The 57,671-nt window shown below is 55.4% G+C and carries 51 protein-coding genes and 1 pseudogene (2 of these 52 cut by a window edge); 27 read left to right on the plus strand and 25 right to left on the minus strand.

Annotated elements, in window-relative coordinates; translation table 11 throughout:
- Positions 1–849: the 3' portion of an ABC transporter substrate-binding protein gene (locus ACOTX3_RS12120; protein WP_421631616.1), read on the plus strand. The gene continues 750 nt to the left of window position 1, outside the view; only the last 849 of its 1,599 coding nucleotides appear in the window; its start codon lies beyond the left edge, outside the window; its stop codon occupies positions 847–849.
- 99 nt (positions 850–948) lie between these two features.
- The gene (locus ACOTX3_RS12125; RefSeq protein WP_013096483.1) at positions 949–1,182 is read left to right on the plus strand and encodes a YdcY family protein; all 234 of its coding nucleotides are present in this window, start codon (positions 949–951) and stop codon (positions 1,180–1,182) included.
- 3 nt (positions 1,183–1,185) lie between these two features.
- On the opposite strand, the gene ACOTX3_RS12130 is transcribed toward ACOTX3_RS12125, so the two are convergent.
- Together ACOTX3_RS12130 and ACOTX3_RS12135 are read right to left on the minus strand one after the other, a co-directional pair.
- Positions 1,186–1,635 carry a DMT family transporter gene (locus tag ACOTX3_RS12130; RefSeq protein WP_023621252.1) on the minus strand — a complete coding sequence of 150 codons (450 nt, stop codon included), beginning with the start codon at positions 1,633–1,635 and terminating at the stop codon, positions 1,186–1,188.
- Positions 1,632–2,150 (minus strand): GNAT family N-acetyltransferase, encoded by a 519-nt coding sequence (locus ACOTX3_RS12135; protein ID WP_013096485.1) that lies wholly within the window; start codon positions 2,148–2,150, stop codon positions 1,632–1,634. The genes ACOTX3_RS12130 and ACOTX3_RS12135 overlap by 4 nt, the downstream gene beginning before the upstream one ends.
- A 150-nt stretch (positions 2,151–2,300) precedes the next feature.
- Between ACOTX3_RS12135 and ACOTX3_RS12140 the strand changes: the two genes are divergently transcribed.
- From ACOTX3_RS12140 to ACOTX3_RS12150, 3 genes are all read left to right on the plus strand, one after another.
- The gene (locus ACOTX3_RS12140; protein ID WP_127869038.1) at positions 2,301–2,876 is read left to right on the plus strand and encodes a helix-turn-helix domain-containing protein; all 576 of its coding nucleotides are present in this window, start codon (positions 2,301–2,303) and stop codon (positions 2,874–2,876) included.
- A 65-nt stretch (positions 2,877–2,941) separates the two neighbouring features.
- Positions 2,942–3,982: an NADP-dependent oxidoreductase gene (locus ACOTX3_RS12145; RefSeq protein ID WP_058678640.1), complete on the plus strand. Its 1,041-nt coding sequence runs from the start codon at positions 2,942–2,944 to the stop codon at positions 3,980–3,982.
- 253 nt (positions 3,983–4,235) lie between these two features.
- Positions 4,236–4,904: a GntR family transcriptional regulator gene (locus ACOTX3_RS12150; protein ID WP_058678641.1), complete on the plus strand. Its 669-nt coding sequence runs from the start codon at positions 4,236–4,238 to the stop codon at positions 4,902–4,904.
- A 138-nt stretch (positions 4,905–5,042) separates the two neighbouring features.
- On the opposite strand, the gene pqqU is transcribed toward ACOTX3_RS12150, so the two are convergent.
- Positions 5,043–7,157, minus strand: coding sequence for a TonB-dependent receptor PqqU (pqqU, locus tag ACOTX3_RS12155; RefSeq protein ID WP_058682746.1), 2,115 nt, complete (start codon positions 7,155–7,157; stop codon positions 5,043–5,045).
- Between the two features lie 244 nt (positions 7,158–7,401).
- On the opposite strand from pqqU, the gene ACOTX3_RS12160 reads away from it, so the two are divergent.
- Complete coding sequence (locus tag ACOTX3_RS12160; protein WP_058678643.1) at positions 7,402–8,463, plus strand: YncE family protein; 1,062 nt, start codon at positions 7,402–7,404, stop codon at positions 8,461–8,463.
- 93 nt (positions 8,464–8,556) lie between these two features.
- Here the strand turns inward: ACOTX3_RS12160 and ansP are convergent, their stop codons facing one another.
- Complete coding sequence (gene ansP, locus ACOTX3_RS12165) at positions 8,557–10,053, minus strand: L-asparagine permease (protein WP_020684770.1); 1,497 nt, start codon at positions 10,051–10,053, stop codon at positions 8,557–8,559.
- 382 nt (positions 10,054–10,435) lie between these two features.
- Between ansP and ACOTX3_RS12170 the strand changes: the two genes are divergently transcribed.
- The 11 genes and pseudogenes from ACOTX3_RS12170 (at position 10,436) to ACOTX3_RS12220 (ending at position 20,705) form a co-directional block, all read left to right on the plus strand.
- The gene (locus ACOTX3_RS12170) at positions 10,436–10,975 is read left to right on the plus strand and encodes an AAA family ATPase (protein ID WP_058678644.1); all 540 of its coding nucleotides are present in this window, start codon (positions 10,436–10,438) and stop codon (positions 10,973–10,975) included.
- Positions 10,976–11,085: 110 nt separating this feature from the next.
- On the plus strand, positions 11,086–12,105 hold the full coding sequence (locus ACOTX3_RS12175; protein WP_038981846.1) for an LLM class flavin-dependent oxidoreductase: 1,020 nt from the start codon (positions 11,086–11,088) through the stop codon (positions 12,103–12,105).
- Positions 12,084–13,205: an amidohydrolase gene (locus tag ACOTX3_RS12180; RefSeq protein ID WP_058678645.1), complete on the plus strand. Its 1,122-nt coding sequence runs from the start codon at positions 12,084–12,086 to the stop codon at positions 13,203–13,205. The genes ACOTX3_RS12175 and ACOTX3_RS12180 overlap by 22 nt, the downstream gene beginning before the upstream one ends.
- 16 nt (positions 13,206–13,221) lie before the next feature.
- Positions 13,222–15,484: pseudogene (locus ACOTX3_RS12185) on the plus strand (NtaA/DmoA family FMN-dependent monooxygenase).
- 9 nt (positions 15,485–15,493) lie between these two features.
- A complete protein-coding gene (locus ACOTX3_RS12190) occupies positions 15,494–16,003 on the plus strand; it encodes a GNAT family N-acetyltransferase (protein WP_058678647.1) in 510 nt (169 codons plus the stop codon).
- A gap of 9 nt (positions 16,004–16,012) precedes the next feature.
- Entirely contained in the window at positions 16,013–16,945 is a 933-nt protein-coding gene (locus ACOTX3_RS12195; RefSeq protein ID WP_023621243.1) for an amino acid ABC transporter permease, read from the plus strand.
- Complete coding sequence (locus ACOTX3_RS12200; protein ID WP_127869039.1) at positions 16,929–17,702, plus strand: amino acid ABC transporter ATP-binding protein; 774 nt, start codon at positions 16,929–16,931, stop codon at positions 17,700–17,702. Before ACOTX3_RS12195 ends, ACOTX3_RS12200 begins: the two co-directional genes overlap by 17 nt.
- Before the next feature lie 9 nt (positions 17,703–17,711).
- Positions 17,712–18,599: a transporter substrate-binding domain-containing protein gene (locus ACOTX3_RS12205; protein ID WP_058678649.1), complete on the plus strand. Its 888-nt coding sequence runs from the start codon at positions 17,712–17,714 to the stop codon at positions 18,597–18,599.
- Between the two features lie 41 nt (positions 18,600–18,640).
- Entirely contained in the window at positions 18,641–19,258 is a 618-nt protein-coding gene (locus tag ACOTX3_RS12210) for a glutathione S-transferase family protein (protein WP_013096501.1), read from the plus strand.
- A gap of 37 nt (positions 19,259–19,295) precedes the next feature.
- Positions 19,296–19,526, plus strand: coding sequence for a tautomerase PptA (gene pptA, locus ACOTX3_RS12215; protein ID WP_023621239.1), 231 nt, complete (start codon positions 19,296–19,298; stop codon positions 19,524–19,526).
- A gap of 177 nt (positions 19,527–19,703) precedes the next feature.
- Positions 19,704–20,705: a Kdo(2)-lipid IV(A) acyltransferase gene (locus ACOTX3_RS12220; protein ID WP_045903032.1), complete on the plus strand. Its 1,002-nt coding sequence runs from the start codon at positions 19,704–19,706 to the stop codon at positions 20,703–20,705.
- 37 nt (positions 20,706–20,742) lie between these two features.
- Here the strand turns inward: ACOTX3_RS12220 and ACOTX3_RS12225 are convergent, their stop codons facing one another.
- Complete coding sequence (locus ACOTX3_RS12225) at positions 20,743–22,428, minus strand: NAD-dependent malic enzyme (protein WP_058678650.1); 1,686 nt, start codon at positions 22,426–22,428, stop codon at positions 20,743–20,745.
- A 377-nt stretch (positions 22,429–22,805) separates the two neighbouring features.
- Here ACOTX3_RS12225 and ACOTX3_RS12230 point away from each other — a divergent pair, with 377 nt between their 5' ends.
- On the plus strand, positions 22,806–24,134 hold the full coding sequence (locus tag ACOTX3_RS12230; protein ID WP_048972818.1) for a 2-hydroxycarboxylate transporter family protein: 1,329 nt from the start codon (positions 22,806–22,808) through the stop codon (positions 24,132–24,134).
- 121 nt (positions 24,135–24,255) lie between these two features.
- Positions 24,256–24,888 carry a DNA-binding protein gene (locus ACOTX3_RS12235; RefSeq protein WP_013096506.1) on the plus strand — a complete coding sequence of 211 codons (633 nt, stop codon included), beginning with the start codon at positions 24,256–24,258 and terminating at the stop codon, positions 24,886–24,888.
- 31 nt (positions 24,889–24,919) lie between these two features.
- Here the strand turns inward: ACOTX3_RS12235 and ACOTX3_RS12240 are convergent, their stop codons facing one another.
- The gene (locus tag ACOTX3_RS12240) at positions 24,920–25,219 is read right to left on the minus strand and encodes an ArsR/SmtB family transcription factor (protein ID WP_013096507.1); all 300 of its coding nucleotides are present in this window, start codon (positions 25,217–25,219) and stop codon (positions 24,920–24,922) included.
- 161 nt (positions 25,220–25,380) lie between these two features.
- Here ACOTX3_RS12240 and fusA point away from each other — a divergent pair, with 161 nt between their 5' ends.
- Positions 25,381–27,480, plus strand: a complete 2,100-nt coding sequence (fusA, locus tag ACOTX3_RS12245; protein ID WP_058678651.1) for an elongation factor G — start codon at positions 25,381–25,383, stop codon at positions 27,478–27,480.
- Between the two features lie 35 nt (positions 27,481–27,515).
- Here the strand turns inward: fusA and ACOTX3_RS12250 are convergent, their stop codons facing one another.
- Positions 27,516–28,088, minus strand: a complete 573-nt coding sequence (locus ACOTX3_RS12250; RefSeq protein WP_058678652.1) for a flavin reductase family protein — start codon at positions 28,086–28,088, stop codon at positions 27,516–27,518.
- Positions 28,089–28,196: 108 nt separating this feature from the next.
- Here ACOTX3_RS12250 and nhoA point away from each other — a divergent pair, with 108 nt between their 5' ends.
- Positions 28,197–29,042, plus strand: coding sequence for an N-hydroxyarylamine O-acetyltransferase (gene nhoA / locus ACOTX3_RS12255; protein WP_127869040.1), 846 nt, complete (start codon positions 28,197–28,199; stop codon positions 29,040–29,042).
- Positions 29,043–29,121: 79 nt separating this feature from the next.
- On the opposite strand, the gene narI is transcribed toward nhoA, so the two are convergent.
- The 6 genes from narI to ACOTX3_RS12285 form a co-directional block, all read right to left on the minus strand.
- On the minus strand, positions 29,122–29,802 hold the full coding sequence (gene narI / locus ACOTX3_RS12260) for a respiratory nitrate reductase subunit gamma (RefSeq protein ID WP_014883923.1): 681 nt from the start codon (positions 29,800–29,802) through the stop codon (positions 29,122–29,124).
- On the minus strand, positions 29,799–30,494 hold the full coding sequence (gene narW / locus ACOTX3_RS12265) for a nitrate reductase molybdenum cofactor assembly chaperone (protein ID WP_013096513.1): 696 nt from the start codon (positions 30,492–30,494) through the stop codon (positions 29,799–29,801). Before narW ends, narI begins: the two co-directional genes overlap by 4 nt.
- Positions 30,494–32,038: a nitrate reductase subunit beta gene (narH, locus tag ACOTX3_RS12270; RefSeq protein ID WP_029883343.1), complete on the minus strand. Its 1,545-nt coding sequence runs from the start codon at positions 32,036–32,038 to the stop codon at positions 30,494–30,496. The genes narW and narH overlap by 1 nt, the downstream gene beginning before the upstream one ends.
- Complete coding sequence (locus ACOTX3_RS12275; protein WP_127869041.1) at positions 32,035–35,763, minus strand: nitrate reductase subunit alpha; 3,729 nt, start codon at positions 35,761–35,763, stop codon at positions 32,035–32,037. The genes narH and ACOTX3_RS12275 overlap by 4 nt, the downstream gene beginning before the upstream one ends.
- Positions 35,764–35,836: 73 nt before the next feature.
- Positions 35,837–37,216: a NarK family nitrate/nitrite MFS transporter gene (locus tag ACOTX3_RS12280; RefSeq protein ID WP_058678654.1), complete on the minus strand. Its 1,380-nt coding sequence runs from the start codon at positions 37,214–37,216 to the stop codon at positions 35,837–35,839.
- Positions 37,217–37,423: 207 nt separating this feature from the next.
- Positions 37,424–37,999 carry a TetR family transcriptional regulator gene (locus ACOTX3_RS12285; protein WP_045294179.1) on the minus strand — a complete coding sequence of 192 codons (576 nt, stop codon included), beginning with the start codon at positions 37,997–37,999 and terminating at the stop codon, positions 37,424–37,426.
- Positions 38,000–38,115: 116 nt separating this feature from the next.
- On the opposite strand from ACOTX3_RS12285, the gene ACOTX3_RS12290 reads away from it, so the two are divergent.
- Complete coding sequence (locus ACOTX3_RS12290; RefSeq protein ID WP_045903025.1) at positions 38,116–39,603, plus strand: MFS transporter; 1,488 nt, start codon at positions 38,116–38,118, stop codon at positions 39,601–39,603.
- 62 nt (positions 39,604–39,665) lie between these two features.
- On the opposite strand, the gene ACOTX3_RS12295 is transcribed toward ACOTX3_RS12290, so the two are convergent.
- The 3 genes from ACOTX3_RS12295 to yddG form a co-directional block, all read right to left on the minus strand.
- Positions 39,666–40,202 (minus strand): dihydrofolate reductase family protein, encoded by a 537-nt coding sequence (locus ACOTX3_RS12295; RefSeq protein WP_040022632.1) that lies wholly within the window; start codon positions 40,200–40,202, stop codon positions 39,666–39,668.
- Between the two features lie 139 nt (positions 40,203–40,341).
- Positions 40,342–41,415 carry a porin OmpC gene (gene ompC, locus ACOTX3_RS12300; RefSeq protein WP_013096520.1) on the minus strand — a complete coding sequence of 358 codons (1,074 nt, stop codon included), beginning with the start codon at positions 41,413–41,415 and terminating at the stop codon, positions 40,342–40,344.
- A 625-nt stretch (positions 41,416–42,040) separates the two neighbouring features.
- Entirely contained in the window at positions 42,041–42,919 is an 879-nt protein-coding gene (gene yddG, locus ACOTX3_RS12305; RefSeq protein WP_040022630.1) for an aromatic amino acid DMT transporter YddG, read from the minus strand.
- A 221-nt stretch (positions 42,920–43,140) separates the two neighbouring features.
- Between yddG and fdnG the strand changes: the two genes are divergently transcribed.
- The 3 genes from fdnG to fdnI are packed head-to-tail and all read left to right on the plus strand — an operon-like array spanning position 43,141 to position 47,733.
- Entirely contained in the window at positions 43,141–46,188 is a 3,048-nt protein-coding gene (fdnG, locus tag ACOTX3_RS12310) for a formate dehydrogenase-N subunit alpha (RefSeq protein ID WP_161496890.1), read from the plus strand.
- An 11-nt stretch (positions 46,189–46,199) separates the two neighbouring features.
- On the plus strand, positions 46,200–47,084 hold the full coding sequence (gene fdxH, locus ACOTX3_RS12315) for a formate dehydrogenase subunit beta (RefSeq protein WP_127869043.1): 885 nt from the start codon (positions 46,200–46,202) through the stop codon (positions 47,082–47,084).
- A complete protein-coding gene (fdnI, locus tag ACOTX3_RS12320; protein ID WP_013096526.1) occupies positions 47,077–47,733 on the plus strand; it encodes a formate dehydrogenase-N subunit gamma in 657 nt (218 codons plus the stop codon). Before fdxH ends, fdnI begins: the two co-directional genes overlap by 8 nt.
- Positions 47,734–47,787: 54 nt before the next feature.
- Here the strand turns inward: fdnI and ACOTX3_RS12325 are convergent, their stop codons facing one another.
- From ACOTX3_RS12325 to ppk2, 3 genes are all read right to left on the minus strand, one after another.
- The gene (locus ACOTX3_RS12325; RefSeq protein ID WP_071830020.1) at positions 47,788–48,111 is read right to left on the minus strand and encodes a CcdB family protein; all 324 of its coding nucleotides are present in this window, start codon (positions 48,109–48,111) and stop codon (positions 47,788–47,790) included.
- Positions 48,111–48,299 (minus strand): type II toxin-antitoxin system CcdA family antitoxin, encoded by a 189-nt coding sequence (locus ACOTX3_RS12330; RefSeq protein WP_058678656.1) that lies wholly within the window; start codon positions 48,297–48,299, stop codon positions 48,111–48,113. The genes ACOTX3_RS12325 and ACOTX3_RS12330 overlap by 1 nt, the downstream gene beginning before the upstream one ends.
- Before the next feature lie 102 nt (positions 48,300–48,401).
- A complete protein-coding gene (gene ppk2 / locus ACOTX3_RS12335; protein ID WP_013096528.1) occupies positions 48,402–49,220 on the minus strand; it encodes a polyphosphate kinase 2 in 819 nt (272 codons plus the stop codon).
- Positions 49,221–49,387: 167 nt separating this feature from the next.
- On the opposite strand from ppk2, the gene araJ reads away from it, so the two are divergent.
- Positions 49,388–50,563 (plus strand): MFS transporter AraJ, encoded by a 1,176-nt coding sequence (araJ, locus tag ACOTX3_RS12340; protein ID WP_058678657.1) that lies wholly within the window; start codon positions 49,388–49,390, stop codon positions 50,561–50,563.
- A 61-nt stretch (positions 50,564–50,624) separates the two neighbouring features.
- On the opposite strand, the gene adhP is transcribed toward araJ, so the two are convergent.
- From adhP to ACOTX3_RS12370, 6 genes are all read right to left on the minus strand, one after another.
- Complete coding sequence (adhP, locus tag ACOTX3_RS12345; protein ID WP_013096530.1) at positions 50,625–51,635, minus strand: alcohol dehydrogenase AdhP; 1,011 nt, start codon at positions 51,633–51,635, stop codon at positions 50,625–50,627.
- 195 nt (positions 51,636–51,830) lie between these two features.
- A complete protein-coding gene (locus ACOTX3_RS12350) occupies positions 51,831–53,540 on the minus strand; it encodes an ABC-F family ATP-binding cassette domain-containing protein (protein WP_058678658.1) in 1,710 nt (569 codons plus the stop codon).
- 326 nt (positions 53,541–53,866) lie between these two features.
- Complete coding sequence (locus tag ACOTX3_RS12355; RefSeq protein ID WP_058678659.1) at positions 53,867–55,564, minus strand: NAD-dependent malic enzyme; 1,698 nt, start codon at positions 55,562–55,564, stop codon at positions 53,867–53,869.
- Positions 55,565–55,740: 176 nt separating this feature from the next.
- Complete coding sequence (gene sra, locus ACOTX3_RS12360; RefSeq protein WP_013096533.1) at positions 55,741–55,878, minus strand: stationary-phase-induced ribosome-associated protein; 138 nt, start codon at positions 55,876–55,878, stop codon at positions 55,741–55,743.
- A gap of 95 nt (positions 55,879–55,973) precedes the next feature.
- Positions 55,974–56,189, minus strand: coding sequence for a biofilm-dependent modulation protein (gene bdm / locus ACOTX3_RS12365; protein WP_013096534.1), 216 nt, complete (start codon positions 56,187–56,189; stop codon positions 55,974–55,976).
- 232 nt (positions 56,190–56,421) lie between these two features.
- On the minus strand, positions 56,422–57,273 hold the full coding sequence (locus ACOTX3_RS12370) for a Vmh family MBL fold metallo-hydrolase (protein ID WP_040022621.1): 852 nt from the start codon (positions 57,271–57,273) through the stop codon (positions 56,422–56,424).
- A gap of 111 nt (positions 57,274–57,384) precedes the next feature.
- Between ACOTX3_RS12370 and ACOTX3_RS12375 the strand changes: the two genes are divergently transcribed.
- Positions 57,385–57,671, plus strand: partial view of a LysR family transcriptional regulator gene (locus ACOTX3_RS12375; protein ID WP_072205113.1) — the beginning only. Its footprint extends 607 nt past the window's final position; 287 of the gene's 894 nt are visible here — the first part of the coding sequence; it begins with the start codon at positions 57,385–57,387; the stop codon falls past the right edge of the window.

A 57,671-nucleotide genomic window follows, 5' to 3' on the forward strand; every position in this document is an offset into this window, starting at 1 on the left:
CGTCTGGCGAAACTGCAAACCAATGAGTGCCAGATCATTCCTGCGCCATCTCCGGTGCAGTTTGACGTCATTAAGAACAACAAAGACCTGACGCTGCACTCCGTCGATGCGCTGAACGTGGGGTATCTGGCGTTCAATACCGAGAAAAAACCGTTTGATAACGTGCTGGTGCGCCAGGCGCTGAACTACGCCACCGACAAAAAGGCCATCGTTAACGCCGTCTTTATGGGCTCCGGTACGGTCGCGAAATCCCCAATTCCGCCAAATATGATGGGCTTTAATAAAGATCTGAAGGATTACAACTACGACCCGGAAAAAGCGAAAGCCCTGCTGAAACAGGCCGGACTGGAGAAGGGGGCGGAGGTCACGCTGTGGTCAATGCCGGTACAGCGTCCGTACAACCCGAACTCCCGCCGTGTTGCCGAGATGATCCAGAGCGACTGGGCGAAAGTGGGCGTGAAGGCCAAAATCGTCTCTTACGAGTGGGGAGAGTATCTTTCCGGAATGCGTAAAGGCGAGCACGACTCCGCGCTATTCGGCTGGATGTCGGATAACGGCGATCCGGATAACTTTGCCGATGTGCTGCTGGGCTGCAATAGCATCAAAACCGGCTCCAACGCTGCGCGCTGGTGTAATAAGGATTATGATGCCCTGGTGCAGAAAGCCAAACTGACCAGCAACCCGGACGATCGTGCGAAGCTGTATAGCCAGGCGCAGGAGATTTTCTATCAGCAGGCGCCGTGGATTGCGCTGGCAAACGGCAAAACATTCTATGCAACCCGCAGCAACGTCACGGGTTACAGCGTGAGCCTGATGGGCAGTGATTTCTCAAAAGCGAAGCTGAACTAAGCATTTTATCGCCGGGTGGCGGCTACGCCTTACCCGGCCTACTCATGCCTCGTAGGCCCGGTAAGCGCAGCGCCACCGGGCAAATGAAAAGGAGTGACAATGTCACATTTAAACGAAGTTATCGCCCGTGTGGATGCCGCGATTGACGAAAGCGTCATTGCGCATATGAACGAACTGCTGATTGAACTGAGCGATGATGCTGAGCTGAGCCGCGAAGAACGCTATACCCAGCAGCAGCGCCTGCGTACCGCGATATCGCACCACGGTAAGCAACATAAAGAAGAGATGGAGGCGCGCCAGGAGCAGCTCACCAAAGGCGGCGTTATTCTGTAATGTTCAAAACTGGCGTCGGGCCACCAGCCACGCGCCCACCACCAGCATTACTGCACCGCACACCGGGCCGATCAGCGCCCGCAGCGGGATGCCATGGCTTTTTAGCACGTCCATTATCAGCCCGCCGATGAGCTGGCTTGCCACCAGCACGGCGATGGTTGTCGCCGCGCCTACATTCTGGTAACCGCTGATGCTGGCAAAAACAAAAAATGAACCCAGCAACCCGGGGATCAACGTCCACCAGCGCACCGTGGATGCCAGCTCGCTAAACCCCGCGACCCCTTGTTTAAACAGCAGAATGCTGACAAACAACACAATGCCGACCAGCGAGTTCAGCAGCATCGCAATGAGTATGGTGGAGGAGGACTGGGTGATGCGCACCATCAGGGTATTTTGCACCACCAGGCCAATGCCCGCCGCCACCAGAAAAGCCAGCGTCAGTGATTGGTTCATTTAATCGCATCCGGATCGCTGCGCTCATCAAGCTGCAGTTGCATAAAGGTTAAGTCCAGCCAGCGGCCAAATTTGGTGCCCACCTGCGGCATCTGACCCGTTGTAACAAAGCCAAGCGTCTGATGAAGATGGATAGAGGCGTGGTTCTGCGCTTCAATCCCCGCCACCATCACATGCTTGCCGATGTCACGGGCTTCAATAATCAACGCCTTCATCAGCATACGGCCAATGCCTTTGCCCTGGTGATCCGGGTGGACGTAAACCGAGTGCTCTACCGTATGACGAAAACCGTCAAAGGCGCGCCAGTCACCGAAGGAGGCGTAGCCGGTGATGATGCCATTCTCTTCGCTTACCAGCACCGGATAACCTGCGAGGGTGCGGGCCTCAAACCATGCGATACGGTTATCAGTATCGACCGTGGTATCGTTCCAGATCGCGGCGGTGTGCAGCACCGCGTGGTTGTAAATTTCACCAATAGCGGCGCAGTCTTCTTTGCAGGCATGACGAACGATCATGATGGAACCCCTGAATGTGTTGTTTACTATGTTATTACGTTATTGCTACGATATTACACAACAACCCGGACAGATGGCTACGGTATAAGCCCGATTTTTTTGTTATTAAAACCTCATTGAAATACCGTTCATACACTATAGTATGACGTCATGAACACCATAACAGACACGATGAATCAACGAATTAGCGCAAGAATTCGCCTTGAACGCGAATCACGCGGATGGTCGCTGAGCGAACTCGCCGATCGGGCAGGCGTCTCGCGCACCATGATCCACAAAATCGAGCGCGGCGACAGCAGCCCGACGGCAACACTGCTTGCGCGCTTATCCGGTGCGTTCGGCATCAGCATGTCAACGCTGATAGCAAGAGCGGAGATGCAGGAGGGTAAACTGCTGCGCCTTGCTAACCAGCCCGTCTGGCGCGATCCGCAAACCCATTATCTGCGCCGCCACGTTTCACCGCGCACCGATCTGCCCATCGATCTTGTCCAGGTTGAACTGCCCGCCGGGAGCGATGTGCCGATGCCCGCATCGTCCTATGCGCTGGCCCGCCAGCTGATCTGGCTGCAGTCCGGGGAGCTGGTCTTTCAGGAAGGCGACACCCGCCACGAAATGCAGGCCGGGGATTGTCTGGAGCTCGGGCCGCCCAATGACTGTCGGTTCATTAACGAAACCAATGAACCCTGCGTCTATCTGGTGGTACGGCTTAACCAGTCTGGCTCGTAATGTTAAGGCGCTCAGGCGGATCATGAGCCAGGATCAATGGACATCTGTACCATAAGGAGTCTCTGATGAATCAATCTGTTTCGCAAAATCGTCGCTGGGTACTGGCTTCGCGTCCACACGGCGCGCCGGTCGCGGATAACTTTCGTCTCGAAGAGCAGCCGGTTCCGGTACCGGCGGCAGGACAAGTTCTGCTGCGTACGATCTGGCTTTCGCTTGACCCGTACATGCGCGGCCGCATGAGCGATGCGCCTTCCTATTCACCGCCGGTTGAAATTGGTGCGGTGATGGTCGGCGGAACGGTCAGTCGCGTTGAGCAGTCCAGTCATCCGGATTTTAAAGCAGGGGAATGGGTGCTGGGATACAGCGGCTGGCAGGAGTACGACCTCTCTGACGGCAGTGGTCTGGTCAAACTGGGCGAAAATCCCTCCCGTCCTTCCTGGGCGCTGGGCGTTCTGGGGATGCCGGGCTTTACCGCCTACATGGGGCTGCTGGATATCGGGCAACCCAAAGCGGGTGAGACCCTGGTGGTTGCCGCGGCAACGGGGCCCGTAGGTGCGACGGTTGGGCAAATTGGTAAAATCAAAGGCTGCCGGGTCATCGGTGTGGCCGGAGGCGCAGAGAAATGCCGCCATGCCGTTGAGGTGCTGGGCTTTGACCAGTGTCTGGATCATCATGCCGATGATTTTGCCACGCAGCTTCAGAACGCCTGCCCGAACGGTATTGATATCTATTATGAAAACGTTGGCGGTAAGGTCTTTGACGCCGTGCTCCCGCTGCTCAATACCTCCGCGCGGGTGCCGGTATGTGGTCTGGTGAGCGGCTACAATGCCACCGGTCTGCCTGAGGGGCCGGATCGTTTGCCGCTGTTAATGGGCACCATCCTGAAAAAACGCATTCGTATGCAGGGTTTTATCATCGGCCAGGATTACGGACACAGCATCAAAGAGTTCCAGGAAGAGATGGGGCGCTGGGTGCAGGAGGGTAAAATCCACTATCGTGAACAGGTGACCGATGGGCTGGAAAACGCACCGGATGCGCTGATTGGCCTTCTGGAAGGCAAAAACTTTGGCAAAGTCGTGATTCGCGTCGCGGCAGACAATAAATAAACAAGATTATGGCGGGGTAACCCGCCATATTTATTTGTGAAGATACGATATATTGTCTTTAATTAAACCTACACAGCTTTCGTGCCTTCCTTGCGGATGAGCCAAAGAGCGATAAAAAACCGTGTTTGTACTTTTTGATGTTTATACGCATTTCCCACCACCAGGCATGACGATACAGGATATATCGGACCAACGTCGTTTATTTAAACTGACGTTAATAAATAGCATTAAGTTTTAGCTACAGGAATTGAACATGCTTGATTTGGATCATTTAGAGAAAGCGCAAAGAATCAGTCTTACCATGCAAGTTGAAATCAGTTTGAAAGGGGCATTAATTACAGGCTCGTTGAAACCTGGCGCTCTACTGATTACCAAAGAGATTGCCGATAAATTAGGAACCAGTATCACACCGGTTCGTGAGGCACTTTTGCGTCTGGTCTCCTCAGGGGCGCTGCAGGCCACACCGGCGCAGGCGTTTCTGGTGCCGGAGGTCACGCTGGAACGCTATAACGAGATCACCGCTATCAGGAAACAACTGGAACCAATGGCGGTAGCGGCCGCCTGTCAGCATATGACGCCAGCTAAGCTTGAGACGTTGCGCAAAATGTCGGATGCCTTTCATGAGGCGATGCGCAACGGCAATGTTCAGCAGGCGCTGCACGCGAATCGCGTGTTTCGGTTCACCCTTTATCAGTATGCGGAGATGCCAACGCTCAGCGCATTAATTGAGCAGCTGTGGATACGCATCGGGCCCTGTATTAACTATCTGCATCAGGAGCTCAACGACATCAAAGCGTCGGCGTATCACAACGAGGAGTTACTTGCGGCACTGGAAAGAGGGGATGTTGAAGCCAGCCAGAAAGCGGTGGATAAACTGATTGATGAAGCTAATTCACTTTTACAGCGTCAATATTTTAGCTGAGGAATTATTTAGTAGCCAATCTATATTTCCGTCGTAAAACATTCGCTCCATGAATAAGTCCTGATGGCTCTACGCCATCAGGAACGATATTTAAGATTACGAAAGAGAAAAACAGGCAATAAAATGTCTGTTTTAGTCCTACTCGAAACGATAAGCAACCGACAGGCCAACGCCGTAGTTACGACCCGGAGCAGGTTCGTAATAACGTCCGTTGGATTCGTTGACAATCACCGAGCCGGCATACGTTTTGTCGAACAGGTTATCAACGCGACCAAAGAGATCCAGGCCCCAGTTGCCATAGTTGAACTTATACCCGGTATTCAGACCGACCACCGTGTAAGACGGAGCCTTTGCCGTGTTTTCGTCGTCGGCCATGATATCGCTCATGTAACGCACGTCGGTGCCCGCGTACCAGCCTTCTTCAGGCTGCCAGCCAAACGAAGCAAAGCCCATATTGCGGGCAATACCCGGCATCCGGTTGCCGTTACAGTTGTCATCACCGCAGACGTTGGTGCGGTAGGTGGCGTCCAGATATGTCCATGCCATTTTCAGCTTCCAGTTTTCAGCAAACTGCTGATCGAGGGAAACTTCCACCCCCTGACGACGGGTTTTACCGGCGTTTTTGTAGCTGGTACGTCCGCCAGAGCTGGCATCCACCACAATTTCATCGTCGGTGTCGGTGCGGAACAGGGCCGCGGTCAGCAGGCCATTGCCGATGCGGGTTTTGCTACCCACTTCATAAGTATTGTTGGTGGACGGTTTCAGGCCAATGTTCAGCCCACCCTGGTTATCCGCGCGGTAGGAGAGTTCATTGATGGTGGGGGTTTCAAATCCACGACCTGCCGCAGCGTAAAGGTTCCACGCGTCGGTCACGGCATATTTCACCGCCCCGGCCGGGAGCCACTTGTGATAGCTCGCGTCGCCGCTGTCGTCACCGTTGCCTGGCGTAACGTAATGATCGTTGGAATCAAACCAGACGGAGCTGTAACGCACCCCGGCATCCACAGAGAGTTTCTGGGTTAACTGCCAGCGGGTTTGCAGGTAGGGGTCAACGTTCCACATCAGGTTACGTTCGTTGCGGCGCTTGTCGCCTTTTACGCCGTACTCCGGTACGCCGTTGTTCATCACGAAGTTCTCATACCCGCGACGATCTTCGCTCATGTTTTCGTAGTTCAGGCCGGTGGTAAAGGTCACCGGCACCAGCAGTTCGCCGCGGTGCGTCCAGCGCGTATCGATGCCCTGATAGTGACGTTGCATATCAATCACACCGCCAGAGTGGGAGGGGCGCAGCTGTGGCTGATAAGGGATCGACTGGTACTGGGTCATTTCACGCTCGCCGGCGTACATCATGACACTGAGATCGTCCTGCGCGCTGAGCTGGCGGTCATAGCGCAGCCCGGCCTGGGTCTGCTTGATGGTTTTGCGCGTGTTGTACTGATCGCCACGCGGAGACTGGCGCGGGTTATCCTGCCACTCCTGGTAATTCAGTCCACCCGGATCGTTGGCTTTCATGTCCACGCTGTTAAAGATCAGCGTCAGCTTGCTGGCATCGTCAATCCGCACGCCCAGTTTGGCATTGGCGAGATTCTTCCGCGCACCGCTGTGATCGCGGTAGCCTTTGGTGGTGAAGCGGGTGGTGGATACGGTGTAATCCACATCGCCCGCGTGTGTGCCGTCGCCCATCGCGCCGGTGGCTTTCATCCCGTAGCGCCAGGTACCGTAACTGCCGTAATAGCTGCTGGCCTCAATGGTCGACGGCTGTTGACCGGTCTGGGTGTTGATGTTGATCACGCCGCCGGAGGCGTTGCCATACAGGGCAGAGAAGGGGCCGCGCAGCACTTCCACGCTCTCCACGCTGGAGAGATCAATGTTAGAGGTCTGGCCCTGGCCGTCTGGCATGGTCGCCGGGATCCCGTCCACGTACATTCGAATACCGCGCACCCCGAAGGTGGAGCGGGCACCAAAGCCACGCATCGACAGCTGCAGATCCTGGGCGTAGTTCTGGCGGTTCTGAATTTGCAGGCCCGGGACGCTACCAAGCGATTCCGAGAGGTTAATGCGTGGCGCGGCGTGACGCATATCATCGCCGTTCACGACGCTGACCGCCGCCGGGGTATCAAGCTCCGATACCGTTTGTGGGGTGGCGCTGACGATCAGGGTCTGTTCATCCGCGCCCATTGCGGTGAGGGGCGAAAAGATAACAGGAGCCAGCAGCAGTGGAAGCGTAGCCCTATGGGCAGAAATGATTTTCATGAAATAAACCGGTTAAGGATAAGAAACGTACCAAATGGAACATGTGCATATATGTTAAAACTTTTGTAAATGCTTTGAAAACTATAACCGCACATTGCGTTAAGGAAAGGCGAAGCGGAAAAGAAAAACTCCACATTTTGCTGATTAATGATTACTATTCTCATTAACAAAACGGCAATGCCATGACGTTGCCGACCGGAAGTGATGTCAGCAGTACACCCCCTCTTGTGAAAAAGGAATTGTTATGTCTTTACGTCATCTGTGCTCGCCGCGTCTGCGTCGTTCTCTGTTGTGTAGCGCTTTACTGCTTGCCGGTACCTTCCAGGTGCATGCTGGCGAAGAGATGTTGCGCAAAGCGGTAGGCAAAGGCGCGTATGAAATGGCCGTGAGCCAGCAGGAGAATGCGCTGTGGGTTGCGACATCACAAAGCCGTAAAATGGATAAAGGCGGAATTGTGTATCGCCTCGATCCGGTCACACTGGACGTGACGCAAGTTATTCATAACGATCTTAAACCGTTTGGCGCCACCCTGGATTCAGCCTCCCAGACGCTGTGGTTGGGTAACACCATCAATGGCGCCGTAACCGCCATTGATGCCAAAACGGGCGAGGTGAAAGGGCGCCTGGTTCTGGACGACCGCAAACGCAGTGACACGGTCAAACCGCTGCAGCCACGCCAGCTGGTGGCGGATGATGCCACCCACACCGTGTACATCACCGGGGTCGGTAAAGAGAGCGTGATCTGGGTGGTGGATGGCACAACGCTGAAGCTGAAGGATACCATCGCCAATACCGGTACTTACGGCACCGGCCTCGCGCTGGATGCGCAGGCGAAACGACTCTATACCACCAACGCCGATGGCGAACTGGTGACAATTGATACCGCCAGCAACAAAATCATCAGCCGCAAAAAGGTGCAGGATGATGGTAAAGAGCACTTCTATCTGAACCTGAGTCTGGATACGGCCGGGCAGCGTGCCTTCCTGACCGATTCAAAACAGCCGGAAGTGCTGGTGGTGAGCCTGAAGGATGGCAGCGTGATTGAGAAGATCGCGACGCCAGAGTCGCTGGCGGTGATCTTTAACCCGACGCGCAACGAAGCGTACGTGACGCATCGTGAAGCCGGAAAGGTGAGCGTGATTGATACCAAAACCTACAAAGTGACGAAAACCTTCGACACGCCGGTCTATCCAAACAGCCTGGCGCTCTCTGCCGATGGCAAAACGCTGTACGTGACGGTGAAACAGAAATCCACCCGTCAGCAGGAAGCGACCCAGCCTGACGATGTGGTACGTATCGCGCTCTAATGTGGGCATTGCCCGGAGGCGCTGCGCTTACCGGGCCTACAAAACCCTGAAATGTAGGCCGGGTAAGGCGAAGCCGCCACCCGGCTTTTTTTATTAACGCGAGGTCTCTTCCACCAGCGGGCCGTCGTGTTTTTCATCGTCATGATGAACCGGCGCGGTGCTGTGGATTTCATGCACGCGCTTACGCACGCCAAACCAGCCGGCAATCAGCAGAACGGCCAGCAGCGGAATGGTGGCGATGGTATAGGTGCCGTTCGGGTAGTCGAACGCCATCAGTACCAGCACGCTGAACAGGAACAGCAGGGTAAGCCATGAGGTCACCGGAGCACCCGGCATCTTGAAGCTCACGTCAGCCGCTTTGCCCTCTTTAATGGCTTTGCGCAGACGCATCTGGCAGACCACGATAAAGGCCCAGGAGGCGATAATCCCCAGCGCGGCCACGTTCAGCACGATCTCGAACACGCGGGACGGCACCAGGTAGTTCAGGAACACGCCAAACACGTAGACCACCAGCGTCGCCAGGATACCGGCATATGGCACCTGCTGCTTGCTCATCTTCGACATAAACTTCGGCGCAGAGCCGCCCATCGACATGGAGCGCAGAATACGGCCGGTAGAATAGAGGCCAGAGTTGAGGCTGGAGAGTGCCGCGGTCAGCACCACGATGTTCATGATACTGCCCACGTATGGCACGCCGAGCTTAGAGAAGAAGGTCACAAACGGGCTCTGACCCGCCTGGTAGGCGTTCCATGGCAGGAGCAGAACCAGCAGCACCACAGAACCCACATAGAACAGACCGATACGCCAGATCACACTGTTAATGGCTTTTGGCACCATGGTCTGCGGGTCTTTACATTCGCCCGCCGCCGTACCCACCAGTTCGATAGAGGCAAAGGCGAACACCACGCCCTGCACCAGAACCAGCGCCGGCAGCAAACCGTGCGGGAAGAAGCCGCCGTTATCGGTTATCAGATGGAAGCCGGTTGCATTGCCGTCCAGCGGCTTACCGCTGCCAAGGAAGACGGTACCGACGACCAGGAAAATCACAATCGCCAGCACTTTTACCAGTGCAAACCAGAACTCCATCTCGGCGAACCACTTCACGCCGATCATGTTCATGGTGCCGACAATCGCCAGGGCGCCAAGTGCAAAGACCCACTGCGGGATATCGCCAAACGCGCCCCAGTAGTGCATATACAGCGCAACGGCAGTGATATCGACGATACCGGTCATCGCCCAGTTAACGAAGTACATCCAGCCAGCGACATAGGCGGCTTTTTCACCGAGAAATTCGCGGGCGTAAGAGACAAAGCTGCCGCTGGAAGGGCGATGCAGTACCAGTTCGCCCAGCGCGCGAAGAATGAAGAAGGAGAAGATCCCGCACACCAGATAGACGAGGGCGAGAGCCGGGCCAGCCATCTGCAGACGTGCACCAGCACCTAAAAACAGACCTGTACCGATAGCGCCGCCGATGGCGATCATTTGAACCTGACGGTTGCCCATCGCTTTGTGGTAGCCCTCTTCATGGGAGTTTAACCAGCGACGTTTAGCAGCATGATGATCGGCTGCGCTTTTATTGCTTGTTTTCATTGAGTTACCTGTTTGCCTGTCTGAACCATTATCGTGATAGTCCTGCCTGGCAGAGAGCATACAAACGATTGCTTCTGCGCAAACACATGTCGCCTTCCCAGTCATTCTGCGTATGGATAAGGCGAAACATGGCGAGGCATCCTACCTGCAATTGATAAGCGACGCAAAATATAACCGTGCCGAAAGTGATGCACGTCGAAGGAAATCGTGTGGTCAGAGCAGACGGGGATCACAACGCGCTGAATCGTGGTGAGTTTTTAGACAAAAGATTCGCAGATTGATGATTTAAACATCAGTGGCGCTTATCAGTTGCTCAGTGGAACTAGCGGAAGGTAAACGCTATGATCGGTTTGGTTTTTATTCTGCCAGAACGAGGCTAACGGTGAAAATTAATGTAATCGGCACCAGCGGAAGTGGAAAAACCACGCTGGCAAGACGGATCGCTGATGAGCTGGCTATTCCTTATATTGAGATGGACAGGCTTTACTGGCGCCCGAACTGGCAGGGCACAGCAGATGATGCGTTTCTGGAAAAACTGGAGCATGCATTAAGCGCTTCTCAAAACTGGGTGCTCGATGGCAACTATAACCGCACGCGCCCCGTTAAATGGCGCAATGTGGATCTGGTCGTCTGGGTGGACTATGGATTTGTCCGTACGCTGTATCAGGCCGTTATCCGGGCGAGCAAGCGGGCCTGGCATCAACACGAACTCTGGCCGGGAACGGGCAATAAAGAGAGTTTCCGGCGCGCCTTCTTCAGCAGAGAGTCCATTATCATCTGGACGATTAAAACCTGGCGCAACAACCGCAGGCGTTATCAGGTCGATATGCAAAACCCGGACTACGCACACATACGCTTTATCCGTATTACCCGCCGCGCTCAGGCGGAAACGCTGATTTCCTCCCTAAAGTCTTATTCTTAACAGGGTTTTATATATCTGATTTCCGGCAAACCAAATGTAAATTAATTGTTTCTCAGCGGTGAAATACGCCTTTATTAATAACGACATGTTAAGTCAAACGAGAACGCAACATGTCCTGGCGAATCAGCATTCTGGATAAAAGCCCCATCGCTGAAAATGAAACAGCCGCCGATGCGCTGGCGCGAACCCTGGCGCTGGCGCAACAGGCGGAAACTCTCGGTTATCACCGTTTCTGGATTGCCGAACACCACAACACCCCGCAGCTGGCCAGCCCCTCGCCGGAGTTATTGATTGCCTGGATCCTCGGGCAGACAACGCGTATCCGCGTGGGATCTGGCGGTGTCATGCTGCAACACTACAGCCCGTATAAAGTTGCAGAAAATTTCAATCTCCTGGCTGCCCTGGCTCCAGGACGCGTGGATCTGGGCGTTGGAAAAGCGCCTGGCGGTCTGCCGCTCTCCACCCGCGCGTTGCAACTCGGTCTGAATCAGCAGGAAAAGGGCAGTTTTGCCGAACAGCTGGCGCAGCTCGATAGCTGGATCCGTCCTGAAAATCAGTCCGCGGAGGAGGCGGTGCGCGCCACGCCGTTGCCGCCGGTTCCGGCGCAGGGATTTCTGCTGGGGGCGAGTGTCGAAAGTGCTCTGCTGGCCGCAAAGCTCAACTGGCATTTTGTCTTTGCCGCTCACCTGAATGGCGATCCCGACCTGCTGCGCGAGGTCATCACCACCTGGCGGGAACACAGCGCCCGGGAGGTGATTGTGGCGGTGCAGGTCATTGTGGCGGACTCTCAGGCCCAGGCGCACTCGCTGGCACAAAAGGTTGAAGTCTGGGGCGTGGAGCTGGCAAACGGCCAGCGCGTTACGGTGGCCAGCGAAGAGCAAGCCTATGCGTTTGCGCGTCAGGCAGGCAGCGAGCCGCTGCGTATAGCGCGTCGCGCGCAGTCGCTGGTGGCCGGGACCGCTGAGTCGGTACTGGCACAACTGGACGCTCTGCATCACCAGTGGGGGATTGACGAATTCATTATCGACACACCGGTTGCGGACGGCGCCGCGCGCGTGCAGTCCCTGCGTCTGCTGGCCCAGGCGCGACTTAACAGGGAGGTCAACGTATGCGTTTTGGCGAACAACTGATTGCCTGGCGTCGTGAGCTACACCAGCACCCGGAGCTGTCGGGCCAGGAGGTGGAAACAACCGCCCGTTTGCACCAGTGGCTGACCCATGCCGGTATTACGCCGCAGCCTTATGACTTGCCTACCGGTCTGGTGGCGGAGATCGGCACCGGCAACAAACTGATTGCCCTGCGGGCGGACATTGATGCCTTACCGATCGAAGAGCGCAGCGGGGTGGCGTTTAGCTCGCAGCGTGCAGGAGTGATGCACGCCTGCGGTCACGACATCCACACCAGCGTGATCCTCGGTGCGGCATTAAAACTAAAAGAACGTGAAGCGTTGCTCAACGGTCGCGTGCGGATCCTGTTCCAGCCTGCCGAAGAGAACTTTGGCGGTGCGAAGAGCATGGTGCGGGCCGGGGCGTTACGTGATGTCAGCGCCATCTTCGGTATGCACAACGAGCCGGGGTTGCCGGTGGGTGAGTTTGCCACCCGCGGCGGGCCGTTCTATGCCAACGTCGATCGGTTTGTGATCCGCATTACCGGCAAAGGTGCTCATGCCGCACGGCCTCATGAAGGCAACGACGCGATTGTGCTGGCAAGCCAGCTTGTTACCGCGTTGCAGAGCGTCGCCAGTCGCAACGTGAATACGCTGGACTCCGTTGTGCTGAGCGTAACGCGCATTGCGGGCGGCAATACCTGGAACGTCCTGCCGGAAAGCGTTGAGCTGGAAGGGACGCTGCGCACGCATCGCACGGAAGTTCAACAGAACGTCAAAGCGCGCGTCGGTGAAATCGCTGCCGGATTCGCCAGCGCCTTCAGTGCCCGGATTGATATCACCTGGTATGCCGGACCGACTGCGCTGGTCAATGACGAGCATTGGGCGGCGTTTGCCACGTCGGTCGCCCGGGAAGCGGGTTATGAAACGCAGCATGCCGAGTTGCATATGGGCGGAGAGGATTTTGCAGTCTATCTGCAGCAGATCCCCGGCGCGTTTGTCAGCATTGGCAGCAATAGCCCGTATGGTTTACATCACCCGGCCTTTAATCCGGACGAAGCATTAATTGAGCCGGCTGCCCGTTATTTTGCACAGCTTGCGGAAAAAGCCCTGCAACACGTTTAATTCAGAAGAGGTGAATATGTCTGCAATCCGACAATTGCGGCTGGGGACCATTTTGCACGGTGCTTCCGGGAATATGTCCGCCTGGCGCCATCCTGCGGCGGTCGCCGATGCCAGTATTAATTTTGATTTCGTCAAAGCGACGGCGTTAAAAGCAGAGGAGGGCAAGCTCGACTTTTTATTCGTAGCCGATGGCCTCTACATAAATGAGAAGTCGATCCCGCATTTTTTAAATCGCTTTGAGCCGTTAACGGTACTCTCCGCGCTGGCGAGCATTACCTCGCGTCTGGGGCTGGTGGGCACGTTATCCACCTCCTACAGCGAACCTTTTACCGTGGCGCGCCAGTTTGCCAGCCTGGATCATCTCAGCAACGGCCGCGCGGGCTGGAACGTCGTGACCTCGCCGCTGGAAGGGTCGGTCAGGAACTTCTCGCGTGAAAAACACCCCGAGCACGCGCTGCGCTACCGCATTGCGGATGAGTATCTCGATGTGGTGAAAGGGCTGTGGGACTCGTGGGAAGGCGATGCCTTTGTGCGCAACAAAGAGAGTGGTCAGTTTTTTGACCCCGCCAAACTGCATACCCTGGATCACCGGGGTGATTTCTTCCAGGTTGCCGGGCCACTCAATATTGGTCGCACGCCGCAGGGACGTCCGATAGTGTTCCAGGCGGGCGCATCGGACGACGGTAAAAAGCTGGCTGCGAAGCATGCCGATGCGATCTTCACCCACCATGAAACTCTCGAAGAAGCACAAGCGTTCTATCGTGATGTGAAGCAGCAGCTGGAAAACAACGGTCGTCGTGCCTCTGATTTGCACATCTTCCAGGGCGTGAGCGTGATTGTCGGAAAAGATGCCGAAGATGTGGAAAACCAGTACCAGACCACCGCGGCGCTGGTGTCGGTTAAGGATGCCCTCAATTATCTCGGACGCTATTTCGAACATCACGATTTCAGTCAGTATCCGCTCGACGAGCCGTTCCCGGACCTCGGCGATCTGGGGAAAAACAGCTTCCGCAGCACCACGGATGAGATAAAGCGTAATGCCCGCGAACGTCAGCTGACGCTGCGTCAGGTCGCGCTGGAAGCGGCCTCACCACGCCCCCGTTTTTCCGGTACGCCGGAGCAGGTGGCGGACGGCCTGCAGGCGTGGTTCGACGGCTATGCAGCCGACGGCTTCATCATCCAGGGCGGGACGCCAGATACCTTCCCGCGCTTTGTTGACCAGGTGGTGCCGGTGCTACAGGCCCGCGGCCTGTTTCGCACTGACTACCCCGGGACCACGCTGCGCGACAGCCTGGGCCTGGACGAACCCAAAAATAAGTTCACACAACAATAAAAGAGAACCCGCTATGCAGAAACCATCGCTTATTCTGGCGCTCGCGCTGGCCTTTACCCCTGCCGTCTGGGCAGAGAATGTGAACATTAACGGCACCGGCGTGAGCATTGAGGCCAACAAAACGCCGATCAATACCGCCAAAAACGGCGATGCCATCGCGCAGTTGCCGAAAGATTATCGCTTTGCCGTGCCGGGGAAATTTACCGTCGCGGTGGCGGGCCTCAATCAACCGCCGCTGACGGTTTTCTCGGATGACAACAAAACGCTTCTGGGAAGCGAAGTTGACGTGGCCCGTCTGGTGGCGGACAGCCTGGGGCTGGAGCTGAACGTGGTGCCAACCTCCTGGGAGGACTGGCCGCTGGGGGTGGCCTCCGGGAAATACGATGCGGCGATCAGCAACATCACCGTGACTAAAGCGCGTAAAGAGAAGTTTGATTTCGCCACCTACCGTAAGGATTCGCTCGGTTTCTATGTGAAATCAACCAGCCCAATCACATCCCTGCAGAAGGCGGAGGACATTGCCGGGCTGCGCATTATTGTGGGCTCAGGCACTAACCAGGAGGCCATCCTGCTGGCATGGAACGCCGAAAACCTTAAGAAGGGACTGAAACCGTTTACCCCGGTCTACACCAAAGATGACGCGGCACAAACGCTGGCGCTCCAGTCCGGGCGTGCGGATGCGTATTTTGGCCCAAACGTGATTGGCGCGTGGAAAGCGGCGCTGACCGGTAAAACCAAACTGGTGGGAAGCGTTGACGGCGGCTGGCCGAAGGCGGCGCATATCGCGGTGACGCTGAAAAAAGGCAGCGGCCTGGTGGAACCAGTGCAGACCGCGCTTAATGGCGTGATCAAAAACGGCGATTACGACAAAGTGCTGAACCGCTGGGGAGAAGGGGTGGAACGCATCCCGCAGTCGGAAGTCAACCCGGCCGGTCTGGGTGATTAAGGAGGCGTTATGAGCGAACAATTTCGTGACGTTTCGCCGGAAGATGCCGATCTTCAGCCCATCATCAATGGGCTGTTCGGTGAATACGCTGCCCGCTACGGTGACTATTTTTCGAAAGATGCTGAGGTCGAGCTCACCGAGTGGTATCTGGCGCCGCAGGGGCTGTTTATCGTCCTGGAGCGTGACGGGAAGATTATTGCCACCGGGGCGTACAAACCCTTCGACGAACGCACCGCAGAAATCAAACGCATCTGGACGGACAAAAGCCTGCGTCAGCAGGGGCTTGCGGGGCGCGTGGTGCAGGAGCTGGAGCGCCGGGCGGTGCTGGCAGGCTACAGCCAGATCTACCTGACCACCGGTTTTCGCCAGCCGGAAGCGGTACGGCTCTATCTTAGCCAGGGTTACCAGCCGCAGTTCGATCTCAACCGCAATCCGGAAGAGTACAGCCAGCCCCCGTTTGATGGTCGGTTGCGTTTCACCAAAACGCTGGTTCGTGAAGCGTTAAGTAAAACCGCATGAGGTACGATGATGAGCAACGTTGAAACCATAAAAGTGGTCCCGGCGCGTTATCCGCTGCGGGCCGTCGGTGCCGTGGTGGCACTGTTTGTCCTGGCGGTCGTTGTCCAGTCCGTCGCCTTTAACCCGCGCTGGGAGTGGTCTGTGTTTGCCCGCTGGTTCTTCGACCCGGTGATCCTTGAAGGCGTCGGCCAGACATTACTGCTGACGCTGATCGGCACCGCGCTGAGCGTGATTTTGGGCGGTATGCTCGCGCTGGCGAGACTCTCGTCATCCTGGCTGCTGAGCAGCCTGGCCTGGGGCTATATCTGGCTGTTTCGCTCGCTGCCCCTGATTGTAGTGCTGATCATCCTTTATAACTTTTCCTATCTCTACGACACGCTCTCGCTCGGGGTGCCGTTCACCGGCATGACCTGGGGCAGCTTTGAAACCATCAATGTGCTGGGGCAATTCTCTACCGCCGTTGTCGGGCTAACGCTGGTGCAGAGCGCCTATACCGCGGAGATCATTCGCGGGGGCTTCCTCGGCGTGGATCATGGTCAGTATGAAGCGGCCGCTGCGCTGGGGCTACCGGCCTGGCGTCGTACGGTGCGGATCATTCTGCCTCAGGCGCTGCGCACCATACTGCCGTCCGGGTTTAACGAAATCATCAGTCTCGCGAAGGGGACGGCGATGGTTTACGTGCTGGCCATGCCGGAGCTGTTCTACACCATCCAGATGATTTACAACCGCACGCAGGAGGTGATCCCGCTGCTGATGGTAGGTGCCGCCTGGTACCTGGTGATTACCACCGTGTTGTCCGCTATCCAGTATGGTGTTGAGCGGGGACTGGCCCGCAGCGAACGTCGCTCGGCGGTGAATCAGAACCGTACCCTCAGCCGTACCCGTTCCCGTTCCGTCACCACCACGCCCGCACAGGAGCCCGTCCATGCAAGCCTCTCATGAAGGACATATTTCCATTACCGGCGTCAGTAAATTCTTTGGTCGCCATAAAGCGCTCGATAACGTGTCGCTTGAGATCCCACCGGGATCCGTCACGGTGATCCTCGGACCGTCCGGCTCCGGTAAATCGACCCTGCTGCGCACCATTAACCACCTTGAGCGCGTCGACGAAGGGTTTATTCAGATTGACGGGGATTACATCGGCTATCGCCGTCGGGGTGACAAACTCTGCGAGTTAAAAGAGAAAGAGATCCTCAAACAGCGCGTCAATGTGGGTTATGTGTTCCAGAACTTTAATCTCTTCCCGCATCTCACGGTGCTGGAAAACCTGATTGAAGCGCCTGTCGCCCATAAAAAACTGAGCAAAAAAGAGGCCGTTGAGCAGGCGTATAGCCTGCTGGATGTGGTGGGGCTGCGTGATAAAGCGGATGCCTGGTCGCGCCATCTCTCCGGCGGGCAGCAGCAGCGCATCGCCATTGCCCGCGCGCTGGCGCTGCGTCCGCGCGTCATACTGTTTGATGAACCCACCTCGGCGCTAGACCCGGAGCTGGTGGGCGAAGTGCTGGATGTCATCAAGAAACTCGCCCGTTCCGGCACCACGCTGGTGGTGGTCACCCATGAGATCGGTTTCGCCAGAGAAGTGGCTGATCAGGTGGTGTTTATGGTCGACGGTAAAATTGTGGAGCAGGGCAGCAGCGACGAGGTGCTGAACCGGCCATCGCACGCGCGAACGCGTCAGTTCCTTTCCCGAGTCCTGTAAGGAGTACCCATGAAATATGGACTTCTGGCAGGGCTGGCCTTTACCGCCGCCAGCCATGCCAGTATTGATTTAAAAGCCAACGAGCAGCCGCTGCCGGTGACGGTGGATCAGCAGGCGGTGGCGAAGATCCCCGCTCATTACAAATTTGTCGAGCCGGGAACCCTCACGGTGGCCATTTCTGCGCTTAACTCACCGCCGCTGGCCCTGCTTGCCAGCGACAACCGTACGCGAATCGGCAGGCATCCGGATATCGCCCGGCTGCTGGCAGGCAGCCTGGGGCTAAAACTGAAGCTCGTTCCCACCGCCTGGGAAGACTGGCCGCTGGGGATCACTTCCGGGCGCTATGACGTGGCGCTGGTGAACATTGCGGTGACCGAACAGCGCAAAGAGAAGTTTGATTTTGCGACCTATCGCGTCGATTCGCTGGCGTTTACGGTGAAATCCACCAGTCTGGTGCGGTCGATTAACGGTCCTGAAGATCTTGCGGGTAAAAAGGTTATTGTCGGATCCGGCACCAATCAGGAGCGCATCCTGTTAGGCTGGAACGAGGAGAATAAAAAGGCCGGGCGTGAGCCCGCGCTGCCGGTGTACCTGACGGATGATGCCTCGGGCAATCTTTATATTCAGTCCGGGCGGGCGGATGTGTTCTTTGGACCACAGTCGGTCGCGGCGTATAAAGCCGCGCTGACAGGTAAAACGCGCGTTGTCGGGCTGGGCCCGAAAAAAGCGTATGTCGCCACGACCACCAAAAAAGGCAATCAACTGGTCTACGCCCTGCAGGCCGCGCTGGACGGCGCGATCACGCGCGGGGAGTATCAGAAGGTGCTGGCGCGCTGGGGAGAGCAGGGCGAAGCGGTGACACAGTCGGAGGTTAACCCGCCTGGGATCACATATTAATTGTGCTCTACACTTAGGATTTTCACTCCTGAGAGGGCAACATGATCAAACTTTATGGTGCACCCGGCTGGGGCTCGGCAATCAGCGAAGTGATGCTGACTCTGGCAGACATCCCTTACGAGTTTATTAATGTGGACGGGTTTGATGCGCCCGGTCCGCAGCGCGAATTGCTGCAAAGACTCAATCCATTGTGTCAGGTGCCGACACTGGCGCTGGAAAATGGCGCGATCATGACCGAAACAGCCGCCATCGCCCTGATGGTGCTCGACAGGTGTCCCGATCTGGCGCCGCCCGTCGGACAGGCAGAACGTCAGCAGTTTCAACGCTTGCTTATCTGGTTTGTCGCGAACGTCTATCCCACCTTTACCTATGCCGATTATCCCGAACGCTGGGTGCCTGACGCACCGGAACAGTTGAAGAAAAATTGTATCGAATACCGCAAATCCCTCTATTTGTGGTTCGATAGCCAACTCAAAGCGGCCCCGTTTGCGCTGGGGGAACAGCTTACGCTACTCGACGTCTATATTGCGGTCGCACGTACCTGGGGGCCACGGCATGCGTGGTTTGCCGAGAATACGCCAAAGATAACGGCCATTGCAGACGCCGTGTGTCAGCTTCCTGAACTGCACAAGGTGTTAAAGGCAAACGGCATTATCTGATAACGTGTAAACCTGATTCATAACAGGAAGCCTGCACATGCCACATGTAGATATCAAATGTTTTCCCCGGGATTTAAACGACGAACAAAAAAACGCGCTGGCGGCTGATATTGCCGAGGTGATAATTCGTCATTTCAACAGTAAAGACAGTTCAGTGTCGGTGGCGTTAAACCAGGTTAATCCTGAAGACTGGAAAGCGCAGGTCTGGGACAGCGAAATTGGCCCGAATCTGGATTCGTTGATTAAAAAGCCCGGCTATTCGATGTAATTTTATTTGCCGGGCAGCGGCCTCGTTGACCCGGCATTTAAGTTTCTCGCGACATTTCGCAAAAATCGATAATACGATCCTGTGGCGTTTCCGTTACACTTTCCCTCTCTAAAACTTTCACGAAATCATCTGGTAAGCACAGCAGTTGCGTTAAATTCAGTACAGGATAATTTTCTCATGACAAAATTACCTCAGTTCTCACTCGCCTTTTTTCATCCTCGTTACTGGCTCAGCTGGACAGGCATTGCAGCGCTCTGGTGCATTGTGCAGCTCCCGTATCCCCTTTTATTAAGAATCGGACACGGGCTTGGTCGTCTGGCCATGCGTTTGCTTCCCCGTCGTGTGGACATCGCTCGCCGCAACCTTGAGCTCTGTTTTCCCGACATGAAAAAGGATGAGCGCGAAAAGCTACTGCAGCGTAATTTTGAATCGGTTGGCATGGGCGTCATCGAAACCGGGATCGCCTGGTTCTGGCCTGACTGGCGGGTGCGTAAATGTTTCAGCGTCAGCGGATATGAACATATGGAAGAGGCGCGGGCCCGTGGAAACGGCGTGGTGCTCATCGGTATGCATTTTCTCACGCTTGAGCTTGGGGCGAGGATCTTTGGCATGCTCAACCCGGGTGTCGGTGTTTATCGCCCTAACAATAATGCGCTGCTGGACTGGCTGCAGACGCGCGGCCGTCTGCGCTCAAATAAAACCATGCTGGATCGCTACGACCTGAAGGGCATGATCCGCGCCCTGAAGCAGAATGACATTCTCTGGTACGCCCCGGATCATGACTACGGTAAAACCAACAGCGTCTTTGTACCGTTCTTTGCGGTTCCTGATGCCGCGACAACCGCCGGAAGTTATATGCTGGTGAAGAGTGCCAGACCGGCGGTGATCCCGTTCGTTCCACGCAGAAAGGCAGACGGCAGCGGTTACGAACTTATTATTCTTGAAGATATCGGCGAAACGCTGCAGGGCGGTGATAAAGCGTCGGTAGCCACGCAAATGAACAGGGCGATTGAGCGCGCGGTGCTGATGGCGCCGGAGCAATATATGTGGTTGCACCGACGCTTCAAAACCCGTCCTGAAGGCCAGCCGGACAGATATGCGCGCAAAAAAAGCGTGGTCACTTCCAACAGAACTGTATCTACAGGCGACATGCCTGAACAGTCAGGCATTCAGCACTAAAGTATGCCCTCACCGCAACGTGAGGGCAGGCTGACGGCTACAGCGCAGCCCTGCGGTACGGCGCATAATCTGCTTGCCACCAGGTCTCTTCAATCCGCGCCAGCAATATCTCATCCTCCATGGCTGGCGCAACACCTTGCTCAATGGCCGCTCTGGCGACGGCAAACGCGATATGGCGTGACACCGTTTCTATATGATCCACCGGCGGCAATAATCCACCTTTTTCGGTTGTCACCAGCGGCGACTGCGCGGCCAGGCTGCGGCTTGCCGCCATCAGCATCTCCTCGGTGACCCGGCGTGCATGGCAGGCCAGAATACCCAGCCCCAGCCCGGGGAATACATAGGCGTTATTACACTGGGCAATATCGTACTGCTCGCCCTGCCAGAACACCGGCGCAAACGGGCTGCCGGTGGCGACGAGCGCGGCGCCCTGTGTCCAGGCAATGAGATCCTGCGGTTGCGCCTCCGCGCGGGATGTGGGGTTAGAAAGCGGCATAATCACCGGACGCGGGCAGTGGCGATGCATCTCTTTCACAATCTCTTCGCTGAAGAGGCCCGGCTGGCCTGAGACCCCAATCATTACCGTCGGATGCGCGTTTTTAACCACGTCCATCAGCGAAATATTGTTCGACTCAACCTGCCAGTCGCGGATCGCCTCGCGCGCCGTGAGCAGGTTTTTCTGGAAGTCGAGGAGGTTGGTCATATCGTCAGTCAGCAGGCCAAAGCGATCGACCATAAAGATCCGACTGCGGGCTTCGGCTTCGGTTAGCCCGTCATCCATCATCAGCGCCACGATTTTTTCGGCGATGCCGCAACCGGCGGATCCGCTCCCCAGGAAGACCACGCGCTGATCGCGAACACGGGTCCCGGCAGCATGGGCGGCAGCAATCAGCGTGCCCGCGGTCACGGCGGCGGTACCCTGGATATCGTCGTTGAAACAGCACAGCTGGTCGCGGTAGCGCTGCAGCAGTCTGGTGGCGTTTTTCTGCGCGAAATCCTCAAACTGCAGCAATACATTGGGCCAGCGCTGCTTCACGGTACTGATAAACATGTCCATAAACTCGGCGTACTGATCGTCGCTGATGCGTGGGTGACGCCAGCCCATATACATGGGATCGTCCAGATGCTGCTGATTATTGGTGCCGACATCGAGCATAATCGGCAGAGTAGACGCCGGGTGGATCCCGCCGCAGGCGGTATATAACGAGAGTTTTCCAATGGGTATTCCCATCCCACCAATTCCCTGATCGCCAAGCCCCAGAATACGCTCTCCGTCGGTCACGACGATGACGCGAATATCATTGCGTGAGAAGCTTTGCAGCATTTCATCGATACGGTGACGATTGGGCCAGGAAATAAACAGCCCACGCGCGCGGCGATAAATAGTCGAGAAGTGTTCGCACGCTTCTCCTACCGTGGGGGTATAGATAATGGGTAACGTCTCTTTCAGGTGCGAACGCAACAGGTTGTAAAACAGCGTCTCATTAGTATCCTGGATATTACGCAGATAAACGTGGCGGGAAATATCGCTTTTAAAATGACAGAATTGTACCCAGGCGCGTTCGGTTTGTTCCTCGATGGTTTCAACGTTGTGTGGCAACAAACCGTGCAGATTAAAGTTATCGCGTTCTTCTTTAATAAATGCGAGCCCTTTATTTAATAACGGGTTTTCCAGTAATACAGCGCCGCTATAAGGGGTATACAGTACTTCTTTGCGAGACATGAATGACTCCTGAATTTCAATAATCGGATAAGGTTCAGTTGCAGGCGCAGGTTTATTTATGTCTGTCGTTTCGCGCTAATCTAGCGGTTAAGGATCATAGGCGTAGTGATAACGGTCACAGTCTTTCTGGTTTAATTAATTTCAAAACACCGATGCGGCGATTAAAAACTTTAGTTACGAAAAGATGAATTAAGTTATTTAAAAACAAATTCTCGTGCTGTTCACATTTCCGGCGAAATCGCCATGCTAATTTCTCGATGAACCATTTTTATAAATGGCAATTTGAATACGATTAAATATTAAAGCTTTATTAAGTACAGGCCAATTACGATTTATTCCTGTTTATTGATATCCGAACCTACTAATCCGGTGATTATATGAAAGATAATTCTGTAACCACGTCTCCAGTCGCTTCACGTTTTGCTTTTGGGTTGAGCAATGCTGAAGTTGGCGCGGTCCCGTTGATGCTGTTTGTCGGGATCGCGGCCATTGTGGCCACCTCCGCGTGGGCGGAGCTGCTGCCGAAAAACATGATCGGTGGACTCGCGGTGATCATGACGCTCGGTTTCGCCTTTGCCAAAATTGGCCGACAAATCCCGCTGCTGAAAGATATTGGTGGCCCGGCAATATTGTGCCTGATGCTGCCCTCGGTGCTGGTCTATTTTGGCGTATTCGAGAAACACACCCTGGATACGGTTCACCTGTTGATGAAAGAGGCCAATTTGCTCTATTTCGTCATCGCCTGTCTGGTGGTGGGGAGCATTTTGGGGATGAACCGCGTGCTGTTGATTCAGGGGATGATCCGCATGTTCGTTCCGCTGGTGGTGGGTACCCTGATGGCCGTGCTGACCGGCTTACTCGTTGGTTCGCTGTTTGGCTATACGCCGTATCACACCTTCTTCTTCATCATCGTACCGATTATCGGCGGAGGGATTGGCGAGGGAATTTTACCGTTGTCGCTGGCCTATTCGGCGATACTGGGTCAGACACCTGACGTCTACGTGGCGCAACTGGCACCCGCCGCCGTAGTGGGGAATATTTTTGCCATTATTTGTGCGGGTACGCTGGCGCGCCTCGGGGCAAAACGTCCCTCGCTTTCAGGCAATGGCATGTTAACCCGCAGCAAAGATGACACAAGCCTGTTTGCCAGCGCGCAGAGCGTACAGCAGACGGATTTCCATCTGATGGGGGGCGGGCTGCTGATGGTGTGTGCGTTTTTCATCGTTGGCGGACTGTTTGAGAAGCTGGTGCATATTCCCGGCCCGGTATTGATGATCCTCATCGCCGTGCTGTGCAAATACTTCAAGGTGATCCCGGCCTCCATGGAGCAGGGGGCGCACAGTTGCTATAAATTCGTCTCCGCTGCGCTGGTCTGGCCGTTGATGATTGGTCTCGGCATGCTGTACGTGCCGCTCGAGAGCGTGGTGTCGGTCTTTTCGGTGGGATACGTGGTGGTGTGCGGTTCGATCGTCATCGCAATGGCGCTGAGCGGCTATTTTATTGCGTCGCGCCTGAATATGTACCCGGTGGAAGCGGCGATTGTCACCTGCTGTCATAGCGGGCTGGGCGGGACAGGGGATGTGGCAATTCTTTCCGCGTCTAACCGCATGTCGCTGATGCCGTTTGCCCAGATTGCGACCCGCATTGGCGGTGCGTCGACGGTGATTTTCGCCACGCTTTTGATGGGCTGGTTAATGGCGCACTGATCCCGGATGTCAGAAGACTGAATCGCAACGACATTTTCAGCACGCCGTTGCGGTTCAGTTCTTTATAAATATCACTGCGCTGGATAGAATTACCGCATTCACAGCGACGGGAAACCGCACGATGACCGGAAGAGTTGATTACCAGATTGAAAAATTTCTCTTTACCGAAGCCGCCGAACCGGAACGTCTGACGCGCCAGTGGGCGGAGGTACTGGAAGAGTGTCGGGAGCAACAGGCCGGTGCAGAAGAACGTCTTCGTCTGGCGCTGCTGAATGTGGATTACGTCACCAGCTTTGAGCTTCCTTTCCGGTTACTCCTCACCCGCGCCCCGCAGTTAATTGACGGCCTCAGAAAAGAGCTTCAACTCAGCCAAAAAAATGTGCTTTTTAACGGCAAGCGCTTCGGCTGTGTTTATAGCCTGAAAATGAATCTGGACGGGATCCCCGATGAATTTAACTACCACCTGAAAACGCGTATCCAGCGCAGTGATAGCGAAGGGGGGAGCGAAGTGCCGTACCGGCAAATCGCCCAGCAGGTGAAAGCGCCCCGTGAGCGATTAAAGTTAGCGCTGGAAAACGGGCTCGCGGTAACCGCACTCGACGGGCTTTTCTGGTTCGGCATTCAGCGCATCGCGGCCGATGTGCAACGGTTGCGCAAAACGGGGATGAGAATAACCACCTCCGGGACCGAGGTCTTTGATACGCTGACCAGGACCCGACGGCAGATCCCGGTCTATCGTCAGGAAAAAGCGTAGCGTTGCCACGAATATTAACGTAACCGCAGGGCTATTCAGCCCGCAGCAATATCGCCATCAGCCCAGGAAAACGGGCATCCAGATCGTCTCTTCGCAGTGAAATCATATTCTCTCGCCCCTGCGGGCGCTGCCAGATTACACCGCTGTCGCGCAGTACGCGCCAGTGGTGGGTCATGGTGGATTTCACCACATCGTCCGGGCGCAGCGCGTTGCAGCTCAGTTCACTGCCATCGGCCAGCCTGCGGATAATCGATAGCCGGAGCGGGTTGCCGAGAGCAAACAGCACATTTTCCAGCAGTATTTGTTCAGGTTCGGGGTGGTTTGGGATCATCGTTTTCCTGCGTCAACGTTCAGATTGAGCTATATCAACAATAGGTCAACCGTGAAAAAATAGTTCGATAATACTCGTACAATAGGACTATTATAGCAAACGAACACACAGGCGACCATCCCGGTCGTCACAACTCAGTCTTACAGACTTAAGGAAATATTATGCCCCGACCCATCCCTCTCGAACGTTATCGCAACATCGGTATTTCCGCGCATATCGATGCCGGTAAAACGACAACCACCGAACGCATCCTGTTTTACACCGGGATGAGCCACAAGCTGGGTGAAGTACACGATGGCGCGGCAACAACCGACTGGATGGCGCAGGAGCAAGAGCGCGGGATCACCATTACCTCCGCGGCCGTCAGCTGCTTCTGGCCGGGTATGGACAGAGGGTTTGAACCGCACCGGATCAATATCATCGACACCCCGGGGCACGTGGATTTCACCATTGAGGTGGAACGTTCCATGCGCGTGCTGGACGGTGCCGTCATGGTGTACGACTCCGTGGGTGGCGTCCAGCCACAGTCAGAGACCGTCTGGCGTCAGGCGAATAAATATCATGTGCCGCGCCTGGCGTTCGTCAACAAAATGGACCGTCCGGGTGCCGATTTCTTCCGCGTCGTACGGATGATGCAGGAACGCCTGAAGGCGAATCCGGTGCCTGTTGTGATCCCTGTGGGCGCGGAAGAGCATTTCACCGGCGTGGTGGATCTCATCAAGATGCGTACCATTGTGTGGGATGATGCCACACAGGGCATGGTGTTTAACTATGCGCCGGTACCGGACGAATTGCTGAGCACCGCGCAGGAGTGGCGGGAAAAAATGGTCTCTGCGGCAGCAGAAGCCAGCGACGCGCTGATGGATAAATACCTGGAGACGGGCGACCTTGATGAGGCTGAGATCATCAAAGGGCTGCGTATTCGGACCATCTCCGGTGAAATCCAGCCGATGCTGTGCGGCAGCGCCTTTAAAAACAAAGGGGTACAGCGCATGCTCGATGCGGTGATTGAGCTGATGCCATCCCCGCTGGATGTACCGGCCATCGACGGTGTGGACGAAAAAGGGCAGCATGCGGAGCGTCATCCAAGTGATGAAGAGCCGTTTTCTGCGCTGGCGTTCAAACTGATGAGCGATCCGTACGTCGGGCAACTGACCTTTATCCGCGTTTACTCTGGCGTGTTGAGAAAAGGCGACGCGGTGTACAACCCGGTGAAGGGCAAGAAAGAGCGTATCGGACGCATCGTGCTGATGCATGCCAACGATCGTCACGAGGTGGACGAGCTGCGCGCCGGTGATATTGCGGCCTGTGTGGGTCTGAAGGATGTGACCACCGGGGACACGCTCACCGATCCGAATGCGATCATCACGCTTGAGCGAATGGAGTTCCCGGACCCGGTGATCTCCCTTGCCATCGAGCCAAAAACCAAGGGCGATCAGGAGAAAATGGGCATTGCCCTGCAACGCCTGGCGGCGGAAGATCCGTCTTTCCGTCTGCATACCGATGAAGAGTCCGGCCAGACGATTATCTCCGGTATGGGTGAGCTACATCTTGAGATTATCGTCGATCGCATGAAGCGTGAGTTTGGCGTCGAGGCGAACATCGGCCGTCCGCAGGTGACCTACCGCGAGACGCTGCGCAAAGCGGTGAAAGATATCGAAGGCAAATTTGTCCGGCAGTCCGGCGGTAAAGGGCAGTACGGGCATGTGGTCCTGAGCCTTGAGCCGTTAGAGCCTGGTAGTGGCTTCAAGTTTGAAGATGCCACGAAGGGTGGCGTGGTGCCGCGTGAGTATATTCCCTCTGTGGAAAAAGGGCTGCGCGAAGCCATGAACAGCGGCGTGCTGGCGGGGTATCCGGTTGTCGATGTAAAAGCGACCCTGACCTTTGGGTCGTATCACGACGTCGACTCCTCGGAAATGGCGTTCCGCATGGCGGCGATCCTCGGGTTTAAAGAGGGCGCTCGCAGAGCGGATCCGGTGATCCTTGAGCCGGTGATGCATGTCGAGGTGGAAACGCCGGAAGAGTACGCCGGTAATATTATGGGCGATCTCTCATCCCGTCGTGGCATGGTGCAGGGCATGGAAGAGCAGTACGGCAGCCAGATTATCCGCGCTGACGTGCCGCTGGCAGAGATGTTTGGATACGCCACCACGCTGCGCTCGATGTCGCAAGGGCGCGCGACCTACACGATGGAGTTCCACCATTTTGCGGAAGCACCGCGCAATGTGGCGGATGAGATTATTGCCCGGCGTGCGAAGTAATACGTTCACCCTCTCCCCGATGGGGGGAGGGTATATCAATCCAGCGCCTTCACCATTTTCCCACTCGCCACAAACGTCCCGGCTCCCAGATGGTGCAGGGTATTCAGCTTATCCCCGTCAAACTGCCAGCGTCCGGCGACAAACGCGCGTTCATCGGCAGCGGCTGAAACCACTTCCCCGAACAGCGTATCGTACTTTTCTGCCGCAGATGTAACGGGTAATAACCGGCACTCCATCCACGCCAGACATTTATCTTCAATGACGGGCAGGCCGAGTGCCGGACCGTTCACCACCGGGATGCCGTAGCAGTTGAATTTGTCTTCGTCGCGCCCGCTAATGCTACCGACCGCGTAGGTCCAGTTGGCGGCGGACACGCCGGGAATGACGATGCCAAATTGCCCGCTGCGTTCAATCAGTTCACGCGACCAAGTGCTTTTATCCACCACAATGGCGATACGCGGTGGTTCAAACTCAACCGGCATCGACCACGCGGCAGCCATAACGTTACGCCTGTCCAGGGTTTCATCCCGACTGGTGATAAGCACGGTAGGACCATGGTTTAAAAGACGGCTGGCATGACGTAATTCAACAGGACGAAAGTGGCTCATAGGGTCTCCTCATCAATAACGATGAGTATGGCGAAAAAGCACGGAAATCAAAGTGGACGCGTAAAATTAGTTTATAAACAGAACATCACTGTTAAAGGAAACTGATGCATGTCCCCATTTCTGACTGCCTATTTCGCCCGCATCTGCTGGAAACAACCGGCTACTGTTGATATCGACACCTTGCGCGCGCTGCATTTACATCACAACTGTGCGATCCCGTTTGAAAATATCGATGTCGTTCTGCCGCGCGAAATACAGCTCGACGATCAAAGCCTTGTCGACAAACTTGTTAAGGCGCGTCGCGGGGGGTATTGCTTTGAACAAAATGGCTTGTTTGAGCGCGTGTTGCGCGAAGTTGGGTTTACGGTGCGCAGCGTGCTGGGACGTGTGGTATTAGCGAATCCACCGCAAATGCCGCCGCGCACGCATCGCCTGTTGCTCGTCGAACTTAACGGCGAGCGCTGGATTGCCGACGTTGGATTTGGCGGCCAGACGCTGACGGCACCGATTCGTCTGCTTGCCAACGAAGAGCAGGAGACGCCGCACGGTCTGTATCGTCTGCTGAGCGAGGGGAACGACTGGGTACTGCAATTCCGTCACCATGAGCACTGGCAGTCGATGTACCACTTTGACCTGACGACACAATATTTCAGTGATTACGTCATGGGGAATTTCTGGTCGGCGCACTGGCCGCAGTCCCATTTCCGCCATCATCTGCTGATGTGCCGCCATCTGCCTGACGGCGGCAAACTGACGCTGACCAACTTCAACTTTACTCACTGGCAAAAGGGCCATGTAGAGGAGCAGATCCATCTTCCCGATGCTGCGGCGCTGTATCAGTTGATGCAGGAGCGCTTCGGGCTGGGTGTTGACGATCCGAAGCACGGTTTTTCACTGGCGGAGCTGACGGCGGTGATGGCAGGGTTTGATACACATCCTCAGGCCGGGAAATAGCCCGGTGGCAGCTACGCCTTACCGGGCCGACAGATGCTTGAACGTAGGTCGGGTAAGGCGCAGCCGCCACCCGACAAAATCAACGGCGCGATCTCACCACCTGGTATCGACGGGTAAAGTACTCAAACGGCGCGCTCCACACATGTACCAGACGGGTGAACGGGAAGATGAGGAAGATTGTCATCCCCAGCACCAGATGAACGCGGAAGATGGGGGCAACGCCACTCAACATTTCCGATGAGCCGCCCTTAAACGTCACAATTCCCTGCGCCCAGCCGACCAGCTTCATCATCTCACTTCCGTCAGGATACTGGGCGGAGAAAGGAATGGTCGATAGCCCCAGAATGCACTGTATCAGCAGGATACTCATGATGATGATATCCGGCGTGGTGGAAGTGGCGCGCACCCGCTGGTTGAACAGGCGGCGAATCAGCAGCATGGACCCGCCAATCAACGTCAGCACGCCGCAAATCCCCCCTGCAATCATGGCTAACTGCTGCTTAACCGCGACGGGTAAAAACCAGGCATACATCCAGTGCGGGGTTAGCATGCCGAACAGGTGGCCGAAGAAAATCCCCAGGATCCCAATATGAAACAGGTTAGAGGCCCAGTTCATACCGCGTTTGCTGAGCATCTGGCTCGATGAGGCGCGCCAGGTGTATTGCCCGTAGTCGTAGCGCAACCAGCTGCCGAGGAAAAACACGGTGGCGCAGATGTAGGGGTAAATGTCATAGAAAAAGACGTTCAGGTAATGTGTCATTTTGGGCCTCCGGCGCTGACGTCTACGTACTGCGGCGCGACGTCCTGGCTAAAGCGTCGTTGATAGTGCTGCATCGGCGAGCTGTCGCACGATGTGGCGTTGTCTTCGATAAACTTGACCTGTTCCTCTTCCCATACGGCGTCCAGCGCCTGGCGGGTATCATCGCGTTTCTCCGTGGCCACCTGTTTCGCCACGCTGTCGCTGGAAAGCCGCGTTCCGGCCAACACCAGCAGGGCATCAAACAGCTGATAATGCGCCACGCCGCGCTGCTTCAGACGCCCGCCAATCAGCGCCAGGATAGGCGCGACGTTCTGCAATCCTTCGCGCGCCTCGTCGTCCGTAACGATACTGAGGTACTCCAGATAGAGCGGCAGATAGTCCGGCAGTTCGCGGCAGTCGAGCTGTAGCCCGGCTTTCTCATACTGGCCCATCAGGTCGACCATTGCCTGACCGCGATCGCGGGATTCAGCGTGAACATGCTCGAACAGCAGCAGCGAGGTCGCGCGGCCACGCTCAAATACCTCGCACCACTCGGCCTGTTTATCCAGCAGCGGGGCGCTCAGGTGCTGACGGGCAAACGACAGCAGCATGGGTGCGTCCTGCTCAATGAGCGAAAGCGCTTCCTCGCGATTTTCCCACAGGGTCTCATCGGGATACTCAATCAGCAGCGCGATGATTTTGAGGATCTGCATTACTCTCCCTCCCCATGTTCGCGCACCTCGGTGATGTTGATGGCATCAATCCGGCTGCTGTTGAAGAGGTTAAATTTGGTGTCAGAGCCGTGGCAGCCGTCGCCAAAGGTGAAGCCGCAGCCGTTACGTTCCGGGAAGGCATCGCGCGCCATTTCACGGTGGCTGGTGGGGATCACGAAACGATCCTCATAGTTGGCGATGGCCAGATAGCGGTACATCTCTTCAACCTGTTCCACGGTAAGGCCTACCTCCTCAATCGCACGGGTGTCCGTGACGCCTTCTACCGTCTGGGAGCGCTTGTAGTGTCGCATCGCCATCATGCGTTTAAGGGCGCGCAGCACCGGGCCGGTATCCCCCGCGCTGAGCATGTTCGCCAGATACTGCACGGGAATGCGCAGGCTCTCCACGGCAGGCAGGACGCCGTCGCTCTGCGGCAGGCCGCCTGCGTCAGCGTAGGACTGGATCGGTGACAGCGGCGGCACATACCAGACCATCGGCAGGGTGCGGTATTCCGGGTGCAGCGGCAGGGCCAGCTTCCAGTCCATCGCCATTTTGTAGACCGGGGAGCGCTGGGCCGCATCAATCACGTTCTGCGGAATGCCCTGTTTCAGCGCTTCTTCAATCACCGCCGGGTCGTTCGGGTTGAGGAACACGTCGCACTGGCGTTCGTAGAGATCGGTTTCATGCTCGGTGCTGGCGGCCTCCTCAATACGGTCCGCGTCATACAGCAGCACGCCGAGATAGCGGATGCGCCCGACGCAGGTTTCCGAGCAGACGGTCGGCTGGCCGGATTCAATGCGCGGGTAGCAGAAGATGCATTTTTCTGACTTGCCGCTCTTCCAGTTGAAGTAGATCTTTTTGTACGGACAACCGCTGATGCACAGACGCCAGCCGCGGCATTTGTCCTGGTCAATCAGCACAATGCCGTCCTCTTCGCGCTTGTAAATGGCGCCGCTCGGGCAGGTGGCGACGCAGCTTGGGTTCAGGCAGTGCTCGCACAGGCGCGGCAGGTACATCATGAAGGTGTTTTCAAACTGGCCGTACATCTCTTTCTGGATCTTCTGGAAGTTACGGTCGCGGGCGCGTTTTTCGAATTCGCCGCCCAGCAGCTCCTCCCAGTTGGGTCCCCAGACGATTTTATCCATCCGCTTGCCGTCAATCAGCGAACGCGGACGGGCGGTAGGGAGGTGATCCCCCTCCGGCGCGCGGTGCAGATCCTGATAATCGAAGGTGAAAGGCTCATAATAATCGTCAATCTGCGGCAGGACGGGGTTAGAAAATATTTTCGACAGCACGCCCATTTTGCCGCCGAGGCGCGGCGTCAGCTTACCGTGAATACCGCGGATCCAGCCGCCTTGCCACTCCTCCTGGTCTTCCCAGTTTTTCGGGTAGCCGATCCCCGGTTTGGTTTCGACGTTGTTAAACCATGCATACTCCATCCCTTCACGCCCGGTCCAGACGTTTTTACAGGTGACCGAGCAGGTGTGGCAGCCAATGCATTTATCGAGATTCAGTACCATGCCAACCTGTGAACGTATTTTCATTTTTTTGTCTCCTGTACCTGATCCCGACCTTCGCCATCCAGCCAGTTAATGTTTTTCATTTTGCGGATCATGATGAACTCGTCGCGGTTGGAGCCAACGGTACCGTAATAGTTGAAGCTGTACGCCAGCTGCGCGTAACCGCCAATCATGTGCGTCGGTTTCGGGCAGACGCGGGTCACCGAGTTATGAATACCGCCGCGCCGTCCGGTCACCTCGGAACCCGGAATGTTAAGAATGCGCTCCTGGGCGTGGTACATCATGGTCATACCCGGTGGCACGCGCTGGCTGACCACCGCGCGGGCGGTGAGGGCGCCGTTGGCGTTGAAGGCTTCAATCCAGTCGTTGTCCTCAATGCCCAGCTCACGCGCGTCGGTTTCACTGATCCAGACAATCGGCCCGCCGCGCGACAGAGTCTGCATCAGCAGGTTTTCACTGTAGGTAGAGTGGATGCCCCATTTCTGGTGCGGCGTCAGGAAGTTGAGCGCTTTTTCCGGGAAGCCGTTCGGCGGGATCTCGCGCATATGGCTGACGCTGCGGGTATCAATCGGCGGACGGTAAGCCACCAGACTTTCGCCGAAGGCACGCATCCACGGGTGATCCTGATACAGTTGCTGACGGCCGGAGAGGGTGCGCCACGGGATCAGCTCGTGAACGTTGGTATAACCCGCGTTGTAGGAGACATGCTCGCTTTCCAGACCGGACCAGGTCGGGCTGGAGATGATTTTACGCGGCTGCGCCTGAATATCGCGGAAGCGGATTTTTTCATCTTCTTTATTCAGCGCCAGGTGGGTGTGGTCGCGTCCGGTCAGTTCGCCCAGCGCTTCCCACGCCTTCACCGCCACCTGACCGTTGGTTTCCGGTGCCAGCGCAAGGATCACTTCGGCGGCATCAATGGCCGTCTCGATACGCGGACGGCCTTTCGCCGGACCGTCGAGCTTGACGTAGTTCAGCTTGCCGAGGAACTCGACCTCGTTTTGCGTGTTCCACGAGATCCCTTTCCCGCCGTTGCCGAGCTTGTCCAGCAAGGGGCCGAGGGAGGTAAAGCGCTCCCAGGTTTCCGGGTAGTTACGCTCGACGACCGCAATGTTCGGCGCGGTTTTGCCGGGGATCAAATCGCATTCGCCTTTGCGCCAGTCCTGAATATCAAACGGCTGGGACAGTTCCGCCGGGGAGTCGTGCTGCAGAGGCTGCAACACGACGTCCGTTTCCGTACCAAGATGGCCGACGCACACGTCAGAGAAAACTTTGGCGATGCCTTTGTAAATCTCCCAGTCGCTGCGCGATTCCCACGCCGGGTCGACGGCGGCAGACAGCGGATGAATAAACGGATGCATGTCGGAGGTGTTCATGTCGTCCTTTTCATACCAGGTGGCGGTGGGCAGGACGATGTCAGAGAACAGGCAGGTGCTGGACATACGGAAGTCAAGCGTGACCAGCAGGTCGAGTTTGCCCTCAATGGCGTTAGTCTGCCAGTCGACCTCTTCAGGCTTCACGTCATCGGTCGAGCCTAAATCTTCTCCTTGTATCCCGCTTTCGGTGCCGAGCAAATACTTGAGCATGTACTCGTGGCCTTTGCCGGAGGAGCCAAGCAGGTTCGAGCGCCAGACAAACAGATTGCGCGGGTGGTTTTTACCGCTGTCGGGCTGCTCGCAGGCGAAGCGGATATCGCCCGATTTCAACGCCTGAACGGTGTACTCCTGCGGCGTCATGCCTGCTGCCTCAGCGCGGGCTTTGATTTGCAGCGGGTTGAGGTTGAGCTGCGGCGCCGACGGCAGCCAGCCCATACGCTCGGCGCGGACGTTGAAGTCGATCAGGTGACCGGTGAATCGGGATGCGTCCGCCAGCGGAGAAAGCAGCTCCTGCGCCGTCAGCTTCTCATAGCGCCACTGGCTGGCGTGGTTGTAAAAGAACGAGGTGCTGTTCATCTGGCGCGGCGGGCGGTTCCAGTCCAGCGCGAAGGCCAGCGGCAGCCAGCCGGTTTGCGGACGCAGCTTCTCCTGGCCCACGTAGTGCGACCAGCCACCACCGCTTTGGCCTACGCAGCCGCAGAAGACCAGCATGTTGATCATGCCCCGGTAGTTCATGTCCATGTGGTACCAGTGGTTTACCCCGGCACCGAGAATGATCATCGAGCGTCCATGCGTTTTGTGCGCCGTGTCGGCAAACTCACGGGCAATTTTTTCAATCAGATACGCGGGGACACCGGTGATCTGTTCGCCCCAGGCCGGTGTATACGCTTTGATCTCACCATAATTTTCAGCCGCGTTACTGTCTTCCAGACCACGATCGAGACCGTAGTTGGCGAGCACCAGATCGTACACGCTGACCACATGTTTCTGGCTGCCGTCGGCAAGCGTCAGGGTTTTACTCGGTACGCGGCGGGTCAGCACCGGCTCCTGCTTCACGCTGCGAAAATGCGGGTTCTCATTACCGCCAAAGTAGGGGAAGGCGACATCCGCCACGCTGTCGTGGGTGATCAGCAGGGAAAGGGTCAACTCCGTTTCCTGACCCGCAGCCAGCGATTCCAGGTTCTCGCCCCAGCGGAAGCCAATGGAACCGTTAGGAACCACCAGATTACCGGCAATATCAAAGGCGACGGTTTTCCACTCCGGGTTGTTGGCTTCGCCCAGCCCGTCAACAAGGTCGGACGCCCGCAGCATGCGTCCCGGCACCAGACGACCATCGGCCTGCTCATCCAGCAGAACCAGCATCGGCATGTCGGTGTAGCGGCGGCAGTAGTTGAGGAAGTAGTCGCTTGGGTTATCGAGGTGGAACTCTTTGAGGATCACATGTCCCATGGCCATCGCCAGCGCGCTGTCGGTCCCCTGTTTGGGGGCGAGCCACTGGTCGCTCAGTTTGGCAACTTCTGAGAAGTCCGGCGTGATGGCAACGGTTTTGGTCCCTTTGTAACGAACCTCGGTAAAGAAATGGGCGTCGGGGGTGCGCGTCTGGGGAACGTTAGAGCCCCAGGCGATGATATAGCTGGAGTTGTACCAGTCGGCGGACTCCGGCACGTCGGTCTGCTCGCCCCAGGTCATGGGCGAGGCGGGAGGCAGGTCGCAATACCAGTCATAGAAACTCAGGCAGGTACCGCCGAGCAGAGAGAGATAGCGCGTACCGGCAGCGTAAGAGACCATCGACATCGCCGGAATAGGCGAGAAACCGGCCACGCGGTCCGGGCCATAATTTTTGATGGTCCAGACGTTGGCGGCGGCAATCAGCTGGTTCAACTCTTTCCAGTTCGAGCGGATAAACCCGCCTTTACCGCGTGCCTGTCGGTAGCTCTGCGCTTTTTGCGGATCGTTTTGAATGGCATCCCAGGCGAGTACCGGGTCGCTGTGCTGCGCCAGCGCCTCGCGCCAGAGTTCAATCAGCCTGCGGCGCACCAGCGGATATTTGAGGCGGTTGGCGCTGTAGAGGTACCAGGAGTAGCTTGCGCCGCGTGGGCAACCGCGTGGCTCATGGTTAGGCAGGTCCGGGCGAGTGCGGGGGTAATCGGTCTGCTGGGTTTCCCAGGTCACCAGTCCGTTTTTGACATAAATCTTCCAGCTGCAGGAGCCGGTACAGTTCACGCCGTGGGTAGAGCGCACAATCTTGTCGAACTGCCAGCGCTGGCGGTAGCTGTCTTCCCAGTCCCGGTTGGTGTGATACACCTGCCCGTGCCCATCGGCGAAACTGTCGCCTTTTGTTTTGAAGTAACGAAAGCGGTCCAGCAGTTTGCTCATGACATTTCTCCTGCTTCGATAGCATGGCCGGAGGGTGCTGCATCACGCTCCGGCGAAGATGTAGTTATTATTTTTATGAGGATTTACGGCCGTACACCAGCCAGGTGACGAGCACGCAGACGATGTAAAACACGAGGAAGACTTTCATGGCGCCGACCGGCGATCCGGTCATTGCCAGCGAGGTGCCGAAGGCTTTAGGGATAAAAAATCCGCCTACTGCGCCAATGGCGGAAATAAAGCCCAGCGCGGCAGCGGTGTCTGTCACGGCTTCATGCTGCGCCTGTTCATCGGTGCCACCTTGCTTTCTCACCCGGTCAATGGTGATTTGGCGAAAGATAATCGCAATCATCTGGAAGGTTGAGCCGCTGCCCAGCCCGGCGGTGAGGAACAACCCCATAAAGACCAGATAAAACGCGACAAAGCTGCCGGAGCCCGAGCCGGGCAGGGTCAGGAAGATCAGGGCGCTAAAGATGGCCATAAAGACAAAGTTGATGAGCGTGACGCGCACGCCGCCCAGCCTGTCGGAGATCATCCCGCCCGCTGAACGCGCCAGCGCACCAATCAGGGGGCCAAAGAAGGCAAGGTGAAGAATGTTAACGTCCGGAAACTGGGTTTTCGACAGCATGGCAAAGCCTGCCGAGAAACCGATAAACGAGCCGAAGGTCGCCAGATAGAGCAGGCTCAGCAGCCAGAGATGAAACCGCTTAAGCACCGGAAGCTGGCTGGCGATAGAGGCTTTTGAGCTGGCGATATCGTTCATGCCAATAAACGCCGCAATGGTGGCCAGCAGCAGAAGCGGAGCCCAGATCCAGGCGGCATTCGCCAGCCACATGGTGGACCCGTCCTCCAGAGGCACACCGTTTACCCCCAGAAAGGTGAACATCGGCAGAAAAATGACCAGTGGCGCGATCAACTGCATCACGCTGACGCCCAGGTTTCCCAGCCCGCCGTTGATTCCCAGCGCGCTACCCTGTCTGGATTTCGGGAAGAAAAAGCTGATATTCCCCATGCTGGAGGCAAAGTTAGCGCCCGCAAATCCGCAGAGCAGGGCAATGACGATAAAGACCCAGTAAGGCGTCGCGGTGTTCTGAATGGCAATCCCCAGCCAGACGCAGGGGATAATCAGGATCACGGTGCTCAATACTGTCCAGTTACGTCCGCCAAATATCGGCACCATAAAAGAGTAGGGGACACGCAATATTGCGCCGGAGAGAGAAGGTAATGCCGTTAGCATAAAAAGCTGATCGGTAGTGAAATTAAATCCGACTTTATTGAGGTTAACCGCAATGGCACTAAATAACATCCAGACGCAAAAGGCCAATAGCAGGCAAGCCACAGAAATCCATAGGTTTCTTCGCGCGATATGTTTGCCTTTATTCTCCCAGAATTGCGGATTTTCCGGTTTCCAGTTACTTAAAAGATGGTGATGACTTTTCTCACTTTGTTGTGACATATCGCCCTCTTGCTTACCCAAATGAAGATAAAAAATAAGTAAAAACAGCTAGATATGAGAAGGTCTGGTATTGTGGTTATTGGAAGTATTGAGATACATCTGAAAGGATAGATAAAAAAGCGAACCCCAGAGTTTGGAAATGAAATAGGGGTTCGCCTAATGTGTTACTAATTGTAACGGTGGGATTTAATTACTCAGATGGGAGTATTAAAACAACTCCAGAGAAATTAATTTATCAAGATGATTATTAAACGCAGCGTCATCCATTTCAGGCATGTTTAATAGATATATGCCGTCAAGGCCACACACCAGGCCAATTAAACGCCAGGCAATACTTGCTGCCGGGTCACCGGAACGGAATACGCCTGCATTCCTGCCAGCTTCAATAAGGGCAACCGTTTCCTGATGCCACATCTCCATTGTCAGCACATACGCGCCTTTGATCTCTGCGTCGCGGGTTGCGAGGATTTGCGCTTCTCGCCAGAGGCGAATGTAGGGTTCAAACCTGCCGTCATCGCTGCCGAGCATGGCATGTAAACGTGCCCGCCAGCTGGCGTGTTCCCCGAGCACATCCGCATCCAGCAGTTCGCGGATCAGCCGGATAAAGGCCAGCGATTTTAACTCACCGCCGGAGGTGAAATGGTGATGCACTTGCCCGGTTGCGACACCGGCTTCGGAGGCGATGCGGCGCACCGTCATGGCGGAAAATCCCTCGGCCAGCGCCACGCGCATGGCGGCCTGTAAGATCTCTTCCCGTCTTTCATCCCTGGTCAGATAACCCATTTTCTCTCACTCTTAAATAGCAATGAAACGAGTGTAACAAAGAGCTGGACAAGTGTTCAACATTCCGTAGGATCGCATCCTGGACATGTGTCCATTTTTATATAAAAAGGAAATTTATGTTTCGTCAGTGGTTAGCGTTAGTGATTATCGTGCTGGTGTATATCCCGGTGGCGATTGACGCGACGGTGCTGCACGTGGCGGCGCCGACATTGAGCATGACGCTGGGCGCCAGCGGTAACGAATTATTGTGGATCATCGATATCTACTCGCTGGTGATGGCGGGTATGGTGTTGCCAATGGGCGCGCTCGGCGACCGCATCGGTTTTAAACGGCTGCTGATGCTTGGCAGCACGCTGTTTGGCCTGTCATCGCTGGCGGCGGCCTTTGCCCCCTCTGCGGGCTGGCTGATTGCCGCGCGCGCCTCGCTGGCAATTGGCGCGGCAATGATCATACCGGCAACCCTTGCGGGTATACGCACCTTGTTTATTAACGCGCGAGATCGCAACATCGCGCTTGGCGTCTGGGCCGCGGTCGGGTCCGGCGGGGCGGCGTTTGGTCCGCTGATTGGCGGTATGCTGCTGGAGCATTTTTACTGGGGATCGGTCTTTTTGATCAACGTGCCGATTGTGCTGGTGGTGGTGTCGCTGGCCGCTGTCTATGTTCCGCGTCAGCAAGGGCGCCCAGAGCAGCCGCTGAATATTAGCCATGCCGTCATGCTGATTGTGGCAATTTTGCTGCTGGTCTATAGCGCCAAAACCGCGCTGAAAGGCGGGCTTTCTCCATGGCTGGTGGCCTGTACACTGCTCACCGGCGCGGTATTGCTGTTTATCTTCGTGCGTATTCAGCTTCGCGCCCGCGTGCCGATGATCGACATGCGCCTGTTTTGCCATCGCATCATTTTAAGCGGGGTGGTGATGGCGATGACCGCCATGATCGCCCTGGTGGGGTATGAATTGTTGATGGCTCAGGAGCTGCAGTTTGTGCATGGCTTTACCCCGTTTGAAGCGGGCATGTTCATGCTGCCGCTCATGGTCGCCAGCGGGTTCAGCGGCCCGATTGCCGGGATACTGGTTGGTCGTCTGGGGCTGCGCATGGTAGCGGCAGGCGGAATGGGGCTGAGCGCCGTCAGCTTTATTGGCCTGTCGATGCTCGACTTCAGCACGCAGCAGTGGCAGGCGTGGTGCCTGATGGTGCTGCTTGGCTTCAGTGCCGCGAGTGCGCTGCTGGCCTCCACCTCGGCAATCATGGCGGCGGCGCCGAAAGAGAAAGCCGCCGCTGCCGGGGCGATTGAAACCATGTCCTACGAACTGGGCGCAGGGCTGGGGATCGCGATATTTGGTCTGTTGCTGACCCGCAGCTTCTCGGCGTCGATTGAACTACCGCGGGGCTTACCTTCAACGCTGGCTGATAAAGCCTCGTCATCCATTGGCGAAGCGATGAAGGTCGCGCAGGATCTCAGTCCGGCGCTCGGTGAAACCGTCATTGAGGCGGCAAAAACGGCGTTTATCACGTCGCACAGCGTGGCGTTAGGCAGCGCCGGTGGGATGTTATTGCTGCTGGCGATTGGGATTTGGTTTAGCCTGGCGAACGCGCCGCAACAGTAAATGCAAGCCCGAAGGCGCTGCACCTTCGGGCTATTCACTCCTGCTGCAGCGGCGCGGTGTCGTTATCGCGTCAGCCGATAGTGCGACTGCACCAGACCCGACGGAAAGCTGCGGGTGGATAAAAGCGTCAAATCGATATCCCGGGGCAGCGAACCGAACAGCGGCTTGCCTGAGCCGATCAGGACAGGAACGGTGGTGATAACCATATCGGCCACCAGTCCTTCGCGCAGAAACGACTGGATCACCTGTCCGCCATCTAAATAGATGCGGTGTGCGTTCTGCACCGCCAGCTCATCAAGCGCTTCCTTTGGGGTACAGCGGGAGAACTGCACTTTACCTTTCAGCGGCTCGGGCACCTCGGTGTCAGCCAGCTGACTGGAGAGCACCAGCACGGGGCGGTTATAGGGCCATTGGTCAAAGGTCAGCACTTTCTCATAGCTTCCCCGGCCCATCACAATCCAGTCTTTGTCGGCAATGAACGCATCATAACCATGATCTTCCGTTGGATCATCGCGCTGGAGTAGCCAGCCGATATCGCCATCCTGGCGGGCAATGTAGCCATCAAGACTGACGGCGATAAAAACGTGGGTGGTAATCATCGAAGGCTCCCTGTTCAGGCTGTGACGTTAGGACAGTGACGAGAGCAGTATACCGGAACCGGGGGATGACGATCAGGGGAGCGAGCAGAGGGGCAAAAAAAAGCCAGCCGCAGGGGCTGGCTTTCTGGTGTGACAAATCTTAGAACTGGTAGGTCAGACCTACAGCAACGATATTGTCGGTAGCGATTTTAGCGTCTTTGGTGAACGCATTGTCGTCCAGCAGGTTGATTTTGTAATCAACATAGGTGGACATGTTTTTGTTGAAGTAGTAGCTCGCGCCAACGTCAACGTATTCCACCAGATCCTGGTCGCCGTAAGAACCGATGTCTTTACCTTTGGATTTCAGGTAAGCGATGGACGGACGCAGACCGAAGTCGAACTGGTACTGAGCCACAACTTCGAAGTTCTGTGCTTTGTTTGCAACGTGACCGTCACCGAAAGCCGTCATGTTACGGGTTTCAGAGTAGGTGGTTGCCAGGTAGATGTTGTTCGCATCGTACTTCAGACCGGCTGCCCATACTTCTGCGTTCTCGCCACCTGCGTTCAGGTCGCTTGCTGCACGAACCTGACGGTCAGTACGGTCAGATTTCGCGTAGGTTGCACCCGCTGCGAAGCCGTCGAATTCATAGGTAGAAGAGAGACCCCAGCCGTCACCGTTAGATTCGGTGATGTCGTTACGGTCGTTTTTACCCTGGTACTGAGCGGCAACGTTCAGACCGTCAACCAGACCGAAGAAGTCGGTGTTACGGTAAGTCGCTACGCCAGTTGTACGGCCAGTCATAAAGCCATCAGTCTGGGTCCAGGTATCGCCACCGAATTCTGGCAGAACGTCAGTCCATGCGCCGATGTCGTACGCCACGCCGTAGTTACGGCCGTAGTCGAAGGAACCGAATTCGTTGAATTTCAGACCTGCGAACGCCAGACGCGTTTTGTTACCGTCAGCACCCTGGGATTCAGAGCGGTTGCCCTTGAACTCATATTCCCACTGGCCATAACCGGTCATCTGGTCATTGATCTGAGTTTCGCCTTTGAAGCCCAGACGAACGTAGGTTTTGTCGCCGTCGTTGTCAGTATCATCAGAAAAATAGTGCAGACCTGTGACTTTACCGTACAGATCCAGCTTGTTACCGTCTTTGTTAAAAACTTCAGCCGCGTTTACAACGCCTGCTGCCAACATGGAAGTGACCGCCACTGCAACTAATTTAAGTTTCATCTTAAATATTCCTTATAATTTTCTTGGGTATTTCCTGAACCACTTCGAACGATTTCCAAACGAGGCTGTTCGTCAATGGCAAGCTATTTTTAAAAATCTTGTAGCCTGCTTTCAATAATAAGTTTCAAAATATTAAAGATAATTTCAATTAGTGTGATCGTGATCGGGTAAATTTCAGCTTTAAGGAATAAATTGCCTGAAAATTATGCATTTTGTGCGCGTTTTACCGCCATTTTCGTTGCGGGGAATATAATTATTACCATTTTTATTTCATGGTGTTAATTATCGTTTTTTCCGTGCTTTTGCAATCATTGCTGAAATTTACATTCATTAAAATCAGTGACTTATAAGATTAATCGCACGTTGATCTCGATGTGTGAAGTGAATGTTTTGCGGTGAATTATATTATTTTATGCTTTTTCTGACGTGACTGTTTGCTATGCAGTTATTACGTTCCGGTGTCAGTTTATGTCAATTTGCGCGCCATATCTTTACGAACGAGAGTTAATATAAACAGAAACTAAACCGCTTTCTATTATTTTGCTAAAGAGTGAATGGGCGATCACATTTTAAATTTATGTTAATTATGTGGCCGGGTTGTAATTAACCCGGCATCAGGAAAAGATTATTTTCGTGTGGCGTACCAGCACAGCAGAGAGCCCATACAGACCATGATGGCGCCTTGCCAGAATGAGAAGGACAGTGGGGCGCTCAACAACAGCGCCGCCAGCGCAGCGGATAAGACCGGGGTAAAATAGGACACGGCTGCCAGCACCGTGACGTTACCGTGAAGGATCCCAATATTCCACGACGCATAGCCCAGCCCCAGTGCGACGCCGCACATGAGTAATTTCACCACCACCGGAACGCTGAACACCATTTCCGGTTGATCGCTTAGGGCATATTTCACCCACAAACTCAGCGCGGTAAGCAACACAAAGAGCGTGATCCCGTTTTGTCCTTTGGCATATTTACTGGTTACCGTGCAGTACGCCGCCCAGATAAACGCGCCGGCAAATGCAAGGGCATAGCTGAGGGGGCTGGAGACAACATTGCGGATAATCTCATTCACCTGCAATCCCTGTTCGCCGCCCAATACCCAGCACACACCGAGTAAAGAGAGGGCTAATCCGGGGATCACCCACAGGGACGATTTCTGTCCGTTAAACAAAATGGCAAACACAATGGTCAGACTTGGCCAGAGATAATTCACCATGCCGACTTCAATCGCCTGTGAACGCGTAGCCGCATACCCTAACGACAGCGCCAGACAAATTTCGTAGCTCACAAACAGGAGGCTGCCGGCAATAAGATAGCCGGGAGTGAAGCGCCGGATTTGAGGAAATCCTACCGTCACCAGACAGAGTAAGCCGCTGACGGTATAGATCATGGCGGCACCCCCCACAGGCCCAAGCCCTTCACTCACGCTGCGAATGAGCCCCACCATGGTGCTCCATAACAAGATTGCTGCCAGCCCAATCAGCGTTGCTCTTTTTCTGTCCATACCCTTGCCATTACTCTCAAAACCAAAGGCAAAACTTATAGCACCGATCGCGCCCCGGTCGCGAATTATTCTCTTAAGCCGTTAATCAAAAAGAGGTATTTAAATGCGAGATGGCTGACTATTAAGGGGGCGAACACCGGCGACCTTGATTTGACGCAAAAAAAACAGGGACTTTGCTGTTAGTTTGCGGCGCGAAGTCTTATCCGTAAATGAGGACAACAATGGACGTCAGCCGCAGACAATTTTTCAAAATCTGCGCGGGCGGTATGGCCGGAACAACAGCCGCGATGCTGGGATTCGCTCCCAAAATGGCGCTGGCTCAGGCGCGCAACTATAAACTGCTGCGTGCCAAAGAGATCCGTAACACCTGCACATACTGCTCCGTGGGTTGTGGGCTTTTAATGTATAGCCTGGGCGATGGCGCGAAGAACGCCAGAGAGGCCATTTATCATATTGAAGGGGATCCAGACCATCCGGTGAGCCGTGGGGCACTCTGCCCGAAAGGGGCGGGACTGCTGGACTACGTTCACAGCGATAACCGTCTGCGCTACCCGGAATACCGCGCGCCGGGTTCCGACAAATGGCAGCGTATTTCCTGGGATGAAGCCTTCTCCCGGATTGCCAGACTGATGAAAGCCGACCGCGACGCCAACTTCATTGAGAAGAATGCGCAGGGCGTGACGGTGAACCGTTGGCTCTCTACCGGCATGCTGTGCGCCTCGGCGGCCAGCAATGAAACCGGCATGCTAACGCAAAAATTTGTTCGCTCCCTCGGGATGCTGGCGGTTGATAACCAGGCGCGCGTCTGACACGGACCAACGGTAGCAAGTCTTGCTCCAACATTTGGTCGCGGTGCGATGACCAACCACTGGGTTGATATCAAAAACGCCAACGTCGTGATGGTGATGGGTGGCAACGCCGCTGAGGCCCATCCGGTGGGGTTCCGCTGGGCGATGGAAGCGAAAAACAATAACGATGCGACGCTTATCGTCGTCGATCCGCGCTTTACGCGTACGGCATCGGTGGCCGATATCTATGCACCGATCCGCTCCGGTACGGACATTACGTTCCTGTCGGGCGTGCTGCTCTATCTGATTGAAAACAATAAAATCAACGCGGAGTACGTAAAACACTACACCAACGCCAGCCTGCTGGTGCGGGATGATTTTGCCTTCGATGAGGGGCTGTTCAGCGGCTATGACGCGGACAAACGTCAGTACGATAAATCGTCCTGGAACTATCAGTTCGATGAAAACGGCTATGCCAGACGCGATGAAACCCTGAGTCATCCACGCTGCGTGTGGAACTTGCTGAAACAGCACGTTTCCCGCTATACGCCGGACGTAGTAGAAAACATCTGCGGTACGCCAAAAGCCGACTTCCTGAAAGTGTGTGAGGTGCTGGCCTCTACCAGTGCCGCCGACAGAACCACCACGTTCCTGTACGCGCTGGGCTGGACGCAGCACACCGTTGGTGCGCAGAACATCCGCACCATGGCGATGATTCAGCTGCTGCTCGGCAATATGGGTATGGCGGGAGGCGGGGTAAATGCCTTGCGCGGTCACTCCAACATCCAGGGCTTAACCGATCTGGGTTTACTCTCGACCAGCCTGCCAGGTTACCTGACGCTGCCGTCGGAAAAACAGGCCGATCTGCAAACCTATCTCACGGCGAATACGCCAAAAGCGACGCGTACGGAGCAGGTGAACTACTGGAGCAACTATCCGAAGTTCTACGTCAGCCTGATGAAATCGTTTTATGGCGATGCGGCGCAGAAAGAGAACGACTGGGGCTTTGAGTGGCTGCCGAAATGGGACCAGACCTACGACGTCATCAAGTATTTCAACATGATGGATAAGGGCAATGTTACGGGCTATATCTGCCAGGGCTTTAACCCGGTAGCGTCCTTCCCGGACAAAAACAAAGTGGTTCGCAGCCTGAGCAAGCTGAAGTACATGGTCGTTATCGATCCGCTGGTGACGGAAACGTCTAACTTCTGGCAGAACCACGGCGAGATGAACGATGTGGATCCCGCATCAATTCAGACCGAGGTCTTCCGCTTGCCGTCTACCTGTTTTGCCGAGGAAGACGGTTCGATCGCCAACTCCGGTCGCTGGTTACAGTGGCACTGGAAGGGGCAGGATGCGCCGGGTGAAGCGCGTAATGACGGTGAAATTCTGGCAGGGATTTACCATCGCCTGCGTGAGATGTACCGCACTGAAGGTGGCAAAGGCGCTGAACCGTTGCTGAAGATGAGCTGGAACTATAAGCAACCGGATCACCCTGAATCCGAAGAGGTGGCCAAAGAGAACAACGGCGTGGCGCTGGCCGAACTCTATGACGCCAACGGTAATCTGGTGGCGAAGAAAGGCCAGCTGCTGAACAGCTTTGCGCTCCTGCGCGATGATGGTTCCACCGCGTCGTCCTGCTGGATCTACACCGGCAGCTGGACCGAGCAGGGCAACCAGATGGCCAATCGCGATAACGCTGACCCGTCCGGGTTGGGCAATACGCTGGGCTGGGCCTGGGCATGGCCGCTAAACCGTCGGGTGCTGTACAACCGTGCGTCGGCGGATATCAACGGTAAACCGTGGGATCCGAAACGGATGCTGATCGCGTGGAACGGCGCGAAATGGGCGGGGAATGATATTCCTGACTTCAACACCGCGCCACCGGGCAGTGAGACCGGGCCGTTTATTATGCAGCCGGAGGGGCTGGGACGCCTGTTTGCCCTCGACAAGCTGGCAGAGGGGCCATTCCCGGAACACTACGAGCCGATGGAAACGCCGCTCGGCACGAACCCGCTACACCCAAATGTTATCTCCAGTCCTGTCGTGCGTATCTACGCTGACGACGTGTTGCGTTTAGGCAAAAAGGACAAATTCCCGTATGTGGGAACCACCTATCGCCTGACGGAGCATTTCCACACCTGGACCAAGCATGCGCGGCTTAACGCCATCGCGCAGCCGGAACAGTTTGTGGAGATAAGCGAAACGCTGGCGAAAGCGAAAGGGATTGCCAATGGCGATCGCGTGACGGTGAGCAGCAAACGTGGCTTTATCCGTGCGGTTGCGGTGGTCACTCGTCGTCTGCAGACGTTGAACGTGAATGGTCAGCAGGTGGAAACCGTGGGTATCCCTCTGCACTGGGGCTTTGAAGGTGTGGCGCAGAAAGGCTATCTCGCCAATACCCTGACGCCAAACGTTGGCGATTCCAACTCGCAAACGCCGGAGTACAAGGCGTTTCTGGTCAACATCGAGAAAGCGTAAGGAGCGAGTAAATGGCGATGGAAACACAAGACATTATTAAACGCTCCGCGACCAACCCGATAACGCCCGCGCCGCGCGCGCGGGATTATAAGGCCGAAGTCGCCAAGCTTATCGATGTCTCTTCCTGCGTGGGCTGCAAAGCCTGCCAGGTGGCTTGTTCGGAGTGGAATGATATCCGCGATGAGGTAGGGCACTGCGTTGGCGTTTACGACAACCCGGCCGATCTGAGCGCCAAATCCTGGACGGTGATGCGTTTTAGCGAAACTGACCAGAACGGCAAGCTGGAGTGGCTGATTCGAAAAGACGGCTGTATGCACTGTGAAGATCCGGGCTGCCTCAAGGCCTGCCCGTCTGCAGGCGCCATCATCCAGTATGCGAACGGGATCGTCGACTTCCAGCAGGATAACTGTATCGGCTGCGGATATTGCATTGCGGGTTGTCCGTTTAACATCCCGCGCCTCAATAAAGAGGATAACCGGGTATACAAATGCAACCTGTGCGTAGACCGCGTCAGCGTCGGGCAGGAGCCTGCCTGCGTCAAGACCTGTCCAACCGGGGCCATTCACTTCGGCACCAAGAAAGAGATGCTGGAGGTGGCGCAGCAGCGCGTGGACAAACTAAAAGCGCGCGGCTACGACAAGGCGGGCATCTACAACCCGCAGGGGGTGGGCGGTACGCACGTGATGTACGTTCTGCATCACAATGACCAGCCGGAGCTGTACCACAATCTGCCGAAAGATCCGGCGATCGATACCTCCATCAACCTGTGGAAAGGGGCGCTAAAACCACTCTCGGCGGCGGGCTTTATCGCCACCTTTGCCGGGCTGATTTATCACTACATCGGTATCGGGCCGAATAAAGAGGTGGATGACGACGAGGAGGAGCATCATGAGTAAGTCGAAAATGATAGTGCGCACAAAGTTTGTCGATCGCGCCTGTCACTGGACGGTGGTGATCTGCTTCTTCCTGGTGGCCGTATCCGGAATTTCGTTCTTCTTCCCGACGCTGCAATGGCTGACGGAAACGTTCGGCACGCCGCAGATGGGGCGTATTCTGCACCCGTTTTTTGGCGTACTGATTTTTGTGGTGCTGATGTTTATGTTCGTGCGTTTCGTCCACCACAATATCCCGGACAAGCAGGATATTCCCTGGCTGAAGGGCATTATTGAGGTCCTGAAGGGGAACGAACATAAAGTCGCGAAGGTCGGTAAATACAATGCCGGACAGAAGATGATGTTCTGGAGCATCATGAGCATGATTTTCGTCCTGCTGGTGACCGGTGTGATCATCTGGCGTCCTTATTTTGCGCAGTACTTCCCGATGCAGGTCATCCGCTACGCGCTGCTGATCCACGCAACCTCAGCCATCATTCTGATCCATGCCATTTTGATCCATATGTATATGGCGTTCTGGGTTAAAGGGTCGATTAAAGGCATGATTGAAGGGAAGGTGAGCCGCCGCTGGGCGCAGAAACACCACCCACGCTGGTACCGGGAAGTGGAGCGACAGGAAGCGAAACAGGAGAGTACGGAAGGGATGAAGTAAAACGTCCTGCGCCGTCGGCTTTGCCCGGCGGCGCTTCGCTTGCGCGGGCCTACGTTATGTGTTCGTCACTAACGCATCTATCGCTGCAATGACGGTACTTCTTGCGCTGCGAAGATTACATACAAAATTTTTATTATTTAATTTCTTTTTCTCCACGTGTGTTATGCCCGCGGTGTTGAGAAAATATCTCTCAAATTCAATGTTTATTAATGGTGTGGCGGCGTTGTAATGCCCATGTAGGTTATTATGATAGCTTAAAGGAACAATCAGTCTTGTTGATAAGTCATCATAATAGTCATGTTGAATTATCATAAAATAAGGCTGGTATTCGCGCGTTTTGTCTGAGGGGTTACGATAAACATCGAACTGAAAGCACATTAAAGCCCTCCAAAATAAGGGTCATCTGATAATAATCCCGCTTTAGCAGTAAATTCATTCATGGCTTTTATGAACTCCTGATCCTGATGGTGCTGGCGTTTACGTTCCTCTGGAGTCAAGGCCTGACGCGGTATTCTCTCTATCCGGGGTGGTCTGCCACTGCCGTTTTCTGTTCGGTTTGGTTTCATTTTTAGCCTCCTTTGTTGGTGCGGTCATTATCAACCGCAGCCAACAAAAAACAATACCGTTTCCCCTGGTAATCTTCATTATGCGAGCCGTATTCCAGCTTATCAGAATTTCTCCGCAATATATCGGAAAGGATATTTTGTCGGTTTGACTTTGCCAATTTTTCGCTTCGGCAAATCCACTTTTTCAACGTGAAGTTCTTTATACGGGATCTGCGAAAGCAGATGGGAGATAATATTCAACCGCACGCGTTTTTTATCTTCCGAGCGCGCCACAAACCACGGTGCCCAGGCAGTGTCCGTGGAGGCAAACATGGCATCCCGCGCTACGGTGTATTCATCCCATAAATTGAACGATTTAATATCCATAGGCGATAATTTCCAGATCTTGCGGCCATCGTTGATGCGATCGCGTAGCCTGCGTTCCTGCTCTTTCGGCGTCACTTCAAGCCAGTATTTCAGCAAAATGATCCCGGCATCGACCATCGCTTTTTCCATCACCGGTGCGCCATCAAGAAACTTTTCAACCTGTTCCGGCGTGCAGAACCCCATCACCCGTTCAACGCCTGCGCGGTTGTACCAGCTGCGGTCAAAAATAACGATTTCACCGGCAGCGGGCAGGTGCGGAACATAACGCTGGAAATAAAGCTGCGTTTTCTCTTTCTCTGTAGGCGCAGGCAGCGCGACAACCCGGAATACGCGCGGGCTGACGCGTTCGGTTATCGCTTTTATGGTGCCGCCTTTACCGGCCCCGTCGCGTCCCTCAAACACGATGCAGACTTTCAATCCTTTGGCGACAACCCATTGCTGGAGTTTGACCAGTTCAACGTGAAGGCGACGAAGCTCTTTTTCATACTCTTTTGTTTTCAGAGGGGCATTTTTAACGACATCAACAGCGACGCTGGTTTTCTTGTTACTTGCCATGATTGTCATCCTCAGGTTGTCCGATCGCGGGGAAGAAGCGAGGCCGCATTAAGAAGTGTAATTCACCTGAATTAATGGATTAACGTGTCAGTCTGCTGATTTGAACTGGCTCACCATACAAGATTATTCAATAATGCCCGCTGCGAATTTTCACTCGTGGTTGTGGTATGAAAAAGACAATTTTCTCGTTAGCCCTTAGCACGTTTGGCCTGGGCATGGCTGAATTTGGCATTATGGGTGTCCTGACGGAACTGGCGCATGATACCGGTATTTCCATTCCCTCCGCCGGAAATATGATTTCGTTTTACGCCTTTGGCGTGGTGATTGGCGCGCCGATTGTGGCGCTGTTTTCCAGTAAGTTCTCGTTAAAAACCACGCTGCTGTTTCTGGTTGCCCTGTGTGCGGTGGGCAACGCGATGTTTACCTTTTCCACATCCTATTTTTGGCTGGCTGCAGGGCGCTTAATCTCGGGGTTCCCGCACGGCGCAATTTTCGGTGTGGGGGCGATTATCCTCTCGAAAATAGCGCCACCGGGTAAGGTGACGGTGGCCGTGGCGGGGATGATCGCCGGGATGACCGTGGCGAATCTGGTGGGGGTTCCGTTTGGAACCTGGCTGGGGCATACATTCAACTGGCGTTATACCTTTTTCCTGATAGCCCTGTTTGACGCGCTGGTGATCCTCTCGGTGCTGGTGTGGGTACCAAACCTTCATGACGCATCAGAAATAAAACTCACCGAGCAGTTTCACTTCCTGAAAAAACCGGAACCGTGGCTGATCTTCGCCGCCACCATGTTTGGCAACGCTGGTGTTTTTGCGTGGTTCAGTTTTGTGAAGCCGTTTATGGTCAATGTCTCTGGCTTCTCCGAGGGGCTGATGACGATCATCATGATGTTGATGGGCCTCGGCATGGTGCTGGGTAACCTGCTGAGCGGGAAACTATCGGGCCGTTTCAGCCCGCTGCGTATTGCTGCCACCACCGATATGGTGATTGTCGCCTCACTGTTATTGCTTTTCGCCTTTGGTGAACAGAAAACCGCGTCGTTGGTGATGGGGTTTATCTGCTGTGCCGGGCTGTTCGCACTCTCTGCACCACTGCAAATTCTGCTGCTGCAAAATGCGAAAGGAGGGGAAATGCTTGGTGCCGCAGGCGGACAGATGGCGTTTAACCTGGGCAGTGCGATTGGCGCGTATTTTGGCGGAATGATGATTACGCTCGGTTTCAGCTGGAGCTATGTCACGCTACCGGCGGCGATTTTATCCTTCCTTGCGATGAGCGCGCTGCTGGCGTATGGCTATCTGCGCGCCCGGCGGGCTCAGTCTGATGCTCGTGCGCTGGCCTGAGTGCCGGAATATGGTCATAAAAAACCGCCCCATAAACGGAGCGGTTAGTGGGTACGGACCGTTACGAGCGTAAATCAATCACCATACGGCCGCGGATCTGGCCCTGTTCCATCTCTTTGAAGATGGCGTTGATATCTTCCAGCGGGCGCATCGTCACTTTTGGCACCACTTTGCCTTCGGCTGCAAACTGGAACGCTTCCTGCAGATCCTGACGGGTACCAACCAGCGAGCCGACCACCTGGATACCGTCCAGCACCAGACGGGGGATATCAAGACTCATGGCTTCCGGCGGCAGGCCAACGGCCACCACGCGACCACCGGCACGCACCGCGTCCACCGCCGAGTTAAACGCTGCTTTCGCGACCGCCGTTACCACAGCCGCATGCGCGCCGCCGGTTTTTTCCTGCACGATTTTAGCGGCATCTTCGCTGCGGGAGTTGATGGTTAAATCCGCCCCCATGCTTGCAGCCAGCTTCAGCTGTTCGTCGTTAACGTCAAGGGCGATGACTTTGGCGTTGAAGACGTTTTTCGCATACTGCAGCGCGAGGTTACCCAGTCCGCCCAGGCCGTAGATCGCAATCCACTGGCCCGGCTTGATATGGGAGACTTTTACCGCTTTGTAAGTGGTGACGCCGGCACAGGTTATGCTGCTGGCCGCAGCGGAATCCAGCCCGTCAGGCACTTTTACCGCGTAATCCGCGGTGACAATGCACTCTTCAGCCATGCCGCCATCAACGGAATAACCGGCGTTTTTCACATCGCGGCACAGGGTTTCGTTGCCGGTATTACAGTATTCACAGTGGCCGCAGCCCTCAAAGAACCACGCGACGCTTGCACGGTCGCCGACTTTCAGTGACGTCACGCCAGGCCCAACTTCTTTCACGATCCCAATCCCTTCGTGGCCCAGGATCACACCGGTTTTATCACCGAAATCGCCATTTTTGACGTGGAGGTCAGTATGGCAAACGCCACAGCACTCCATTTTGAGCAGGGCTTCGCCGTGCTTCAGTGGGCGTAAGGTTTTTTCGGTAACATTGACCTGATGATCCTGTGTAACAACAGCAGCCTTCATAGGTTTCTCCTTGTTTCTGATGGGTATGTGTATCGCAGGGGAATACTACTTAAGGATTAATAGTTTAGAGGTGTTATGCAAGGCGGCGGCAACATAATGTCACCAATTGATGCGATTTCAGATTAAGAATACAGCGATCCTCTAATAATTAGGGGGGAATTCACTGGCCCGGCGAGAAGCTCGCCGGGCACAGATCTACAGTTTTGCTTCTATCACCTCAATCTCTTTGCGCCATTGCGCCTGCAGATGTGGTTTCTGATGCTTAGGCTTACGCGCCAGGTCTTCTGCGAGTAGCGTTTCCAGCGCGATCAGCCTTTCAAGCAGATCGTCCGAGGCTTGCGCTTTAACATCCGCGACTGCGGGTGACGCCGACGACGCCATCAGGCCTGTGCGTTCACGCAGCCGTTCGAACACCGCTTCGGCGTCATGCCATTCGCTCAGCAAACCGTCCTCAATCAGCCAGAAGCGATTGCAGCTTTGGGCGATCAGCTGCCGGTCATGGCTGACCAGCAGCACTCCGCCGTCAAACTGTTGCAAGGTAGTGGCCAGCGCCTCTTTGCCTTCCATGTCCAGGTGGTTGGTAGGCTCATCCAGCATCAGCAGGCTATAACGGGCAAGCGTCAGGCCGACAAACAGCAGGCGCGAACGCTCCCCGCCGCTGAGGGTGCTGACCTTTTGCCCGTGACGCGCCCACGGGAACCCGGCGCTGATAAGCGCCATCTTGCGATCCTGTGGCGCTGGCGCAAAAGGCTCCAGCGCGTCGAAGATCGTTGCCTCATCCGGAAGCTGATTCAGCGTCTGGTCGTAATAGCCTGGCGACACGCGAGGATGGAGTTTTAGCCCAGCCTCTGACGGTTCACCTGAGAAATGCCGCCAGATGAGCTTCATCAGCGATGATTTGCCGCAGCCGTTACGCCCGACGATAGCTACGCGATCGCCACTTTTAAGCCGCGCAATGTCGACGTGAAATAGATCGGGCAACCCCGGTGCAGGCGGTACGCCGAGGTTTTCCATCTCCAGCAGTCGGTCCGCCCGCAGGGCATCACCACGCAGGGTTAACGTCCACGGACTGCCTGCCGTGAGCTCTGTCTGGCTCTCCTTTAGCCGCTCGACCTGTTTTTCCATCTGTTTGGCTTTGCGGGCCAGATCTTCGTTATCGTAGACCTTGCCCCAGGTGGCCAGCCGTCTGGCACTGGCGGTTACGCGGTCGATCTCCTTTTGCTCCGCCTTATGCCGCAGCGCATCGCTTTCGTCTTTCGCCACCAGCGCCTGGCGCGCGGCGGTGCAGGGAAGGGCGAAGTAGTGCAACATCTTATCGCGCAGGATCCAGCTGCCGTTGGTGACGGCATCCAGCAACTGCCTGTCGTGCGAGACCAGTACAAAGCTGCCGGACCAGTTCTGTAAAAACTGCTCCAGCCAGAGCATGGTAGGCAAATCGAGGTGGTTGCTCGGCTCGTCCAGCAGTAACAGATCCGGCTCGCCGATCAACGCCCGCGCGAGCAGGAGACGCGTGTGTTGCCCGCCGCTCAGCGTCGCCGACGTTAAGGCCATGTCCTGCGGCGTAAAGCCCATACCCGCCAGCAGCGTTTCAGCTTTCCAGCGCAGGCTCTCGCGCTCAGTCGTGGGCAGTTGCGCCAGTACGGCATCCAGCATGGTCAGGGGATAAATGGCTTCTGGCAGATGTTGCTCAACGCGTGCCATCAGGCAGTGTCCGGCCAGCGCGACGCTTCCGGCAGCGGGAGAATCTGTGCCGTCCAGCACCTTCAGCAGCGTACTTTTGCCGCAGCCGTTGTCGCCCAGCAGGCCAATGCGGTCGCCTTTTTTCAGCGTAAAGGAGAGGGAGTCGAAGAGCGTGCCAAACGCCGTATCAACACGTAAAGATTGTGCAGTGAGTAAAGTGCTCATTGTTGCTTACCCAAGAGTTACAGGCATGTTTATGCCTCGTCAAACATCGCTGACGATAACTCAGTAAGCCCGAGAGAAGGGATTTCAGGGGTTGGTGTCTTCGCTCAAGCAGAAGTTATCGCAGCACGATACCGATAACGCTTGAGCTGGTGCGATCACCAAATGCATGTGAAACATTGAAAATTTCACAGTACAGCATAATTGGCCTCCTTATATATTCAGTGGGTTAATGGATGAAAGGAGTGTAGCGGGGGAAAGGCGGTTTGGCTAGGGGGGCGAATGTAATTCCCTCTCCCGGTGGGAGAGGGAACGGTCGGAACACAGTGTTAGATCGAAGTACGACGGTAGCTGCGGTATTCCGGCATCCAGAAGTTGTCGTCGATGGCCTGCTGCAGCGCGTCAGCAGAGGTTTTCACTGCCACACCCTGCTGCTGGGCCATTTTCCCGACCGCGAACGCAATTGCACGCGACACCTTGTGAATGTCTTTCAGCTCTGGCAGCACCAGTCCTTCGCCATCGTTCACCAGCGGCGAGTGGCCCGCCAGGGTTTCGCTTGCCGACATCAGCATCTCATCGGTAATGCGCGACGCGCCGGAGGCGATCACACCCAGACCAATGCCCGGGAAAATATAGGAGTTGTTGCACTGGGCAATAGGATAGGTTTTGTCCTTCCACACCACCGGATCGAACGGGCTGCCGGTTGCGACCAGCGCGTTCCCTTCGGTCCAGGCAATGATGTCCTGCGGCGTTGCTTCCACGCGCGAGGTCGGGTTGGAGAGCGGCATCACGATAGGGCGTTCGCAGTGCTTGTGCATCTCACGAATGATCTCTTCCGTGAACAGCCCCGTCTGACCGGAGACGCCAATCAGGATATCCGGCTTCACGTTGCGCACTACGTCCAGCAGAGAGAGCACTTCGTTGTCGGTGTCCCAGTTCTTCAGGTTCTCACGTTTCTGCACCAGCTTGGTCTGGAACGGCAGCAGATTTGGCATGCCGTCGGTCAGCAGGCCGAAACGGTCGACCATGAACACGCGGGAGCGCGCCAGCTCTTCGCTTAGCCCTTCACGCTGCGTCTGGGCGATAATCTGCTCGGCGATACCGCAACCCGCAGAGCCTGCGCCTAGGAAGACAATTTTCTGATAGCTCAGTTGGCTGCCTGCCGCGCGACTGGCGGCAATCAGCGTGCCGACGGTGACCACGGCGGTGCCCTGAATATCATCGTTAAAAGAGCAGATCTCATCGCGATAGCGGTTCAGCAACGGCATCGCGTTTTTCTGCGCGAAGTCTTCAAACTGCAGCAGCACGTCCGGCCAGCGGTGCTTGACCGCCTGGATGAAATCATCGACAAACTGATAATACTCGTCGTCGGTAATACGCGGATGACGCCAGCCCATATACAGCGGGTCGTTAAGCAACTGCTGGTTGTTGGTGCCCACATCCAGCACCACCGGCAGGGTATACGCCGGGCTGATGCCGCCGCAGGCGGTATACAGAGAGAGCTTACCGATTGGGATCCCCATGCCGCCAATACCCTGGTCACCGAGACCCAGAATACGTTCGCCGTCGGTCACCACGATCACTTTGATATTGTGGTTCGGCACGTTCTGCAGAATATCGTCCATGTTGTGGCGGTTCTGATAAGAGATAAAGACGCCACGGGAGCGACGGTAGATCTCTGAGAAGCGTTCACAGGCGGCACCCACCGTTGGGGTGTAGATCACCGGCATCATCTCTTCGAGATGATTTTGTACCAGACGATAGAAGAGGGTTTCGTTGGTGTCCTGAATGTTGCGTAGGTAAATATGTTTGTCTATTTCGGTTTTGAAACCCTGATACTGGATCCACGCGCGCTCTGCCTGTTCTTCAATGGTTTCCACCACTTCTGGCAGCAAACCGAGCAGGTTGAAGCTGCTGCGCTCTTCCATGCTGAAGGCGCTACCTTTGTTGAGCAGGGGGAATTCGAGTAATACCGGGCCGGCATAAGGGATATATAGGGAACGATGTTTTTTCAGTTTGTTGTCCATGTCACTCACTCTTTTTTTGAAGATCCGTCCCTGACACTGCTGTTTGTCATCTTTCTGGCCTGTGCGATGGGGTGCGGTCAGGCGGTATTATAAAGGAGCTAAATATTAATTACCGCAACACATAAACAAAAACACCATCGGTTTTGCCGATGGTGTTGAGGATCTCTCCTGGGAACTTACTTGCCCGCGTGGCGTTTTCTGCCGGTGGCGTGAGTGACCTGTGTTTCACTGTCGCCTTCAATCACCACTTTACGTTGGTTAGAAAGCTTGTAGTTCAGTCCCAGTATATGGCGTGCCTGACGGTTCGATTTCATGTTAACTCCTCAATCCTGTTGATAGTTTTAAGGACCAGTTCGCTTACGCAAACGAAATGTAACCCCTTAGGTTGCAGATCCAGCTTAGCAGGTTTTTACAAAGGTGCGTTTTGCCCGCTGACGACGTAGTTAATGGTCTGCTGGTAGATGTCACTGAGGATGTCATTGTCTGTGGATTCCACCCACTTGGTCAGTTCCATCAAAATGTCATCTTCAGTCACAGCACCATGCTCGGCGTGAAGACCCTGTGCAATCGCGTTAACGAGTTCAGGTTGTGCTGCTGCAGTATTGGCCGGGTAATAAGTAAACATGCTGCCTCCGTGTTGTTGTCTGTTTAATGGTACGGCTCGCAAAAAATTTAATTCACAAACAGAATGGCAAATATTTTGGCCGCTGTGTCTAAGATTCATCTTAGAAATAAAAATGACATAAGTGCATGCTTTTATGCGCTTTTAGAGTGGGAGGATATATTGAGGGTTTGCCGCGAGGATATTTTGCAGGTGCTCCTGCTATCACTGAAATATAGCAGGAGCAGATTTTACATTACCACTTCATTTCGCCAGTATTCACTTTGGCGCTTAATTCCAGCGAGCTCTCTTCAGCCAGACCCGGATACTGTTTTTTCATGGCGCTGATCACGCCTGTCGATGTTTTATGTTCTGACAACGCCTGTTCGAAGCGCTGGATATAATCACGGGTAAAGTCGAGAGCACCGCTGCCTGCCGGTGGTGTTCCCAGATAGTGACCCGGGATCACGCGTTCAGGCTTATGTGCCGCCATGCTTTCCAGCGTCTGTTGCCACTGCTTGCGGCTGGCTGGCGTCTGGGTGTCTGCCGTCCAGACGTGGATACCCCAGGCGACACCGGTACCACCGAGGATAGTTTTAGCCGAAGGGATCCAGACATAGGCGGCGTAGCTTTCTGGCTGCTCGATATCAATCTTCTCGCCGTCCACCATGAAGGTTGTTGATGCCAGCACCTGCGGAACGATAAGTTCGGTTGGTGCACCGTTTTTCATTTGCGGTCCCCAGAAGGCAAGCTTGGCGTCTTTGGTGGCCTTGATATGGTCAACCACCTGCTGTGTGGCCACCACTTTGGCATTCGGGAAGGCTTTCACCAGCGGTTGCAGACCAAAATAGAAATCCGGATCGCCAGAGGTAATGACGATTTTGTTCAGGGTTTTCCCGCTTTTGCGAATTTTGTCGACCAGCGCTTCGCCATCTTTGACGCTGAACTGGGCGTCAAACAGCACGGCCTCTTTTGGACCAGAGACCAGCGTGGAGGAGACCGCAAACATCCCTTTGTCCTGCGGGTTATAGGTATCAATGGTTAATGGCGCAGCAAACACCGCGGGCGTGATAAGCGTGGTGAGAAGAGCAAGGTGAGTGAATTTCATTCTGATGTCTCTGTTGTTCAGGAAAGTCTTTATTGTACGGATATTCGCATTTGCCAGAATTCCTGAAACAAGACATGCTTTGTTTCATAAATCGAGCAAATGGGGTGTGATATGGATCGCGTTATTGCCGCTCAGGTCTATAACCGGATATGCGAGCTGGGAAGCCTGAGTGCAGCGGCCCGGGCGTTGGGGATCTCCCGTCCTATGGTGAGCCGCTATCTTGAGCAAATGGAGAAGTGGGCCGGTACGCGGCTGGTAAACCGCTCGACGCGCAAGCTGACGCTGACGGCGGCCGGAGAGAAGGTGCTGCTAAAAACGCGAACGCTGTCCCAGCTGTCGCAGGAAATTGAGGGCCAGTCGGAGAAAGATCTCCCTTCAGGCACGCTACGGGTGGCCTG

This window comes from Enterobacter cloacae complex sp. IR5384, assembly GCF_049237265.1.
Taxonomy (GTDB): Bacteria; Pseudomonadota; Gammaproteobacteria; order Enterobacterales; family Enterobacteriaceae; genus Enterobacter; species Enterobacter cloacae.

Coding starts and splice junctions, on each gene's coding strand:
- ACOTX3_RS12230 (WP_048972818.1), top strand. CDS start 22,806: ATGAAAGATAATTCTGTAACCACGTCTCCAGTCGCTTCACGTTTTGCT.
- narI (WP_014883923.1), bottom strand. CDS start 29,802: ATGACACATTACCTGAACGTCTTTTTCTATGACATTTACCCCTACATC.
- fusA (WP_058678651.1), top strand. CDS start 25,381: ATGCCCCGACCCATCCCTCTCGAACGTTATCGCAACATCGGTATTTCC.
- ACOTX3_RS12190 (WP_058678647.1), top strand. CDS start 15,494: ATGAGCGAACAATTTCGTGACGTTTCGCCGGAAGATGCCGATCTTCAG.
- pqqU (WP_058682746.1), bottom strand. CDS start 7,157: ATGAAAATCATTTCTGCCCATAGGGCTACGCTTCCACTGCTGCTGGCT.
- fdxH (WP_127869043.1), top strand. CDS start 46,200: ATGGCGATGGAAACACAAGACATTATTAAACGCTCCGCGACCAACCCG.
- ACOTX3_RS12135 (WP_013096485.1), bottom strand. CDS start 2,150: ATGATCGTTCGTCATGCCTGCAAAGAAGACTGCGCCGCTATTGGTGAA.
- sra (WP_013096533.1), bottom strand. CDS start 55,878: ATGAAATCGAACCGTCAGGCACGCCATATACTGGGACTGAACTACAAG.
- ACOTX3_RS12235 (WP_013096506.1), top strand. CDS start 24,256: ATGACCGGAAGAGTTGATTACCAGATTGAAAAATTTCTCTTTACCGAA.
- ACOTX3_RS12275 (WP_127869041.1), bottom strand. CDS start 35,763: ATGAGCAAACTGCTGGACCGCTTTCGTTACTTCAAAACAAAAGGCGAC.
- ACOTX3_RS12325 (WP_071830020.1), bottom strand. CDS start 48,111: ATGTGCTTTCAGTTCGATGTTTATCGTAACCCCTCAGACAAAACGCGC.
- bdm (WP_013096534.1), bottom strand. CDS start 56,189: ATGTTTACTTATTACCCGGCCAATACTGCAGCAGCACAACCTGAACTC.
- ACOTX3_RS12330 (WP_058678656.1), bottom strand. CDS start 48,299: ATGAAACCAAACCGAACAGAAAACGGCAGTGGCAGACCACCCCGGATA.
- ACOTX3_RS12355 (WP_058678659.1), bottom strand. CDS start 55,564: ATGGACAACAAACTGAAAAAACATCGTTCCCTATATATCCCTTATGCC.
- pptA (WP_023621239.1), top strand. CDS start 19,296: ATGCCACATGTAGATATCAAATGTTTTCCCCGGGATTTAAACGACGAA.
- ACOTX3_RS12210 (WP_013096501.1), top strand. CDS start 18,641: ATGATCAAACTTTATGGTGCACCCGGCTGGGGCTCGGCAATCAGCGAA.
- ACOTX3_RS12160 (WP_058678643.1), top strand. CDS start 7,402: ATGTCTTTACGTCATCTGTGCTCGCCGCGTCTGCGTCGTTCTCTGTTG.
- ansP (WP_020684770.1), bottom strand. CDS start 10,053: ATGAAAACAAGCAATAAAAGCGCAGCCGATCATCATGCTGCTAAACGT.
- adhP (WP_013096530.1), bottom strand. CDS start 51,635: ATGAAGGCTGCTGTTGTTACACAGGATCATCAGGTCAATGTTACCGAA.
- ppk2 (WP_013096528.1), bottom strand. CDS start 49,220: ATGGCAAGTAACAAGAAAACCAGCGTCGCTGTTGATGTCGTTAAAAAT.
- ACOTX3_RS12205 (WP_058678649.1), top strand. CDS start 17,712: ATGAAATATGGACTTCTGGCAGGGCTGGCCTTTACCGCCGCCAGCCAT.
- narH (WP_029883343.1), bottom strand. CDS start 32,038: ATGAAAATACGTTCACAGGTTGGCATGGTACTGAATCTCGATAAATGC.
- ACOTX3_RS12150 (WP_058678641.1), top strand. CDS start 4,236: ATGCTTGATTTGGATCATTTAGAGAAAGCGCAAAGAATCAGTCTTACC.
- nhoA (WP_127869040.1), top strand. CDS start 28,197: ATGTCCCCATTTCTGACTGCCTATTTCGCCCGCATCTGCTGGAAACAA.
- ACOTX3_RS12180 (WP_058678645.1), top strand. CDS start 12,084: ATGCGTTTTGGCGAACAACTGATTGCCTGGCGTCGTGAGCTACACCAG.
- ACOTX3_RS12220 (WP_045903032.1), top strand. CDS start 19,704: ATGACAAAATTACCTCAGTTCTCACTCGCCTTTTTTCATCCTCGTTAC.
- ACOTX3_RS12195 (WP_023621243.1), top strand. CDS start 16,013: ATGAGCAACGTTGAAACCATAAAAGTGGTCCCGGCGCGTTATCCGCTG.
- ACOTX3_RS12285 (WP_045294179.1), bottom strand. CDS start 37,999: ATGGGTTATCTGACCAGGGATGAAAGACGGGAAGAGATCTTACAGGCC.
- ACOTX3_RS12175 (WP_038981846.1), top strand. CDS start 11,086: ATGTCCTGGCGAATCAGCATTCTGGATAAAAGCCCCATCGCTGAAAAT.
- ACOTX3_RS12145 (WP_058678640.1), top strand. CDS start 2,942: ATGAATCAATCTGTTTCGCAAAATCGTCGCTGGGTACTGGCTTCGCGT.
- fdnI (WP_013096526.1), top strand. CDS start 47,077: ATGAGTAAGTCGAAAATGATAGTGCGCACAAAGTTTGTCGATCGCGCC.
- araJ (WP_058678657.1), top strand. CDS start 49,388: ATGAAAAAGACAATTTTCTCGTTAGCCCTTAGCACGTTTGGCCTGGGC.
- narW (WP_013096513.1), bottom strand. CDS start 30,494: ATGCAGATCCTCAAAATCATCGCGCTGCTGATTGAGTATCCCGATGAG.
- ACOTX3_RS12290 (WP_045903025.1), top strand. CDS start 38,116: ATGTTTCGTCAGTGGTTAGCGTTAGTGATTATCGTGCTGGTGTATATC.
- ACOTX3_RS12140 (WP_127869038.1), top strand. CDS start 2,301: ATGAACACCATAACAGACACGATGAATCAACGAATTAGCGCAAGAATT.
- ACOTX3_RS12240 (WP_013096507.1), bottom strand. CDS start 25,219: ATGATCCCAAACCACCCCGAACCTGAACAAATACTGCTGGAAAATGTG.
- ACOTX3_RS12350 (WP_058678658.1), bottom strand. CDS start 53,540: ATGAGCACTTTACTCACTGCACAATCTTTACGTGTTGATACGGCGTTT.
- ACOTX3_RS12130 (WP_023621252.1), bottom strand. CDS start 1,635: ATGAACCAATCACTGACGCTGGCTTTTCTGGTGGCGGCGGGCATTGGC.
- yddG (WP_040022630.1), bottom strand. CDS start 42,919: ATGGACAGAAAAAGAGCAACGCTGATTGGGCTGGCAGCAATCTTGTTA.
- ACOTX3_RS12225 (WP_058678650.1), bottom strand. CDS start 22,428: ATGTCTCGCAAAGAAGTACTGTATACCCCTTATAGCGGCGCTGTATTA.
- ompC (WP_013096520.1), bottom strand. CDS start 41,415: ATGAAACTTAAATTAGTTGCAGTGGCGGTCACTTCCATGTTGGCAGCA.
- ACOTX3_RS12295 (WP_040022632.1), bottom strand. CDS start 40,202: ATGATTACCACCCACGTTTTTATCGCCGTCAGTCTTGATGGCTACATT.
- ACOTX3_RS12370 (WP_040022621.1), bottom strand. CDS start 57,273: ATGAAATTCACTCACCTTGCTCTTCTCACCACGCTTATCACGCCCGCG.
- ACOTX3_RS12200 (WP_127869039.1), top strand. CDS start 16,929: ATGCAAGCCTCTCATGAAGGACATATTTCCATTACCGGCGTCAGTAAA.
- ACOTX3_RS12250 (WP_058678652.1), bottom strand. CDS start 28,088: ATGAGCCACTTTCGTCCTGTTGAATTACGTCATGCCAGCCGTCTTTTA.
- ACOTX3_RS12125 (WP_013096483.1), top strand. CDS start 949: ATGTCACATTTAAACGAAGTTATCGCCCGTGTGGATGCCGCGATTGAC.
- ACOTX3_RS12280 (WP_058678654.1), bottom strand. CDS start 37,216: ATGTCACAACAAAGTGAGAAAAGTCATCACCATCTTTTAAGTAACTGG.